The organism is Micromonospora sp. CNZ296 (genome assembly GCF_007827635.1).
The window spans coordinates 1-47,572 of sequence record NZ_VISW01000033.1 but is presented as its reverse complement, the minus strand read 5'-3'; the positions used below and the strand labels follow the sequence as shown (position 1 = coordinate 47,572).

Genomic DNA, 47,572 nt, shown 5'->3' with positions numbered 1-47,572 from the left:
GGATCAACGAAGAGCCACCCAAGTGATCACCAACGCCGAACCCTAACGGCAATCAGCCGAACCGATCACCACAGACATAGAAGCGTCTTGCACTTACCGCCCCGGCGAAAGGGGCGAACCACCCGCACCGAGGGCCACAAGTGCAAGATCAACGGGGAGAGCGGGCGGGCAGGGTCAGCGCAGGTCGTAGGCCAGGACGGGGGCGTTTGTTCCTCGGAGCAGCTCCAGACGGACCAGCTCGCCCTTGGTGAAGCGGGTGACGCCGGAGAAGCGCAGGTCGTCACCGGGGGCGGCGAGCCACGAGCCGATCTGCTCCGTCGCGCCGTCCGGGCCGTGCGCCACCAGCCGGAACGTGTACGCCTCCCGGTGCCCGGCCCGCCTGTCGTACCCGCAGTGCATGGTGACCTCGGTGCCCCACGGCGTCTCGGTCAGCCCCACCTCGGCGTGCACCGGCACCGTCCCGGCCACCGGCCGCATCGAGGCCAGCGCCACCGGCGGCTTCGTCGGCTCGGCCGGCGACTGCACGAGTCCCACCCCGACGCCCGCCAGCACCGCGAGCGCGGCGGCGGCGAGCGCTGTCAGCGCGTACCGTCGGCGGGAGCGGGACCGCTCGCGGCGCTTGCGCTCGCGCGCGGCGTCGAGCAGCGCGGGCACCCGCGACGTCTCCGGCCCGACCTCCAGGAACTGCTCCAGCCCGGCCGGGTCGAGCCGCCCCAGCAGGCCGGGCAGCACGGCGATCTCGGCCACCGCCTCCCGGCACTGGGCGCACCCGGCCAGGTGCCGCTCGTAGGCGACCCGGTCCGCCGGGGCGAGGGCGCCGAGCACGTACGCCCCGTCGTCGTGCGCGAACTCGCAGCGTGTCACCCGGTCACCCCCATCTCGGCCAGCGCCAACCGTAGTGAGCGCAGCGCGTAGTGGGTACGCGACTTCACCGTCCCCGGCGGTACGCCCAGCCGTGCCGCCGCCTCCGCCACCGAACGTCCCTGGTAGAAGCACTCGACGAGCACCTCCCGGTGGGTCGGGCTGAGCCGGTTGAGCGCCTCGGCCACGGTCCACGCCTCCACCGCGCGCTCCGTCTCGTCGACCGTCTCGGCGGTCTCGGGCAGTTCGTCCGTGTAGACCTCGCCGACCCGGGCCGAACGCCGCCGCCAGGCGTCGATCGCCAGGTTCCGCGCGGTGGTGAACAGCCAGGCGCGTACCGAGCCGCGTCGCGGGTCCAGCGACTCGGGGTGCCGCCAGGCGCGCAGGAGCGTCTCCTGCACCAGGTCCTCGGCCCGGGGCCGATCGCCGTTGACCAGCCGCAGGGCGTGCGCGTACAACGCGTCGGCATGCTCGTCGTGCAGCGCGCGCAGCAGTTGGGCGTCGTGGTCGCTGATGGCGGTACCTCGCTTCCGGCGGCGGGGAAACCGGCGATGCGTTCGCCCTTCCATACGTGCCGTGACGCCGAACGGTTCATCCGCAGGTCAACGCGGAGCTGTTCACGTCCGGTTCAGGTCCGGGCCGATCCCCGCTCACCGTGCCCTGGCAGCGTCCGGCGGGTGAGCGCCCGGGCCGTCTCGCCCGCGCGCCTTCCGACGTTGAGATCAGGAGGCTCCACCTCATGAGCGACCGGCCTCGCCTGCTTCCGCTGCTGGGTGGCACCCGCCACGGCAGCCGCGACGCGATGACCTGTCTGTACCGGTGCGGCAACGCGTGTGACCACCCGGTGCCGAACCCGACCGACAACCCGTACTTCGGCGACGTGGTCGACACCGAGATCTCCCGGCGCGGCGTGGTCCGGGCCGGCGCGGTCGGTGCGCTGGTGCTCGGCTTCGGCGGCGCCGCCGCGGGCGCGCTCGCCGGCGCCGCGCCGGCCGCCGCTGCGCCCGCCGCCCCGCCCGTGCCCGGCGGCGGCGAGGTCTCGCCCGCCGGCGCGGGCCGCCCTGGTAGCGGCGCGTTGACGTTCAAGCCGATCCCGCCGAACAAGCTCGACACCCTCGTGGTCCCCAACGGGTACGACCACTCCGTGGTGATCCGCTGGGGTGACGAGGTCGTGCCCGGCGCGCCCGCGTTCAGCCTCGGCCGGCAGACCGCCGCCGCCCAGTCCAAGCAGTTCGGCTACAACAACGACTTCGTCGGCGTGCTCCCGATCGACCGTCGGCGCGCGCTGCTCGTGGTGAACCACGAGTACACCAACGAGGACCTGATGTTCCCCGGCTTCACCAGCCAGGACGCGCTCACAGTGGAGCAGGTACGGGTGGCGATGGCCGCGCACGGCATGTCCGTGGTGGAGCTGGAGCGGGTGGAGAACACCGGGCAGTGGCAGCCGGTACGGCGTGGCCGGCGGGAGTACAACCGCCGGGTCACGGCGCTGGCGACGAAGTTCGAGCTGACCGGCCCGGCCGCCGGCTCGGCGTGGCTGCGTACCGCCGCCGACCCGAAGGGCCGGACGGTGATCGGCACGCTCAACAACTGCGCCGGTGGCGTCACCCCGTGGGGCACAGTGCTCTCCGGCGAGGAGAACTTCAACCAGTACTTCGTCGGCGGAGACGGCGCGCCGGAGGAGCAGAAGCCGAAGCTGGCCCGGTACGGCATCCCGACCGACGTGCGCCACCCGAGCGGCAGCCGCAAGTGGGAGCGGGCGGACGAGCGCTTCGACCTGGCCAAGCACCCCAACGAGGCGAACCGGTTCGGCTGGATCGTCGAGATCGACCCGTTCGACCCGCAGGCCAAGCCGCGCAAGCACACCGCGCTGGGCCGGTTCAAGCACGAGGGCGCGAACGTCATCGTGGCGCGCAACGGCCGGGTGGTCGCGTACATGGGCGACGACGAGCGCTTCGACTACCTCTACAAGTTCGTCTCGGACAAGAAGTTCATGCCGGGGAAGTCCTCGGTGGCGCGGCGGCACAACCTGACGCTGCTGGAGTCGGGCACGCTCTACGTCGCGAAGATCGAGGGCGACAGCCCGGCCGCCGAGATCGACGGTTCCGGCAAGCTCCCGGCCGACGGTGGGTTCGGCGGCCGGGGCCGCTGGATCAAGCTGGTCAGCGGCAACCGCTCGTACGTCGACGGCATGACCGCCGCGGACGTGCTCACCTTCACCCGGCTGGCCGGGGACAAGGTCGGCGCCACCAAGATGGACCGGCCCGAGGACGTCGAGCCGAGCCTGCTCACCGGCAAGGTCTACGTGGCGCTGACGAACAACAGCGACCGCGGCAAGGCCGGCAAGGCGCCCGCCGACGAGGCGAACCCGCGCAACAGCAACAAGCACGGGCAGATCCTGGAGCTGGTCGAGGACCGCGGCGACAACACCGCCGAGACCTTCGCCTGGTCGCTGCCGATCGTCTGTGGCGACCCGGCCGACGCCTCGACCTACTTCGCAGGGTACGACAAGACGAAGGTCTCCCCGATCTCCTGCCCGGACAACGTCGCCTTCGACGCCACCGGCAACCTGTGGATCTCGACCGACGGCAACGCGCTGGGCAGCAACGACGGCCTGTTCGCCACCGCCGTCGAGGGTCCGGAGCGGGGCCACCTGAAGCAGTTCCTCACCGTGCCGCTCGGCGCGGAGACCTGCGGCCCGTTCATCACCGGCGACAACCGTTCGGTCTTCGTGGCCGTGCAGCACCCGGGCGAGGTTTCCGGCGCGTCGGTGGAGAACCCCGCCTCCACCTGGCCGGACGGCGACTTCGCCAAGCCCGGCGTGGTGGTCGCCTGGCGCCTCGACGGCGGCCCGGTCGGTAGCTGACCCACCCCGGGGGCGGTCCGGCGCTGGGCCGCCCCGCGAGGGGCCGCCGACCCACCAGGTCGGCGGCCCCTCGTCAGTTCTCGGAGGCGGTCCCGGCGGGGATCGGCGCGCGGCGAGTCAGTTCTCGGAGGCGATGCCGTCGGCGATGGCGCGCGCGGCGGTGAGGAGCTTGGCGCGTACCACCCGGGCCGATGTCATCATCTCGCCGGCCGGCAGCGCGCACGCCAGCACCACCCGGCGCTCGATGTCCTTGTCCGGGCTGACGAGCACCGCGGCGCACGCCACGCCCTGCCGGAACTGCCCCAGCTCCAGCTGCATGCCGCGCCGGTCACCGGCGGCCAGGTCCGCCTCGAACGCCTCGACAGTGGTGAGGGTGGCGGTGGTGAACGGGCGCATGCCGTACTCGCGCAGGTAGCGGAAGCGCTGTTCGGTGGTGAGCGTGGCGAGCAGGCTCTTGCCCAGCGCGGTGGCGTGCGCGCCCTCGTCGAAGCCCGGCACCAGGTCTTCCATGTAGGGCGAGCGGGGCCCCTCGGCCGATGCGGTCACCGCCACCTGCCCGCCGACGAAACGGCCGAGGTAGTGGCTCCAGCCGGTATCCGACGCCGCGCGGCGCAGCGCCTCGCCCACCGCCGGCGGCCCCCGGAACGCGGTGACCAGCTCGCGGTAGCGGTCGGCCACCTCCAACCCCACGATGTACGTCCCGTCCTCGCGCCGGATCACGTAGCCCTCGTACGCGAGCGTGCGCACCAGGTGGTAGGTGGTGGCGACGGTCAGCTCGCAGCGCCGGGCGATCTGCTTCACGGTGAGCCCTCTCGGCGCACGGCCGACCGACTCGAGCACTCGAAGCGCGCGAGACACGCTACGGATCAGGTCCGAAGGTTCCGCCAAGGGGTCGCGCACAACCACCTCCGCCGCCGGGGACTTACACCATATGAAAAACCGGCCGAGTGCGAAATGCCTGTTCGGATGGAGGATGCCAGAAGACCGGACACAGACCGTGTGTCGACGGACACGATGAGCAGCCAAAACGTCCGGGCGTAAGGTGTGCTCGCGATGACTGAAACAGTTTCGCGAGTCGCCTCTCCGGCGTCCCGCCACGCCGTCACGGTCGGCGCGGGCGCCACCCTCACCACGATCGTGTGCGTCCTGCCCGTCTTCCTGGTCGGTGGGCTCGCCGTCCAGCTCGCTGACGAACTCCGCTTCAGCCCGGCCGGGCTGGGCCTGGCCGTCTCGATCTACTTCGGCGTGAGCGCGCTCGCCTCGGTGCCCTCCGGCGCCCTGGTCGAGCGCTTCGGCTCGGCCCCGGTCGCCCGGGCCGCCATCCTGCTCTCCGCCGCCTCGCTGCTCGCAGTGGCCGGGCTGGCCCGGTCGTACCCGATCCTGGTGGCGCTGCTGGCGCTCAGCGCCGCCGCCAACGCCCTCGGGCAGCTCGCCAGCAACGCCGCGCTGGCCGAGCACGTACCCGCCCACCGGCAGGGCCTCTCGTTCGGCGTGAAGCAGGCCGCCGTACCGGCCGCCACGCTGCTGGCCGGCCTGGCGGTACCCACCGTCGCGCTCACCGCCGGCTGGCGCTGGGCCTTCGTGGCCGCAGCGGTGGCCGCGCTCGCCGTGCTGCCGGCCGTACCCCGGGCCGGACGGGACCGGCGGGCCCGGACCGCCTCCGGTCGCGGTCCCGGCGGCACCGGCCCGCTCGTGGTGATCGGGCTGGCCGCGACGCTCGCGGCAGCCGCGGCGAACGCCCTCGGCACGTTCCTGGTCGACTCGGCTGCGGCGCGAGGGCTCTCCCCCGGCCTGGCCGGCCTGACGCTGACCCTGGGCAGCGTGGTGTGCGTGCTCGCCCGGGTGGGCGTCGGCTGGCTGGCCGACCGGCGCACCAGCGGGCACGTCGGGCTGATCGCCGGGATGCTGCTGACCGGCTCGGTCGGCCTCATCCTGCTCGCGGTGGCCGGATCGGCGCCGCTGGTAGCGGGCGTGGTGCTCGGCTTCGGTCTGGGCTGGGCCTGGCCGGGGCTGATGAACTTCGCCGTGGTCCGGCTCCACCCGCAGGCCCCGGCCGCCGCCACCTCGATCACCCAGACCGGGGTGTACGCGGGCGGCTGCCTGGGTCCGCTCGGCCTGGGCGCGCTGGCCGGCGCGGCGGGCTACCCGGCGATGTGGCTGACTGCTGCCGCGGCGATGCTCCTGGCCGCCCTCCTGATGCTGCTGGGCGCCCGCCTCCTACGCCCCACCCCCGCCCTCCCCTGACCGTCCGCGTCGCCCCCGAGCCCCGTCGCGTCGATCATGAAGTTAGCGGCGCGACACGCCGTACGGGCGGCCGTCAACTTCATGATCGACGAGAGCCCGAGCGAGTGAGGGTGGGCGCGCGGGGGATCAGCGCGGGGTCAGCTGGTGCGGTCGGCGATGTAGTCGCAGAGGGACTCCAGCGCGCGACGCGCCGGACCCTCGGGCAGCGGAGCCAGCCGGGCGCGTGCGTCCTCGGCGTAGCTGCGCACCGTCTCCCGGGCGCGCTTGAGCGCCGGCGACTCCCGCAGCAGGCCCAGCGCCTCGGCGTGCAGCGCGTCGTCCACCAGCGGGCCGGTGGCCAGGATCTCGCGCAGCCGTACGCTCGCCGCGTCCGCGTCGTCGGAGGCCATCGCGTAGAGCACCGGCAGGGTGGGTACGCCCTCGCGCAGGTCGGTGCCGGGCGTCTTGCCGGACTGGACCGACTCGCTGGCGATGTCCAGCAGGTCGTCGGAGAGCTGGAACGCGACGCCGATGATCTCGCCGTACTCGGCCAGGGCCTCGACGTGCTCGGGATCCGCGCCGCCGAACATGCCGCCGAAGCGGGCCGAGGTGGCGATGAGTGAACCGGTCTTCTCGGCGATCACGTGCAGGTAGTGCGCGACCGGGTCGGTGTCGCGCGGGCCGACCGTCTCGGCGATCTGGCCGTGCACCAGCCGGGCGAACGTGCGCGCCTGGAGGCGTACCGCCTCGGGGCCGAGGTCGGCGGCGATGTCCGCGGCCCGGGCGAAGAGGTAGTCGCCGACCAGGATGGCCACCGAGTTGGTCCAGCGGGAGTTGGCGCTCGGAGCGCCGCGACGCACGGCGGCCTCGTCCATCACGTCGTCGTGGTAGAGCGTCGCCAGGTGGGTGAGTTCCATCACCACGGCGGCGGGGACGACCTGGTCGGTATCCGGGTCGCCGAACTGGGCGCCCAGCGCCACCAACAGCGGACGGAACCGCTTGCCGCCAGCCTCGACCAGGTGCCGGGACGCCTCGGTCACCAGCGGATCGGCGCTCGCCACGCTCGCCCGCAGGCTCGTCTCGACCCGGTCGAGCACGCCCAGCACTGAGGCTTCGACGCGCGGGTCGGCGAGATGCAGGCCGAGCGCGCCGAACTGACCTGAACGCTCGCCAGCCGGGTTCGCCACGTCCTCAACCATGCCACACCCGTTCGACCTGCTCGTCGACGGGGATACGCCGGGGGCCGGCACGCCACGGCGTACCGGCCCCCGGTGGGATCACCTCTGTCATCTGACGAATTCGGCGGCACCGGTCGTCAGGTCGAGCAGCGGGCCGGGCACCACGCCGAGGACCAGCGTGGCGAGCACGCCGATGACCAGGGCGGCCGAGGTGAGCGCGCCGGGCACGGTCACCGTCGGGGTGGACTCGCCCGGCTCGGACAGCCACATCATGACGACGACCCGCAGGTACGGGAACGCCAGCACCATGCTGGTCAGCACGCCGGCGATCACCAGCCACGCCTGGTTCGCCTCCAGGGCCGGGCCGAAGACCGCGAACTTGCTGGTGAAGCCGCTGGTCAGCGGGATACCGGCGAAGGCCAGCAGGATGAACGTGAAGATCGCCGCGAAGAACGGCGAGCGGCGGCCCAGCCCGGCCCAGCGGGACAGGTGTGTGGCCTCCCCGTCGGCGTCGCGCACCAGCGTCACCACGGCGAACGCGGCGAGCACCGAGAAGCCGTACGCGGCCAGGTAGAACATGGTGCCGGAGAGCCCTTCACGGCTCGGTGCCAGCACACCGACGAGCAGGTAACCGGCGTTCGCGATCGACGAGTACGCCAGCAGGCGCTTGATGTCGGTCTGGGTGACCGCCAGCACCGCGCCGACCAGCATGGTCAGCACCGCGATCGCGCCGAGCACCGGGGTGAAGTCCCAGGAGGCCCCGGCGAACGCGACGTGGAAGACGCGCAGCAGCGCCCCGAACGCGGCGACCTTGGTGCAGGCCGCCATGAAGCCGGTGACCGGGGTCGGCGCGCCCTGGTAGACGTCCGGCGTCCAGACGTGGAACGGCGCGGCGGCGGCCTTGAACAGCAGGCCGATGGCGAGCAGCGCCATGCCGGCGAACAGCAGCACCGGGCTGGACGGGGAGTCGGTGACCGCGGCGTGCACGGTGGCGAAGTCGACGCCGGCCGTACGGCCCGGGATGCCGGAGGTGAAGCCATAGATGAGGGCCACACCGAACAGGAAGAACGCCGAGGCGTACGCGCCGAGCATGAAGTACTTCAGCGCCGCCTCCTGGCTCAGCAGACGCCGGCGGCGGGCCAGCGCGCAGAGCAGGTAGAGCGGGAGCGAGAAGACCTCCAGCGCGACGAACATGGTCAGCAGGTCGTTCGCCGCCACGAAGATCAGCATGCCGCCGATCGCGAACGACATCAGCGGGTAGACCTCGGTGGCGCCACCTACGCCCTCGGCCTGCCGCCGGTCCTCCGCCGACTCGGCGGTGACAGCGGCGTGCGCCACGAAGGCGCCGCCCCGCTCCACGGTGCGCTCACCGACGAGCAGCAGCGCCATCACCGCGAGCACCAGGATCGCGCCCTGGAGGAACAGGGTGGGCCCGTCGATCGCGATGGCGCCGCCGATGGTGATCAGCCGGTCGTCGGCGTTCAGAATCACCATGACGATCGCGGCGAGCATCGCCACCAGGGCGAGCCCGAGTTGCACCGCGTTGCGCAGACGACGCGGCACGAACGCCTCGACCAGGACCCCGAGCAGCGCCGCACCCAGCATGATCAGGATGGGAGCGAGCGCCGCGTAGTCGATCGACGGCAGCCTCAGTTCACTCACTTCGCGGCCTCCTGGACGCTGCCGACCTCAGGGGCGGGGTCGGACTTGCCGACGTCCTGCATGGTCGCCTGGACGGCGGGGTTGATGACGTCGGTGACCGGCTTCGGATAGAAGCCGAGCAGCACGATCAGCGCGATCAGCGGCGCGACGACCACCTTCTCGCGCAGGGTGAGGTCACGGCGCATGCCCTCGACCTCGGTCAGCGCCGGGTTCAGCGTGCCCTGCGTGGTGCGCTGCACCATCCACAGCACGTACGCCGCCGCCAGGATGATGCCGAGCGTGGCGATCACGGCGACCGGCTTGTTGACGGTGAACGTGCCGATCAGCACCAGGAACTCGGAGACGAACGGCGCGGTACCCGGCAGCGCCAGTGAGGCGAGACCGGCGAAGAAGAGCACACCGGCCAGCACCGGCACCAGCTTGCCCGCGCCGCCGAAGTCGCTGATCAGCGCCGAGCCGCGCCGGGCGATCAGCATGCCGACCACGAGGAACAGCAGGCCGGTGGCCAGGCCGTGGTTGAGCATGTAGAGCACCGCGCCGGTGCCGGCCTGGGTGGTGAACGCGAAGATGCCGACGCCGATGAACCCGAAGTGCGCGATCGAGGTGTACGACACCAGGCGCTTCAGGTCGTTCTGACCGACCGCCAGCAGCGCGGCGTAGATGATGCCGATGACTCCGAGCGCCAGGGCCCACGGTGCGAACCAGCGCGACGCCTCCGGGAACAGCGGGAGGCAGTAGCGCAGGATGCCGAACGTGCCGACCTTGTCCAGCACGCCGACAAGCAGCGCGGCGGCGCCGGCCGGTGCCGCGCCACCGGCGTCCGGCAGCCAGGTGTGGAACGGGAAGAACGGCGCCTTGATCGCGAAGGCGACGAAGAAGCCCAGGAACAGCCAGCGGGCCGTGTCGGTGGCGAACTCCGCCTGGCTCAGTGCCTGCCAGTCGAAGGTCTTCCCGCCGACCACCCAGAGGCCGATCACCGCGGCCAGCATGAACAGACCGCCGACCAGCGAGTAGAGGAAGAACTTCACCGCCGCGTACTGCCGCTGGTGGCCGCCGTAGCTGCCGATCAGGAAGTACATCGGCACCAGCATGACCTCGAAGAACACGTAGAACAGGAAGACGTCGGCGGCGGCGAAGACGCCGATCATCGTGCACTCGAGGACGAGCAGCAGCGCGAAGTACGCGGGCACGGAGCGCTTGGACGCCTCGGCGTCGTGCCAGGACGCCAGGATCACCAGCGGCACCAGGATCGCGATCAGCATCAGCATGACCAGCGCGATGCCGTCCACCTCGAAGGTGAAGCTCACGCCCCAGTTCGGGATCCACGGGTACGACTCGCGGAACTGGAACCGGTCACCGCCTGCGGAGAAGGCGAACCACATCACCACCGACAGCACCAGCACCAGCAGCGACCAGCCGAACGCGACCAGCTTGGCCAGGTCCGGGCGGCTGCGGGGCAGCAGTGCCACCACCAGGGCGCCGACCAGCGGCGCCACGGTCAGCACCGAGAGGAACGGGAAGTTGGACATTATTCGGCCTTACCTCCGTCGTGACTGCGTGGCCCGCCGGCGGGGGCGGCCGCGTTGAGGTCGATCACGCCAGCCACCCCGCCTGCACCGCCAGGAACGCCGCCACCACGAGCAGCGCGCCGGTCAGGATCGAGGTCGCGTACGACCGCACGAAGCCGGTCTGGAGCCGCCGGAGCCGGCCCGAGCCCCCGCCCACGGCGGCGGCCAGGCCGTTGACCAGCCCGTCCACGCCCCGGTTGTCGAGGAACACCAGCGCCCGGGTGAGGAAGATGCCCGGCTTCTCGAAGACCGCCTCGTTGAAGGCGTCCGTGTAGAGGTTCCGGCGGGCGGCGGTGACCACCACGCCGGCCGGCTGCGGCTCGGTGGCCGTACCGGAGCGGAACAGGAACCAGGCCAGCCCGGCACCCAGCACGGTGACCAGCAGCGACAGCGCGGTGAGCAGCCAGTGCGCCAGCACCGGCGCGTGCTCCCCGCTCTCGGCGGCGAGTCCGTTGGTGGCGGTGAGCCAGTCCGGCACGGAGGTGGCGAGCAGGAAGCCCGCGCCGACCGAGCCGATCGCCAGCAGGATCAGCGGGACGGTCATCAGCTTCGGCGACTCGTGCGGGTGCTCGATGTCCTCGGTCCAGCGCTTCGGGCCGTGGAACGTGAGCACGAACAGCCGCGTCATGTAGAACGCGGTGAGCCCGGCACCGAGCAGCGCGGCCATGCCGAACAGCCAGGCCGTCCAGCCCTCCCGCTCGAAGGCGGCCACGATGATCGGCTCCTTGGAGAAGTAGCCGGAGAACGGGAACATGCCGATGATGGCGAGCCAGCCCATCATGAACGTCAGCCAGGTGACCTTCATGTACTTGGACAGCCCGCCGAAGCGGCGGATGTCCACCTGGTCGTTCATGCCGTGCATGACTGAGCCTGCGCCGAGGAACATGTTGGCCTTGAAGAAGCCGTGCGCCAGCAGGTGCACGATGGCCAGCGCGTACGCGGCGCCGCCGAGGCCGACGCCCAGGAACATGTAGCCGATCTGGCTCACCGTCGACCAGGCCAGCACGCGCTTGATGTCGTCCTTGGCCGCGCCGATGATGCAGCCCATCAGCAGCGTGAGCGCGCCGACGCTGACCACCACGAGCTGGAGCGTCTCGTTGGCCGAGAAGATCGCGTTGGAGCGGGCGATCAGGTAGACGCCCGCGGTGACCATGGTGGCCGCGTGGATGAGCGCGGACACCGGGGTCGGACCCTCCATCGCGTCCGGCAACCACGCCTGGAGCGGGAACTGGCCGGACTTGCCGGCCGCGCCGAGCAGGAGCAGCAGGCCGAGCACCAGCACGGTGGTCGAGGTCAGCGAGCCGACCCCGTTGAACACCTCGTCGTACTGGGTGGTGCCGAGCATGGCGAACATGATGAAGATGCCGATGGCCAGGCCGGCGTCGCCGACCCGGTTCATCAGGAACGCCTTCTTGCCGGCGGTGGCGGCGCTGGGCCGGCCGTACCAGAAGGAGATCAGCAGGTACGACGCCAGGCCGACGCCCTCCCAGCCGAAGTAGAGCATCACGTAGTTGTTGCCGAGCACCAGCAGGAGCATGGCGGCGACGAACAGGTTGAAGTACGCGAAGAACAGCCGCCGGCCCGCGTCGTGCGCCATGTACTCCACGGCGTAGAGGTGGATCAGGAAGCCCACCCCGGTGATCAGCAGGACGAAGACCGCGGCCAGCGGGTCGAAGAGCAGACCGAAGTCCACCCGTAGGCCGCCGACCGCGATGAAGTCCCAGAGGCTCAGCTCGACCTGCTTGTTCTCCAGCCCGCGCAACTGGAAGAAGTAGGTGAGCCCGAGCACGAAGGCGGCGCCGATGGCGCCCACTCCCAGCCAGTGGCCCCAGCGGTCGGCCCGCTTGCCGAGCAGCAGCAGGATCGCCGCGCTGACCAGCGGGATCGCCACCAGCAGCCAGACACTGCCCAGCATCCCGTCCGCCGTGGCGAAGGTGACGGCTTCGGCTGGCTCAGACTGGGCGATCGTCAGAATCTGTTCCACCACGAGCCCCTCAGTACTTCAGCAGGTTGGCGTCGTCGACGCTGGCCGAGCGCCGGGTCCGGAAGATCGCCATGATGATCGCGAGCCCGACCACGACCTCGGCCGCCGCCACCACCATCACGAAGAACGCCATGATCTGGCCGTTCAGGTCGCCGTTGATCCGGCTGAACGTGACCAGGGTCAGGTTGGCCGCGTTGAGCATCAGCTCGATGCACATGAACAGCACGATCGCGTTGCGCCGGACCAGCACGCCCACGGCACCGATGGTGAACAGCACCGCCGCGAGGATGAGGTAGTAGTCCGGGGTCACCGTGCCAGCCTTTCGTTCGCGACTGCGGGGCTCCGCTTCGCTGCACTCCTCGCGCTCACCGATCAGTCCCCTTCGGTGCGGTCTCCTCGGCCGTCAACTCGCGCACCGGCATGATCTCCGGGATGCTGCGGTCGGTCAGCCGGCCGTCGGGCAGACGGGCCGGGGTGGCCACCGAGGAGGACGTGGCGTAGACGCCCGGGCCGGGCTTCGGTCCGGGGTAGTTGCCGGGGCGGAACCGCGCCTTCATGGTGGCGATCTGGTCCATCCGGTCCGCCTTGCGCCGCTCCACGTGCGCCAGCACCATCGCGCCGACGGCGGCGGTGATCAGCAGCGCCGAGGTCAGCTCGAAGGCGAAGACGTACTTGGTGAACAGCAGCCGGGCGATGCCCTGGACGTTGCCCTCGCCGTTCGCCTCGTCGAGCCCGACCGGCTGGACGCCGTCGAGCGCGCGGTAGAGGCCGGTGCCCACCAGGCCGGCGAAGCCGAGCCCGAGGACCACTGCGGCGACCCGCTGGCCGCGCAGCGTCTCGATGAGCGAGTCGGACGCGTCCCGGCCGACGAGCATCAGCACGAACAGGAACAGCATCATGATCGCGCCGGTGTAGACGATGATCTGCACCATGCCGATGAACGGCCCGGCCTGGAGCACGTAGAACACGCCCAGGCAGAGCATGGTCAGCACCAGCCAGAGCGCGGAGTGGACCGCGTTGCGGGCCCACACCATGCCGATCGCCCCGAGCAGGGCCAGCGGCGCGAGGATCCAGAAGGTGACCTCCTCACCCCCGGACACCTGGCCGGCGGCGGCGAGCACCGTAGCCGAGGTCATGCCTTGCCTCCCTTGCCCGCCGCGGCGGCGGACCGCTGCTCGGCCTGCTCGGCGCCGGGGAAGGTCACGCCGGGGTGCTCCTCCACCTGGTACCGGCCGGGGCCCATCGGCGAGCGCTCGGCGCCGGCCGAGGTGCCCGGGTTGGTGAGCGCGCCGACGTAGTAGTCCTTCTCGCTGTCGCCCAGCCGCATCGGGTGCGGCGGCTGCTCCATGCCTTCGAGCAGCGGCGCGAGCAGCTGCTCCTTGGTGAAGATCAGGTCCTGCCGGTTGTCCCGGGCCAGCTCGTACTCGTTGCTCATGGTGAGCGAACGGGTCGGGCATGCCTCGATGCAGAGCCCGCAGAAGATGCACCGGGCGTAGTTGATCTGGTAGGTGCTGGCGTACCGCTCACCAGGAGAGAAGCGCTGCTCCTCGGTGTTGTCGCCACCCTCCACGTAGATCGCGTCGGCCGGGCAGGCCCAGGCGCACAGCTCGCAGCCGATGCACTTCTCCAGCCCGTCCGGGTGCCGGTTGAGGATGTGCCGCCCGTGGTAGCGCGGCGCCGAGACCGGCGGCTTGAACGGGTAGTCGGTGGTGACGACCTTCTTGAACATGTGCGAGAAGGTGACACCGAAGCCCTTGAACGTTCCGGTGATCGCGCCCACGTCACACCTCCCTGGAGTCCGGGCCGGCGACCACGTTGGCCGGCTCCCGCTCGGCGAGCACGCGCTTCGTACGCGGGCTCGGCGGAACCTGAAGATCCATCGGCGGCAGCGGGAAGCTGCCGTACGGCCGGGTGTCCGCCTGCTCCTGCAGCGACGGCTTCGGCTCCTTCTTCCGCGACGGCCAGAAGAGCGTGGCCAGCAGCAGCACGCCCGCGCCGACGGCGGTGACGAGCAGCCGGTCCCGGGTCTGCCAGTCCTCGATCGAGCGCAGCCCGGCGAGCACCATGATCCAGACCAGGTTCAGCGGCAGCAGCACCTTCCAGCCGAACCGCATGAACTGGTCGTAGCGGAGCCGGGGCAGCGTGCCGCGCAGCCAGACGAAGACGAACACCAGCATGATGACCTTGCCGAAGAACCACAGCATCGGCCACCAGCCCTCGTTGGCGCCCGACCAGATCGTGATCGGCCACGGGGCGTGCCAGCCGCCGAGGAACAGCGTCACGGTGAACGCCGACATGGTCACCATCGCGACGTACTCGCTGAGCATGAACAGCGCGAACTTCAGCGAGCTGTACTCGGTCTGAAAGCCGGCCACCAGCTCCGACTCCGCCTCGGGCAGGTCGAACGGCGCCCGGTTCGTCTCACCGACGATGGCGATGAAGAACATGATGAAGCTGGGCAGCAGCAGGATGGCGTACCAGCCGGGGGCGGCGAGGTCGAAGCCGCCGATGCTCAGCCGGGTGCCGTCGCCCTGCGCGGCGACGATCCCGCTCGTCGACATGGTGCCGGCGGTCATGAAGACCGCGACCACGCTCAGGCCCATGGTGACCTCGTACGAGACCAGCTGGGCCGCCGAGCGGAGGCCGCCGAGCAGCGGGTAGGTGGAGCCGCTGGCCCAGCCGCCGAGCACGATGCCGTACACGGCGAGCGAGGAGAAGGCCAGCACCACCAGCACCGCCACCGACACGTCGGTGACCTGGAGCGGCGTCCGGTGCCCGAAGATGCTCACCATCGGCCCGAACGGGATCACCGACAGCGCGGTGACCGCGCAGACCACCGAGATCACCGGGGCGAAGAAGTAGACGACCTTGTCGGCCTTGCGCGGGAGGATGTCCTCCTTGAAGGCCAGCTTCACGCCGTCGGCGAGCGTCTGGAGCAGACCGAACGGACCGGCCTGGTTGGGGCCGGGCCGCACCGCCATGCGGCCGACGACCCGGCGCTCGAACCAGACGCCGAGCAGCGTGGCCGCCACGGCGACGACGAACGCGAACAGGATCTTGCCGAGGACCAGCCACCACGGGTCCTTGCCGAAGTCGGCAAGCGTCGGGTCCTGCGCCGCGAGGATGACGGGGTTCACTGCACCCACCTTTCGTTCCCGACTGCGGAGACGCTCACCACGTCGCCGGACGTCGCGCCGAGGCCGCGCCGCACGGTGGAGCCGGGTGAGTTGGTCGGCAGCCACACGACGCCGTCGGGCATCTCGGTGATCGCCGCCGGCAGCGTGATCGCGCCGCGGTCGGTGCCCACCGTGACCGGGTCGCCGTCGGCCACACCCAGCGCCTCGGCGGTGCCCTTGCCGAGCCGGACCACCGGCGGGCGGGCGGTGCCGGCGAGGTGCTCGTCGCCGTCGGTGAGGCTGCCCAGGTCGATCAGCTGGTGCCAGGTGGCGAGCACCGCCTCGCCCGGTCCGGGCTGCCGCACCGCGGCCGGCTCGACCGAGGGCGCCGACGGCCGCTCGACCCGGGTGCGCGGCAGCGCGCCCAGCTCACGCCGGATGCTCGGCACGTCACCGGTGCCGAGCCGCACGTCGAGCTGCGCGGCGAGCGCGTCGAGGATGCGGGCGTCGGTCATCGCGCCGGTGTCCAGCACCTTCTCGAACGTGCGCAGCCGGCCCTCCCAGTCCAGGAAGCTGCCGGCCTTCTCGACCACCGGCGCGACCGGCAGGACCACGTCGGCGCGGCGGGACACCGCGCTCATCCGCAGTTCCAGGCTGACCAGGAACGGCACCGCGTCCAGTGCGGACTCGGCCAGGCGCGGGTCGGCCAGGTCGGCCGGGTCGACGCCGGCCACCACCAGGGCGCCGATCTGTCCGTTCGCGGCGGCGGTGAGGATGCCGTCGGTGTCGCGGCCGGCCTGGCTGGGGATCACCCCGGCCGGGATGTCCCACGCCTCGCCCAGCTCCGCGCGCGCGGCCGGCTCGGTGACGACCCGGCCGCCGGGTAGCAGGTTGGGCAGGCAGCCCGCGTCGACAGCACCGCGGTCACCCGCGCGCCGCGGCACCCAGACCAGCCGGGCACCGGTACGCCGGGCGACGTCCGCCGCCGCCGACAGGCCGCCCGGCACCTCGGCCAGGCGCTCGCCGACGATCAGGATCGCGCCGGGCTGACCCAGCGCCTCGGCCACCGTGGCGTGCTCGGCCAGCACGCCGGCCTCCTCGCCGGGCACCACCCGGGCCAGCTTGGCCCCGAGCTTCTCCAGGCCGCGCGTGGCGAACGGCGCGAGCGCGTACACGGTGAGCTTCTTCTTCAGGTACGCCTTGCGCAGCCGCAGGAAGAGGATCGGGCACTCCTCCTCCGGCTCCAGGCCGACGAGCACCACAGCGGGCGCGTTCTCCACGTCCGTGTAGGTCACGTCGGTGACCCCGGCGACGCTGCTGGCCAGGAAGTCGGCCTCCTCGCGGGAGACCGGGCGGGCCCGGAAGTCGATGTCGTTCGTGTGCAGCGCGATGCGGGCGAACTTCGCGTACGCGTAGGCGTCCTCGACCGTCAGCCGGCCGCCGGTCAGCACCGCCGTGCCGGTCGCGCCGTCGCGGGCCGCGCGCAGCCCCTCGGCGGCCCGGGTCAGCGCCTCGCTCCAGGACGCCTCGCGCAGCTCACCGGTCTTCTCGTCGCGCACCATCGGCGTGCTGATCCGGTCGAACGCGCGGGTGTACTGGAAGCCCCAGCGGCCCTTGTCGCAGTTCCACTCCTCGTTCACCGCCGGGTCGTCGCCGGCCAGCCGGCGCAGCACCTTGCCGCGCCGCCAGTCGGTGCGCTGCGCGCAGCCGGCCGAGCAGTGCTCGCAGACGCTGGGCGTGGAGACCAGGTCGAACGGGCGGGCCCGGAACCGGTACTGGGTGCCGGTCAGCGCGCCCACCGGGCAGATCTGCACGGTGTTGCCGGAGAAGTACGAGTTGAACGGGACGTCCCCCTCGTCACCCTCCTCGCCGTACGCGTCGTCCCGGTAGATGTTGATCTCCTCGTGCGAGGAGCGTCCCATCAGGTCGATGAACTTGTCGCCGGCGATCTCCTCGGAGAACCGGGTGCACCGCTGGCAGAGCACGCAGCGCTCGCGGTCGAGCAGCACCTGGGTGCTGATCGGCAGCGGCTTCGGGTACTCCCGCTTGTGCTCGTGGAACCGCGAGTCCGTCCGGCCGGTGGACATCGCCTGGTTCTGCAGCGGGCACTCGCCGCCCTTGTCGCACATCGGGCAGTCCAGGGGGTGGTTGAGGAGCAGCAGCTCCATCACACCCTCCTGGGCCTTCTTGGCGACCGGGGAGGTGAGCTGCGTCCGCACCACCATGCCGTCGGCGACGGTCTGGGTGCAGGAGGCGACCGGCTTGCGCTGGCCCTCCACCTCCACCAGGCACTGCCGGCAGGCGCCGGCCGGGGCCAGCAGCGGGTGGTCGCAGAAGCGCGGGATCTCGGTGCCGAGCTGCTCGGCGACGCGGATCAGCAGCGCGCCCTTGGGCGCGGTGACCTCGACGCCGTCGATGGTCAGCGTGACGGTCTCGGTCTGCTTGGCTACGTCGGTCATCAGTGAGCTCCAACCAGAGACTTGTCGGAGAGCTTCGGAGCGGTACGTCCCTCGATGTAGTCGAGGTAGTCCTGCTTGAAGTACTTCAGCGACGAGGTCACCGAGCTGGTCGCGCCGTCACCGAGACCGCAGAACGAGCGGCCGAGGATGTTGTCGCAGGTGTCGAGCAGGGTGTCCAGGTCCTCGTGGGTGCCCTGGCCGGCCAGGATGCGCCGGTAGACCCGGACCATCCAGTAGTTGCCCTCCCGGCACGGGGTGCACTTGCCGCACGACTCGTGGTGGTAGAACTCCAGCCACCGGTAGGTCGCGTACACCGGGCAGTCCTGGTCGGAGAAGATCTGCGTAGCAGTGGTGCCCAGGATCGAGCCGGCCGCCGCCACCCCCTCGAAGTCCAGCGGCACGTCCAGGTGCTCGGCGGTCAGCAGCGGCGTCGACGAGCCGCCCGGGGTCCAGAACTTCAGGTTGTGCCCGGGCTTCATGCCGCCGGCCAGCTCGATCAGCTCGCGCAGCGTGATGCCCATCGAGCACTCGTACTGGCCGGGGTCGGCGATCCGGCCGGACAGCGAGTAGATCATCGGACCGGACGACTTCTCCGTGCCCATCGTCTTCCACCAGTCCGCGCCACCGAGCACGATGTACGGCACGCTGGCGATGGTGCCGACGTTGTTGACCACGGTCGGGCTGGCGTACAGGCCGTGGGTCGCCGGGAACGGCGGGCGCAGCCGGGGCTGGCCGCGGAAGCCCTCCAGCGAGTCCAGCAGCGCGGTCTCCTCACCGCAGATGTACGCCCCGGCGCCGGAGTGCACCACCAGGTCCAGGTCGAAGCCCGAGCCGAGGACGTTCCGGCCGAGATAACCCTTGGCGTACGCCTCGTCGACAGCGCTGCGCAGCCGCCGGGCGGCGTGCACCGCCTCACCACGGATGTAGATGTACGCCCGGTTGGCCCGGATCGCGTACGAGGCGATGATGACGCCCTCGACGAGCGAGTGCGGGTCGTGGGTCATCAGCGGCAGGTCCTTGCAGGTGCCCGGCTCGCCCTCGTCGGCGTTCACCACCAGGTAGTGCGGCTTGCCGTCGCCCTGCGGGATGAAGCCCCACTTGAGACCGGTCGGGAAGCCCGCGCCGCCTCGCCCGCGCAGTCCGGAGTCCTTGATCAGCTGGATCAGGTCGTCCGGGTGCGCCTTGAGCGCCTTGCGCAGGGCGGCGTAGCCGTCCAGCTTCTCGTAGGTGCCGAGCCGCCACGCGTCCGGCGAGAGCCAGCGCTTGGTGAGCACCGGCGTGAGCTTGGCCAGCGTCTCCGGCCGAGGAGTGGTCACTTCCGGACCCCCGTTCCGCTCGCGTCCGCCGGGTCGGCGCCGTCCGCGCCCGTACCGGACTCCGCTTCCTTGAGGTTGCGCTCCTGCGCGCCGGCCGCGTCGCCGGCGGGCTTGCCGTCGCCGGGCGGCGGGTTCGCCGCCACGCCGGCCGCCTCCGCCGCCCGCGCGTCGCGCGGTGCCGGGGCCGGGCCGTCCACCGGGACCTTGGTGCCGGGCGCGTCCGGCACCGGGGTGCTCGCGTCCGGCTGCCGGGTCTCGGCGGTACGCACCTGCGGCGACTTGTCGTCCGGCGCCTTCACGTCCGGCGCGGTGCTGCCGGTGGCCGCCTCCGGCTCGGCCGGCTCGGGCGCGGGGGCCGGCTTGGCGGCCTCGGCCTTCGCCTTCGCCTCGGCGGCGGCCCGGTCGGCCTCGGCCTTGCTGCGGATCGGGGTCTTCGGGTCGAAGCCCGGTACCGAGACGCCGTGCTGCTCGGCCAGGCGCAGGCCGCGCAGGCTCGGCTCGCCCGGCCCGCCGTCGGCCACCGCGCCGTCGCGCTCGTCGGCGAAACCGGCGAGCTGGACCGCCATCTCCTTGAGCGTGCACAGACGCGCGCCACGGGTCGGCATCGGCCGGCCGCCGGCGCGCAGCTCCTCGACCACGTCGAGCGCGGCCTGCGGCTCCACGTTGTCGAAGAAGTCGTAGTTGACTGTCATCACCGGGCCGTAGTCGCACGCCGCCAGGCACTCGGCGTGCTCCAGGGTGATCTTCCCGTCGGCGGTGGTCTCCTCGTGCCCGACGCCGAGGTGCTCGGCCAGGGTGTCGTAGACCTTCTGCCCGCCGAGCACGTCGCACATGGTGTTGGTGCAGACGCTCACCAGGTAGTCACCGGTGGGCTTGCGCTTGTACATGGTGTAGAAGGTGGCGACGGCGCCGACCTGGGCCTTGTTGAGCCCGAGCACCTCGGCGCAGAACTCGACACCGGCCGGGGAGACGTAGCCCTCCTCAGACTGGACCAGGTGCAGCAGCGGCAGCAGCGCCGAGCGGGACCGGTCCGCCGGGTACCGGGCGATGATCTCCCGCGCCCGGGTGCGAGTCGTTTCGGAAAAGCTCATCGGTCACAACCACCCATCACGGGGTCCAGCGAGGCGCCGCCGGCGATCACGTCGGCGATCAGGCCGCCCTCGGCCATCGCCGGGAGGGCCTGGAGGTTGACGAAGCTCGGCTCCCGGTAGTGCACCCGGTAGGGCCGGGTGCCGCCGTCGGACACCGCGTGCACGCCCAGCTCGCCGCGGGGCGACTCGATGCCGACGTACACCTGGCCCGGCGGAACCCGGAAGCCCTCGGTGACGAGCTTGAAGTGATGGATCAGCGACTCCATCGACTGACCCATGATCTTGGCGACGTGCTCCAGCGAGTTGCCCATACCGTCCACGCCGATGGCGAGCTGCGCCGGCCAGGCGATCTTCTTGTCGGACACCATCACCGGGCCGGGCTTCAGACGGTCCAGCGCCTGCTCGATCAGCTTCAGCGACTCGCGGATCTCCGCCACCCGGACCAGGTAGCGGCCCCACACGTCACCGTCGGTGTGGGTCGGCACGTCGAACTCGTACGTCTCGTAACCGCAGTACGGCATCGTCTTGCGCAGGTCCCAGGCGAGGCCCGCGGACCGCAGCACCGGGCCGGTGACGCCGAGCGCCATGCAGGCGGTCACGTCGAGCACCGCGACGTGCTGCGTACGCTCCAGCCAGATCGGCTGGCCGGACAGCAGGTTCTCGTACTCCTTGAGCCGCTTCGGCATCAGCTGGAGAAAGTCGCGGATCTTGCGGATCGCGTCGTCCGGCACGTCCTGCGCCACACCGCCCGGCCGCACGTACGCGTGGTTCATCCGCAGGCCGGTGATGGTCTCGAAGATGTCGAGGACGTACTCCCGCTCGCGGAAGCCGTACAGCATCATGTTGATCGCGCCCAGCTCCATGGCGGTGGTCGCCAGCCAGACCAGGTGCGACGAGACGCGGTTGAGCTCCATCATCAGCACTCGGATGGTGGTGGCCCGCTCGGTGATGTCGTCGGTGATGCCGAGCAGCTTCTCCACCGCGAGCGCGTACGCCGTCTCGTTGAACAGCGGCGAGAGGTAGTCCATCCGGGTCACGAACGTCGAACCCTGGACCCAGTTGCGGTACTCCAGGTTCTTCTCGATGCCGGTGTGCAGGTAGCCGATGACCGAGCGGGCCTCGCGGACCGTCTCGCCCTCCAGCTCCAGGACCAGCCGGAGCACGCCGTGGGTGGACGGGTGCTGCGGACCCATGTTGACGACGATCCGCTCGTCGTTGATCGGGTCCGTGCCGGAGACGACCTCGTCCCAGTCCCCGCCGGTGACGGTGAAGACCTTGCCCTCGGTCGTCTCGCGCTCGGTCGCGTAGTTCGACGTGGTCATTGGTACGACCTCCTACGGTCCGGCGGGGGGATCTCCGCACCCTTGTACTCGACGGGGACGCCGCCCAGCGGGTAGTCCTTGCGCTGCGGGTGCCCCTCCCAGTCGTCCGGCATGAGGATCCGGGTCAGGGCGGGGTGGCCGTCGAAGACGACGCCGAACATGTCGTACGTCTCCCGTTCCTGCCAGTCGGCGGTCGGGTAGACGGCGGTGACGCTCGGGACGTGCGGCTCCTCGACGGAGACCGCCACCTCCAGCCGGACGCTGCGGCGGTAGGTCATCGAGGTCAGGTGGTAGACCACGTGCAGACGGCGCTCCTGCGCGCCCAGGTAGTCCACACCGGACACCGACGAGAGCAGCTCGAAGCGCAGCGCGAGGTCGTCGCGCATCACCTGGCAGACCTCGGCGATCCGCTCCGGGCGGACGTGCAGGGTCAGCTCGCCCCGGTCGACCACGACCTTCTCGATCGCGTCGCCGAAGTCCGGGTACGCCTCCTCCAGCGCGTCCCGCACCTCGTCGAAGTAGCTCCCGTACGGCCGGGCCGCCTCCTCGATGGGCTTGCGCGGGCGGACCAGGCCGCCGTAGCCGGAGACGTCGCCGGTGCCCTGGTTGCCGAACATGCCCCGGCCGGCCGGGCTGGCCGGCGGGTACTCCGCCGGGGCGGTGGAGCTGGCACCGACCGGGGTGGTGGGTACCGGCACCCCGCCGTCGTTGTTCTTGTCGTTGCTCATTTCGGGCCCCTATGCGACGCCTGAAGGTGGTTCTGCGCCTTCATCCAGTTCTCGATCCGCAGCTGCTCCTCACGCCCCTCGCGGACCGCCTTCGTCCACTCGGCACGCCGGGCCTTGTCGCTGCGGTACGACGAGGGCATCGAGCCGTACGGCACCACCGGCACGTCGCCGCGCGCCTGGCGGGCCTCCAGCATCTTGCGGCCGTTCGGGCCCAGCGGCTCGTGCATGATCTTCTCGCGCAGCTTGAGCACCGCGTCGATGAGCATCTCCGGCCGGGGCGGGCAGCCGGGGAGGTACATGTCGACCGGTACGACGTGGTCGACGCCCTGCACGATGGCGTAGTTGTTGAACATGCCGCCGCTGCTGGCGCAGACGCCCATCGAGATGACCCAGCGGGGCTCGGCCATCTGGTCGTAGATCTGGCGCAGGACCGGGGCCATCTTCTGGCTCACCCGGCCGGCCACGATCATCAGGTCCGCCTGGCGGGGCGAGGCGCGGAAGACCTCCATGCCCCAGCGGCCCATGTCGTAGTGCGGGCCGCCTGCCGCCATCATCTCGATGGCGCAGCAGGCCAGACCGAACGTGGCGCCCCAGACCGAGGTCTTCCGCGTCCAGTTGACCAGCTTCTCGACGCTGGTGAGCAGGACGCCGGAGGGGAGCTTCTCCTCGATGCCCATCTGCTACCTCCTCAGTCCCAGTCCAGGCCGCCGCGACGCCAGACATAGGCGTACGCGACGAAGACCGCGACGATGAACAGGACCATCTCCACGAAGCCGAAGATCGGCAGGGCGTCGAAGGAGACCGCCCAGGGGTAGAGGAAGATGATCTCGATGTCGAAGACGATGAAGAGCATCGCCGTCAGGTAGAACTTGATCGGGAACCGGCCGCCGCCGACCGGCTGCGGGCTCGGCTCGATGCCACACTCGTACGCCTCGAGCTTGGCCTTGTTCAGACGCCGCGGGCCGGCGAGTCGGGCAGCGGCCACGGAGAACAGCGCGAACGCCGCAGCGAGGGCGAACAGCCCGATGATGGGTGCGTAAGGAGAGAGCGTCATCGTTGTCCCCTGCTCGTCCTTCCCTGACCTCGGTGGTTGGCCAAAATCACACTATTCACGTCCCTCACGACCTCGGTCGGCGGGGGTCGATCTCTGTCCGGCCCGTGGACGTTCCGCCTCGGGCCGGTCGTCTTCTACACGGCCGGAGCCACCTTCGTCATCGCGTTGATGACCCGGTCCATCGCGTCCCCGCCGCGCGGGTCGGTCAGGTTGGCCAGCAGCTTGAGCACGAAACGCATGAGCATCGGGTGCGGCATGCCGTGCTTGGTCGCCATCCGCATGATCTCGGGGCGGCCGATGAGCTTCACGAAGACGCCGCCGAGCCGGTAGTAGCCGCCGAAGCGGGCCTTCAGCTCCTGCGGGTACGCCATCAGCGCCCGCTCCCGCTCCGCGCCGACCGGGCGGGCGAGCGCCTGCACCACGACCTCCGCGGCCATCTCGCCCGACTCCATCGCGTACGCGATGCCCTCGCCGTTGAACGGGTTGACCATGCCGCCGGAGTCACCGACGAGCAGCACGCCGCGGGTGTAGTGCGGCACGCGGTTGAAGCCCATCGGCAGCGCGGCGCCGAGGATCGGACCCTCCGCGTTGGACTCGTCGGTCATCCCCCAGTCCTCGGGGGTGTTCGCGAGCCAGTCGGTGAGCAGCTTGCGGTAGTTCGTCTTGCCGAACGCCGAGGAGGAGTTCAGCACGCCCAGGCCGACGTTCACCCGGCCGTCGCCGAGGCCGAAGATCCAGCCGTAGCCGGGCAGCAGCGCGTCGCTGCCCTTGGCCCGCAGCTCCAGCCAGGACTCCAGGTAGTCGTCGTCGTGCTTGGCGGGCGAGCGGTAGTAGCGGCGGACGGCCACGCCGATCGGGCGGTCCTCCCGCTTGGCGAGCCCGAGTGCGAGCGGGAAGCGGCCGGAGACGCCGTCGGCGGCGACCACGAGCGGCGCGTGGAACGTGGCGGGTTCCTTGTCCGGGCCGACCTCGGCCTGCACGCCGATCACCCGGTCGTCGGCGCCGAGCACCGGTCCGAGGACGTTGACGCTGGTCTGCAGCTTCGCCCCGGCGGCGACCGCACGCTGGGCGAGCAGGTCGTCGAAGTCGAGCCGGGTGCGCACCAGGCCGTAGTTGGGGAAGCTGGCCAGGTCGGGCCAGTCCAGTTCCAGGCGTATGCCGCCGCCGATCACCCGCAGGCCCTTGTTGTGCAGCCAGCCCGCCTCGGGCGAGGTGTCCACGCCCATCCGGATCAGCTGCCGTACGGCGCGGGGCGTGAGCCCGTCACCGCAGACCTTCTCCCGGGGAAACTCCGTCTTCTCCAGCAGCAGCACGCGTACGCCGTGCCGCGCCAGGTGGTACGCCGTGGCCGATCCTCCGGGACCGGCGCCCACGACGATGACGTCGGCGTCGTTCTCCACCGCGGTCATCCGCGCCTCCTCCCGCATGCTCGTGAAATGCTTCACAAGCCGATCCGGTTGGAGTCTATGACCGGCGTTACACCAGTACGCGCTGAGGGGGGCCTAACTTCGCGGAAACGCGCCGGTAAGAGCGTCGAGACCGGTCAGGGGCGCGCCTGCGCGGCCGGTCCGAGCCCGGCGTCGAGGCGGATGGCCTCGGGCAGGTGGTCGCGCAACGCGCCACCGGCGGCCCGGTCCAGCGCGGCCAGCACCTCGGCGACGACCTGCCGGACATCGGCGGGATCCGCGCCGGCCAGCTCGCGGAGCTGCGCGATCAGCTCGGCGGCGTCGTCGTCGGTGGCGGCCTGGTCTGGTCCCGTCATGGGGGCGAGCCTACGGGACAAAGTAGACCAAAACCGGATATTCACGAAATGACCAGCGTTCGCTGGCCGGGCGGTCAGTTTCGGACTGCCCGGTGCAGCGCCACGACGCCGCCGGTCAGGTTGCGCCACGCCACCCGGCCCCAGCCGGCCGCGCCGATCCGCGCGGCCAGCGCCGCCTGGTCCGGCCAGGCCCGGATCGACTCCGCCAGGTAGACGTAGGCGTCCGGGTTGCTCGACACCGCGCGGGCCACCGCCGGCAACGAACGCATCAGGTACGACAGGTAGACGGTGCGGAACGCCGGGTTCACCGGAGTGCTGAACTCGCAGACCACGAGCCGCCCGCCCGGCCGGGTCACCCGGGCCAGCTCGGCCAGCGCCGCGTCGGTGTCGTTGACGTTGCGCAGCGCGAAGGAGATGGTCACCGCGTCGAAGCTGGCGTCGGCGAACGGCAGCCGAAGCGCGTCCCCGGCCAGCAGCGGCACCGACGGACGGGTGCGCTTGCCGGCGTGCAGCATGCCCAACGACAGGTCCGCACCCACCGCGTACGCCCCGGAGTGGGCCAGTTCCTCGGTCGACACGCCGGTGCCGGCGCCCACGTCCAGCACCCGCTCGCCCGGCCGCAGCCCGAGCGCCGCCCGGGTGGCCCGCCGCCACGACCGGTCCTGGCCGAACGACAGGACGGTGTTCGTCAGGTCGTAGCGGGCCGCGACACCGTCGAACATCGCGGCGACCTCGTGCGGCTGCTTGTCCAGGCTGGCGCGCTGGCCCTGCGGGGTACGGCTCACCCCTCCACTCTGCCAGCCGCGTCGCCCCCGCCTCCCTCCGGGTACGCGACAGGGCGGGGTGGTCACCCACCCCGCCCTGGTCGCGTATCGGTTCCCCGGTCAGTCGCCGGTGCGCTCCTCGCCCGGAGCGACAAGGACCACCTTGCGGCGGCGGGACAGCATCATCAGCGCCGCGCCGGCCGCGAGCACGGCCGCGCCGACGCCGCCGATCAGGCCGACCTGCATACCGGTCACCGGCAGGCCACCGTCGCCGCTACCGCCACCCGCGCCACCACCGGCGGTCGGGGTCGGCACCGCCGTCGCGTCGCCGGTCGGCGTCGGCTGGGCGGTCGGCGTCGAGGTCGGCTGGGTGGTCGGCGTCGGGCTCGGGGTCGACTGCGGGCTCTGGTCGACGAAGACGTCGAACACCGCGCTGTTGTCACCGTCGTCGGTCTCGGCGAACGCGCGCCGCTGCGCCGAGCTGGCGACCCGCGGCTCCTCCTCGGGCGCACCGGAGGCGGCGTCCAGGCCCTCGGCCCAGAGGATGCCGGGCCGGAGCAGCTTCTCGGTCACGTCCGCGCCGACAGTCACCCGGACGTCGGCGGTGTAGTACTGGCCGGGCTTGAGCACCGCGCCCAGGTCCTCGCAGTACGCGTTGAGGAAACCACCCAGGTTCTGCTCGACGCAGCCGTCGGGCAGCTTCGCGAAAGTGACACCGGCCGGCAGCGCGATCCCGTACTTGATGCCGGTGGCGCGCTTGCTGCCGTCGTTGAACACGGCCCAGTCCAGCGGCGCGGTCCCGCCCGGCCGGACCGGGCGCAGGCCGGACTCGTCGGCGTCGTCGCCGTCCACGCGCACGTCGGCGTACACGTCCTGGACCCAGGTCGTGAGGTCGTAGCCCGGCTCGGTGACGGTGATGTCGTGGTCGATGGTGTCCAGCACTCCGGCGCCGTTCGCCGCGCTGATCGAGACCGTGAGCGTACCGGCCGCGCCCTTGCCGCCGGTGGAGAACAGCGGGAGACCGAAGTCCTCAGTGGTGCCGGCGGGCAGGTCGCCGAGCAGGCAGGAGAAGGTGGTGCCACGGATGTCGCAGCCGGCCGGGACCAGCACGCCGACCTTGGCGGTCTTGAGGCCCTTCGTCTCGACGGTGACCCGGACGTCCTTCGCGTCGACGGTCCCCAGGGTGTTGTTCACCTGGAACTTGAACGGCTTGGCCTTCGCCTCGCTGACGCCCTTGGCGAGCTGGTAGCTGAGCGGGATGAGCTGGAGGTCAGCCTTGTCGGCGGCCTGCGCCGGGCCGGCGGCGGCGCCGAGACCGGCGGTGGAGAGCAGGGCCACGACGCCGGCGCGGGCCAGCGTGGACCGGTAGCGGAAGGTCATTGTTCCCCCGGGGGTAGGGACACGTGATCACGTACCGAACGAACGGACGGTACCGGAGCGACGCCTCGTCACGCCACCGCGCGGCGGTGGGAATTCCCATCGATCCCGGCAGACAGCAGGGGCGGGATGGTCACCCATCCCGCCCCTGCCGCGGTGCGTTATGTGAACGGCCCTCATGGGCCGATGGAGGACGACGGTCCGACGGACGCCGCCAGCGTAATGGCGTCGTCGGCTCACCGGGCCGTGCTCACCCGGGTCGCCGCCGACCTGTTACCTGCCTGCTCGCGGCCCGGATCGGTGGTGTCGCGCGGGCAGGCTAGCCGCCGGTGATCACGCAGGTGAAGATCCCTGGCCGAACCTTCACCGGAAACGGGCGGAGCTCCGGCCGCACGACGGACACCGACCGGCCGAACGGCGGAACGGCGGAACGGCGGGACCGGGTCAGTTGACCTCGACCAGCGGCAGCGACTTCCCGGCACCGCCGCCGGGCAGGGCGATCGACGAGAAGTGCGAGACGACACGGTCGTCGCTCGGGTCGTCGGCGGGCGTGTGGTGCACCGCGAGCCGGTTGTAGAGCGTGTCCCGCTGGGCCGGGATCCGGTCGGCCGATCGGATCATGCCGATCAGCTCGTGCAGGTTGGACCGGTGCCGGGCGCCGGCCGAGGAGATGACGTTCTCCTCCAGCATGATCGAGCCGAGGTCGTCCACGCCCATGTGCAACGCGAGCTGCCCGACGTCCTTGCCGGTGGTCAGCCAGGACGCCTGGAGGTGCGGCACCGTCTCGAAGAACAGGCGGGCCACCGCGACCAGGCGCAGATATTCCAGCGTGGTCGCCTGGGTGCGGCCCTTCAGGTGGTTGTTCTCCGGCTGGTACGTCCACGGGATGAAGGCCCGGAAACCACCGGTACGGTCCTGCACGTCGCGGATCATCCGCAGGTGCTCGATGCGCTCGGCGTTCGTCTCGCCGGTGCCCATCATCATGGTGGCCGTCGACTCCAGGCCCTGCCGGTGCGCCAGCTCCATGACCTCCAGCCAGCGCGCGCCGGACTCCTTCAGCGGCGCGATCGCCTTACGCGGCCGGTCCGGCAGCATCTCGGCGCCGGCGCCGGCGATCGAGTCCAGGCCGGCGGTCTTGATCCGGGCGATGGCCTCGTCCAGGCTCACGCCGGAGACCTTCGCCATGTGCAGGATCTCGCTCGGGCCGATCGAGTGGATGGCGAGCTGCGGGTACGCCTTCTTGACCGAGGAGAACAGCTCCTCGTAGTACTCGACGCCGTAGTCCGGGTGGTGCCCGCCCTGGAGCATGACCTGGGTGGCGCCCAGCTCGACCGCCTCGCCGCAACGGCGCAGGATCTCCTCGGTCGGGTGGGTCCACCCCTCCTTGTGCTTGGGGGCCCGGTAGAACGCGCAGAACTTGCACGCCGTCACGCAGACGTTCGTGTAGTTGATGTTGCGGTCGATCAGGTACGTGACGATGTTGTCCGGGTAGCGGCGCCGCCGTACCGCGTCGGCCGCCTCGCCCAGCGCGTGGAAGGGCGCGTCGGTGTAGAGCAGCAGCGCCTCCTCGGGCGTGATCCGCCCGCCGTCCGCGCCGCGTTGCAGGATGTCGTCGATCTCCCGGTTCGCCGTCACATCCCCGAGCGTACGTCGCGGGCCCGACGGCGGGAAACGCCACTCCTCACCCGGTGACGAGAGACCCACCCGGTCAGGGCATGCCCGGACTGGCCACTGGCAGCCCGATCGCCTTGGCCGCCTCCAGCAGCCGCTTGTCGTACGTGACGAACGCGACGAACTCGGCCGCCGCCTGCCGGGCCAGGATCTCGGCGGTGGCGAGGTGAACGGCGTCCAGGCTGCGCAGCATCGGCTCCGGATACGCGCCCGCTGTCGCCCGGACCGTGGCGTCGATCTCGACCCGGTAGAGACGTCCCAGCACCGAGGGCACACCCACCAGCGCCTGTGGAGCGGCGCGACGCAACGCCCGTGGCACCTCCACCTCGACGAGGGCCGACGACACCAAGGCGGTGCCGGCGCGCTCGTTCAGCCAGCCGAGCAGATCCGCCGTCTCCGCCTCCCGCCGCAGCATCTTGATGACCGCCGCCGAGTCGAGGTAGATCACCAGCGCTCCTCGTCGCGCGCCTCGACCAGCGCGGCCGCCGCGTCCACCGCGGGATCCCCGAGCACCGGCGGCATCGGGACCGGGCCGGTCGTGGTCGGGGCCATGGCCCGGCCCTCGGCCACCAACCGGCCGAGAAGCGCGTCACCGGCCAGCACCGGCACGAGGCGGGCGATCGGCTCACCCCGATCGGTCACCTCGACCGTCTCACCGGCGCGCACCCGCGCCAGCACCCGGCTGGTGTGCTGATTCAACTCCCGGACGGCGATCTGCTCCATGAGGCAAGTGTAGGACGTAACGTTCTACGCGTCACGGACGGCGGTCGACTCGAAACGCCACTGCGGGAAGCGGAGCGCTGGCGCCGCCCGCCTACGCTCTCGGCGTGCCAGTCGTATCGCCGCCGCCCACCCCCGTACGCGTGGCCGGCGCCCGCTCCGCCCTCTGGTCCCTCACCATGACCGCCGTGCTCGCCGGCTTCGGCCTCGCCGTGATCGCGGTCAGCGCGGTGGTCGCCCACCTCACCGTGGGACTGCCGATCGCGGTGCCGATCTCCGTCGCCCTGGTCGGGTGCCTCGCCTTCGCGGTCGGCCTGCGCCTGCTGCACCGGGGCTGGTGGCTGACCCTGCTGTCGGTGCTGCCTGCGCTGTTCGTGCTGGTGGGCACCGTGCAGCTCGCCCCGGAGTCGGTGCTTCGGGAGCGTGGCGTCGCCCAGCAGGTGACCATCACCGACGTGCAGACCGTCGGCAAGCGGCACGAGTTCGTCCTCCAGGGCGACACCGGCCGGCTCGACGAGCCACTGGTCTACCGGGGCAGTTCCCCCGGCTACCGGGTCGGCCAGCGACTGACAGTGCTCGTCGACCCGCGGGGCGAGGTGGAGCTGGCCGACGCGCGGGACGTGGACCCGGCCGGTAAGCGGGGCATGCTCGTGCTCGGCGCGGCGGGATGGACCCTGCTCGCGCTGGTCGGCGGGTGGCGCGGGCACGTCAGCCGGGCCCGTGGCCGCGCCGCCACGGCACCGCCCGTGGTGTTCTGACCGGCGGCGCCGCTAGGCGTCGTAGTCGACAGTGAGTTCGTCGGTGACCGGGCTGGACTGGCAGGTCAGCACGTAACCGGCTGCGACCTCGTCGGGCTCCAGCGCGTAGTTGCGCGCCATCGTCACCTCACCGGACGTCACCTTGGCCCGGCAGGTCGAGCACACCCCGCCCTTGCAGGCGTACGGCAACTCGCCGCGCACCCGCAGCGCCGCGTCGAGCACCCGCTCGTCCCGGCCCATCGTGAAACTGGACGAGCGCCCGTCCAGCAGGATCGTCACCTCGGTGCCGGCCCCGGGCCGGTCGGTCTCGCGCCGCACCGGCTCCGGCGGGGCGTCGACGTGGAACAGCTCGGTGTGCACCGCCGCGTCCGGCACGCCGCGACCCGCGAGCACCGCCTTGGCGTCCACCACCATGCCGTACGGGCCGCAGAGGAACCACTCCTCGATCTCGTCACCGGGTACGACGGTGTCGAGCAGCCGGGTCAGCCGGTCGGCGTCGATCCGCCCGGACAGCAGCGCCGACTCGCCCATCTCCCGGGACAGCACGTGCACCAGGTGCAGCCGGGTCGGGTAGCGGTCCTTCAGGTCGGCCAGCTCCTCGGCGAACATCACCGAGTTCGCCGTGCGGTTGCCGTACACGAGCGTGAACGTGCTGCGCGGCTCGGTCGCCAGCGCGGTCGCGGCCAGCCCGAGGACCGGGGTGATGCCGGAACCGGCGACCACCGCGCCGTACCGGCGGGCCCGGTCCGGGGTGAACGCGGAGGTGAAGTGGCCCAGCGGCGGCAGCACCTCGACGGTGTCGCCGCCGCGCAGCGCGCCGCAGGCGTACGCGGAGAACGCCCCACCCGGAACCTCACGCACCCCGACCCGCAACCGGCCGTGCCGGGCCAGCTCGTCGGGGGTGGAGCAGATCGAGTACGACCGCCGCACCTCCTCGCCGTCGCCGTCGGCCGGGCGGCGGACGGTGAGGTGCTGCCCGGCGGAGAACGCGAAGGTCTCGCGCAGCTCCTCCGGTACCGCGAACGTGATCGACACCGAGTCGTCGGTGAGCCGGTCCACGGCGGCGACGGGCAGCGGATGGAAGACCGGCCGGCGGCGCACCGGCCGGGTGATGGTGACAGTCACAGCGCCTTCAGGTGGTCGAAGGGTTCGGAACAGGAGCGGCAGCGCCACAGCGCCTTGCACGCGGTGGAGCCGAAGCGGCTGATCTGGGTGGTCTCCGGCGACCCGCAGCGCGGACAGCGTACGGCGAGGGTCAGCGGCACCACCGTGTCGTCGCCGCGCGGCGCGGGCGGGGCGATGCCGGCGGCAGCGAGCTTGGCCCGGCCGGCCTCGGAGATCCAGTCGGTGCTCCACGCCGGGTGGTAGACGGTGCGGACCTCGGCGTCCGGATGCCCGGCGGCGGCCAGCGCCCGGCGGATGTCCTCCCGGATCACGTCCATGGCCGGGCAGCCGGTGTAGGTGGGGGTGATGGTGACGACGACCCGGCCGGTGTCCGGTTCCTCGTCGACAGCGCGCAGGATGCCCAGCTCGTCGATGGTGATGACGCGGATCTCCGGGTCCACCACCGCCGCCGCGGCCGCCCTGGCGTCGGTCACCAGCGCCACCCTCCGTTCGCGACTGCGGGGCTCCGCTCCGCTGCACTCTTCGCGCTCACCAGCTCGCTCCGGGGTGGGCGCGGTGCAGCACCTGCATCTCGGCGAGCAGGTAGGAGAGGTGCTCGGTGTGCAGGCCGTCCCGGCCGCCACCGGGCGCCCAGCCCATCTCCGGCCGGATCAGCGTGGCCTCGTCCAGCACGGCGGACACGGTGGCGTCGAAGTCGGCCCGAAGGGTGGACGGGTCGACCGGCGCCGCCGGGTCCGGGGCGAACAGCTCGTGGACGTACGGCCACACCTGGTCGACCGCGTCCTGCATGCGCCGGTGCGACTCCTCGGTGCCGTCGCCGAGCCGCTTCACCCACAGCGAGGCGTGGTCCAGGTGGTACGCCGACTCCTTGCGCGCCTTCGCCCCGACCGCGGCCAGCCGCTCGTCAGCGCAGCCGGCCAGCGCCGTGTAGAGCGGCGACTGGTACGCGGCCAGGAGGAACAGCTTCGCCATGGTCACACCGAAGTCGCCGTTCGGCAGCTCGACCAGCAGGCAGTTGCGGAACTCGCGGTCGTCGCGAAGGTAGGCCAGGTCGTCCTCGTCGCGGCCCGCGCCCTCCAGCTCGCCCGCGTACGTGAGCAGCAGCCGCGCCGCGCCGAGCTGGTCGAGGGCGATGTTGGCGAGGGCGATGTCCTCCTCCATCTCGGGCGCGCGGGAGGTCCACTCACCGAGGCGCTGCGCGGCGATGAGCGCGTCGTCGCCGACGGCCAGCGTGAAGTCGAACAGGCTCATAGGTGCGCAGCCCCTTCGGGGACCTCGTAGAACGTCGGGTGGCGGTAGACCTTGTCGGCGGCCGGGTCGAAGAACGCGTCCTTCTCGTCCGGGCTGGACGCGGTGATCGCGCTCGCCGGCACCACCCAGATGGAGACGCCCTCCTGGCGGCGGGTGTAGAGATCCCGGGCGTTGCGCAGGGCCAGCTCGGCGTCGGGGGCGTGCAGGCTGCCGACGTGCGTGTGCGACAGGCCACGGCGGGCCCGCACGAAGACCTCCCACAGGGGAGAGGACGCGCTGTTCATGCCGCTACCGCCTTTCGTCCCGCCCGCTTCGCGGCGTACGCCGCGGCGGCCTCCCGTACCCACGCGCCGTCGGCGTGCGCCTTGCGCCGGTGCGCCATGCGCTCCCGGTTGCACGGCCCGTTGCCCTTGATCACCCGCATCAGCTCGTCGTAGTCGGGCTGGGTGTAGTCGTACGCCTGCCGCTCGTCGTTCCAGCGCAGGTCCGGGTCGGGGAGGGTGAGGCCGAGCACCTCCGCCTGGCCGACGCACATGTCGACGAAGCGCTGGCGCAGCTCGTCGTTGGAGAAACGCTTGATCTTCCAGGCCATGGACTGGGCGCTGTGCGTCGAGTCGCCGTCCGGCGGGCCGAACATGGCCAGTGACGGGTACCACCAGCGGTCCACCGCGTCCTGGGCCATCGCCTTCTGCGCCGGGGTGCCGTGCGCCAGCGTGTGCAGGATCTCGTAGCCCTGCCGCTGGTGGAACGACTCCTCCTTGCAGACCCGGATCATCGCCCGGGCGTACGGGCCGTAGGAGCAGCGGCACAGCGGCACCTGGTTGACGATCGCCGCGCCGTCCACGAGCCAGCCGATCGCACCCACGTCGGCCCAGGTCAGGGTCGGGTAGTTGAAGATCGAGCTGTACTTCTGCCGGCCGTCGAGCAGCAGATCCACCAGCTCGTCGCGGCTGATCCCGAGCGTCTCGGCGGCCGCGTAGAGGTAGAGGCCGTGACCGGCCTCGTCCTGCACCTTGGCCAGCAGGATCGCCTTGCGCTTGAGCGAGGGCGCCCGGCTGATCCAGTTGCCCTCCGGCTGCATACCGATGATCTCGGAGTGGGCGTGCTGGGCGATCTGCCGGATCAGCGTCCTGCGGTACGCCTCGGGCATCCAGTCGCGGGGTTCGATCTTCTGGTCCGCGTTGATGACGTCGGCGAAGTACGCCTCGACGTCCTCGTCCGGGGCCGGACCTCCGCGCCGGGCGCGCGCCGCCGCCTCGCGCAGCGCCGCCTCCGCCGCCTCCACCTCGCCGAGCAGGCCGCCGCCCGGAGCGTCCTCCGGCGGGGCGAAGTCGTTGCCATACATGCAGCCAGTGTTACAGCTCGCCACGAATGACACCAGAGGGTGTAACAGGTTTCGAGGGCCACCTCGCGTCACCGGACGTGCGCACGCCGCCATCGGCCCTGGTGGCTGTGATGTCGGTCACTGCGAATCGCAGAAATCCCCCAAGAGCGGCAAAGCAGCTCAATATCCCGCCCACCCGGCAAAGTCACGGGTGTCGAGACCTGGCATCCGCGCTGTCCGGAAGTAGACTTCCGACCGGCAAACCGTTCGGCTTCATGATCGTCACCGTTCAGGCCACCGTCCCCCGGCCTAGTGGCGACCGGGCCGAACCCATGCGGAAGCGCCGGTCCCCCCGGCCAGACATCTGGAGCTCACCACTCATGCGACCTCGCGTGACCTTGGTGCTCGCCATCGTGGCGGTCCTCATCGGCGGCGTCATGCTGGTGCCGGCCGCGTACGCGAAGCTCTCCGGCGGAGACGGCGCGGGCGGCCTCGGCGGCGGCGAGCAGGTCCCGGCGCCGGCACCGACCGCGCCGGCGCCCCCGACGCTCGCCGACGCCCCGGTGTCGGTGAACTTCAAGGGTGAGTTCTTCTCCTGGGCCCTGATGGACCGCGAGACCGGCACTGTCACCGGCGCGAAGAACATGAACCAGACCAGCTCCACCGAGTCGATGCTCAAGGCCTGGATCATCGCGGACTACCTTCGCCAGCTCGGCGACAAGCAGCCGAGCGCCGGGCTCAAGAAGGCGGCGATCCTGGCGATCCGGGACAGCGACGACGACGGCGCGAACGCGGTGTACCGGGCGGCGGGCGGTTCCTACAAGCCCCAGCCGGGCGGCCGGCCCGACCCGGTCATCGCGCGGGCGATCCAGATCTGCGGCCTGACCGACACCAGGCCCGGCAGCGTGCCCGACTACAAGGGCTGGTGGAGCTTCACCGAGATGTCCCCCCGGGACGCGGCCCGCCTCGGCGACTGCATCGCCGACGGCCGCGCCGCCGGCCCCAAGTGGACCAAGTGGCTGCTCAGCGAGATGACCAAGGTGGCCGGCAGCGTCAGCAAGCAGGGCGCGCGGTCCGGCGGCGGCCGGTGGGGCATCATCGACGGCCTGCCGGCGACGATCAAGTCGCAGGGCCCGGTGCACATGAAGAACGGCTGGACGCAGCTCGCCTACGACGGCAACTGGCACGTCAGCTGCCTGGCGTTCACCGACAAGTGGAGTCTCTCCGTGATGATGCGGTACCCGGGCAGCTCCGGTCTGCCGTACGGTGCGAAGATGTGCGCCGCCGTCGCCACCCAGCTCGTGGCGCCGCAGCCCGGCGCCGCGCTCAAGGTGCCGCAACAGCCGGTCGGGAAGCTCTGATGGCCGGTGCCCGGCGTCGGCCCGGCAGCTACCGGCGCCCGCTCGCGTTCAGCGCCCTGGCTGCGGCCCTCGTCGGCCTGCTCGGCCTCTCCCTGCGTGTGATCCCCGGCTCCCCGCTGGAGGCCACCGCGAACTCGCATCCCGAGCCGACGAGCGAACGGTCCACGCAGCAGTCCGTCGACCGCAACGCGCCGCGTGTCGCCCCCTCACCGTCGATCGCCCCGCTGCCGTTCCAGGCGAAGAACCTGGACAGCCTCAAGATCAAGGGCTGGTACGCCTGGTCCGTCCTGGACAAGCGCACCGGGAAGATCATCGGCTCGGCGAACATGGGCGAGACGAGCACCACCGCGTCCCTGATCAAGTCCTGGGTGGTGGCCGACTACCTGCGCCTGAGCGCCGCGGAAGGCCGGACGCCGAGCGACGCGAAGCTGGCCGACGCCACGAAGATCATCCGGGACAGCGACAACACCCGGGCGCAGGAGTTCTACGAGAACGTCGGCGGCTCGGACTCGATCGAGCGGCTGATCTCGATCTGCAGGCTGACCGACAGCGAGGTCGCCTCCGACGGCGGCTGGAGCCGCACCGAGCTGTCCCCTCGGGACACCGCGCGCCTCGGTCTCTGCATCGACGACGGCCGGGCGGCCGGGCCGAAGTGGACCAAGTGGCTGCTCAACGAGATGCGCCAGGTACGCGCTCCCGGCGACTTCGGCATCCGCAAGGCGTTCCCGGCGGCCCAGCAGAAGAAGATCGCCATCAAGAACGGGTGGATCGACCGGGACAAGGAAGAGGAGTACCACGTCAACTGCCTGGCCATCGGCGACACCTGGACGATGGGCGTGATGCTGCGCACCCCGTTCGGCGTCGAAGGCGGCTGGGAGTACGGCATGGACGCCTGCGAACGGATCACCAAGGCGCTGCTGCGCCCGGCGACCTGACCCAGGCACGCCCGGCCTGACTCCGCGCGGCCGGCCCTCGCGCGGCCCGCGCGGTCAGCCCTCGCGGTCAGCCCTGGAAGAACTCCGGGCCGCCGGCCGGCAGCGCCGGCACCTCCCCGTGCGCGGCCGCCCGGCGGGCGAACTCGCGCAACCCGGCCACCTGCCGCTCGCCCAGCGAGAAGTCGAGCGCCCGGAAGTACGTGGCGAGCGTGGCCGCGTCGAACGTCTCCCAGCGGGCCGCCGCCTCCGCCACCTGGTCCAGCTCGGCCAGGCACAGGTCGCGCGAGCGCAGGAACGCCTCGTGCACCTCCTTGACCAGGCCCGGGTGGGCGGCGGCGAACTCGCGGCGTACCGCCCAGACGGCGAACACCATCGGCAGGCCGGTCCAGTCGTGCCACGCCTGCCCCAGGTCGGTCACCTCGAGGCCCTTGGCGGGCGCCTCGTAGAGCGCGCGCAGCGCCACGTCGCCGATGAGCACTCCGGCGTCGGCCTCCAGCAGCATCTGGGTCAGGTCCGGCGGGCAGCGGAAGTACTCCGGGCGCACGCCGTGCCGCTCGGCGAGCAGCAGCTGGGCCAGCAGCACCCCGGTACGCGAGGTGGAGCCGAGCGCCACCCGGGCGCCGTCCAGCTCGCCCAGCGGGCGGGTGGACACCACGTTCACCGAGAGCACCGGCCCGTCGCTGCCGACCGCCAGGTCGGGCAGGAGCAGCAGGTCATCGGCGTGCTTGAGGAACTCCACCAGCGTGATCGGGCCGATGTCCAGGTCACCGGCGACCAGGTCGGCGCTCAGCCGGTCCGGCGAGTCCTTGTGCAGGTCGACGTCGATCAGCGCGCCGGACCGCATCAGCCCCCAGTAGATGGGCAGGCAGTTGAGGAACTGGATGTGCCCCACCCGGGGGCGGGCGATGCGGTCGGCCATGACCCGACCGTATCGCCGTGGCTTCCGCCGCGCCGCCGGGGGATCCGATCGAGTGGTGAACTCCGCACCCGGCGGGAAGGAAGGGCCCCTTGTTAACGCCTTCGGTAGAGGAAGGGCCCCTTCTTAACGCCAGCGGTCAGACGGACTTCGCCGCCACGGAGACGGCGGCAGGCGTGGCCGTACGGGCGGCGGCGCGCTCGGCGCGTACCGCGCGGCGGACCGGCCCGAGCAGCGCCACCACGACCAGCAGGCCGGCCACGCCGCAGCCGGCGATCAGGACGCGCGGGCCGGCCACCTCCAGCAGCAGGCCCCCGACCAGGTAGCCGCCCATCGCCGCGCCCTGCGCCGCCGCTCCGAAGACCGCGAACGCCCGGCCCCGGGACGCCTCGGGCACCCGCCGGGCCAGCAGCAACTGGTCGAAGACGTTGTTGCCGCCGTTCGCCACGCCGCCCGCCAGCCAGATGGGCACGAGCAGCCAGGCCGAGGGCACCGCGGCCGAGACGAGCACCGCCAGGCAGCAGCCGCCGAGCAGCACCAGCCCGGCCCCGAGCAGCGCGCCGTCGTCGGCGAGCCGGCGGGCGACCCGGGCGAACAGCCACGCGCCGAGCACGATGCCGAGCGTCCAGGAGCCGGTGACCAGGCCGTACACGGTGGTGCTGCTGCCGAGCGTCTCCCGGATGAAGAAGACCTCGATCACGTTCACTGCGCCGACCGCGCCGATCACCGCGGCCACGCTGCCGACCATCACCGTCAGCAGCGGGTCGCGGCGCAGCCGCCACGCGGGCGCGACCGCCGCGGCGACCGCGGCCGGCGTCCGGCGCCCTCCCCTGCGGGTACGGATGAGCAGCCCGGCCGCCACCAGCGCGAGGTAGCTGAACGCGTCGACGAGCAGCGGCACCCGGGTGCCGAACTGCCCGACGAGCAGCCCGGCCAGCGCCGGACCGGCGAGCGCGCCGAGCGTCCCGGCGGTCTGGTTGAGCGCGCCCGCCCGGGGCAGGTCCTCGGGCCGGACCATCACCGGCACCAGCGCGGCGATCGCCGGCTGGGTGACCGCGAGCCCGGTCGCGAGCAGCGCCACGAGTGCGATCACCAGCACCGGATCCCGCGCGTACGCGAGGGCCAGGCAGACCGCGGCCTGCACGAGACCGGCGGCGACGAGCAGCACCCGGCTGTCCACCCGGTCGGCGAGCCGGCCGGTCAGCGGCGCGAGCACCACGAGCGGCAACGTCGCGGCGAGCAGCAGCCCGGAGACGGCGAGTCCGCCGGCGCCGGCGGATTGGAGGGCGAGCGTGAGCGTGGCGGCGGCGAGGAAGTCCCCGCAACTGGAGATGCCGCGCGCGGTGGCCGCGAGCCAGACGTCCGGCCAGCGCGACGCGTCAGTTGTGAAGGACATACTTCGAAAGTAATCCTTCACAACTGACGCGCGCAACCCCCTCAGTCGACGGGCATCGCCCGGTACTGCGTCGCCACCGGCCGGGCCCCGGCCGGCGGATCGGTCCGGGTCCGCCGCCGGTACGGCTCCATCAGCGCCTGGATCGCCTGGTTCAGCTCGGTCAGCTCCTCGGCGGTCATGAGCAGCATGCTGTCGCTGAACCAGGTCGCCGCGTACCACTCCGGCGACTCGTCCGGCGCGCGGCGCAACCAGTCCCGGACCCGCTGGGCGTCGCGGACCATGTGCGCCTCGACCAGTGCCACCTCGGCGGCACGCGCCTCCGGGTCGGCGTCCGGCCCCACCTCGACGTGGTACGACGGATTCACCGCCTGCCAGAGCCGCTCCCGGGCGTCACCCCGCCCGGGCGCCTGCTGGACCAGCCCGAACTTCGCCAGCTCGCGCAGGTGATAGCTGGTGGCGCTCGGCGAGAGGCCGGCGATCTCGGCGCACTCGGTGGCCGTCGCACCGCCCTCCAGCGTGCCGAGATGTTCCATGATCGCCATGCGGGCCGGGTGAGCGAGTGCCCGCATCACCTGCGGATCACTGATCGTCACCCGGCTCCGGCCGGGAAGCGCCTCGGTCATGCCTCAATGATCCCGCGTCGGCGGACGCCGGGATCCAGCGGTGGAACCATCGGATTCAGGCGACCTTGAGCTGCTCGTCGCCGAAGTCGGCGATCAACTTGAGGGTGCCGCCGAGCGCACCGATGTAGCGCGCGAGCACCTCCTGGGTCGCGACGTTGCCCGCCTCGATCTGCGAGACCCGGGCGACCGAGACACCCATCCTCGACGCCACCTGCTCCTGCGTCATCTCCCGCCGCTTGCGCAGCTCGGCGAGCCGCCACCCACGCGCCTGATCGAGCATCTCCCCGACCTCGGCCTCGAACGCGCGCGGGCCGCCGGCAGTGTCGATCGCCCGGTCCAGGTGGGTGGTGTCACGCCAGCGCCTGACGCCGCTCATCGGTTCTCCTCCTGCCGTTCCTTCAGGTACGTGTCGTACAGCTGCTCCGCCTCCGGTATGGCTTCGCGGTACCACCGTGTCCACTGCCCGGACTTGTCGCCGGCGACCAGCAGCACCGCTGAGCGCCATGGATCGAAGACGAACAGGATCCTGATCTCGGTGCGCCCCGCCGACGGCGGTCGCAGCTCCTTGAGGTTGCTCAGACGCGAGGCGGTGATGCTGTCGACGAGAGGTCGCCCCTCGGCGGGCCCGTTGCGTTCCAGCACCAGGATGGCCTGGTTGACGAGGCGATGGGAGTCGCGGTCGAGGACGTAGAGCTGATCGAGGAACTCCTCCACCTGCCCTGTCATCAGGATCTCCCACTCCATCCCCCACCTCCGGACTTAATAATATTATTAAGGTTGAGGCCGGGTCGAGCGAAACGCCAGCCATCCCGAAAATCGTTGGCGTGACCGGCCGGTGCTCCCGTAGCGTGGAGGACCGCCCGACGGCCGCGGTGAGCATGCACCGCAGCGGACGTCCCCGCGCCGGGAGCAGGCCAACCGCCCCGGACACGCGAGCGAGCCTCAGTTGAGCCATCGGAGTTCATCGTGCCCGCAACCGACCTTGACGCCACACCGAGCCTCGACGCCGAACTGGCCGCCGAGCGTGCCCACCTCGACGCCTCCCGCGCCGCGCTGACCCGGATGCGGGAACGCGCCGAGGCGCTCTTCTCCACCGGCGACAAGGTGGCCGGAGACTCGTACACAGCCGAGCAGCTCGGCCGGCACATGGCCCGGCGGGTCAAGGAGCTGGCCGACGACCCGACCACCCCGCTGTTCTTCGGCCGCCTGGACTTCGGCGGCGACGACCCGGACCACGCCGGGCGGGAGTACCACGTCGGGCGGCGGCACGTCACCGACGAGCTGGGCGAACCGCTGGTGCTGGACTGGCGGGCCCCGGTCTCCCGGTCCTTCTACCGGGCGAGCGCGCGCGACCCGCAGGGTGTCGCCGTACGCCGCCGGTTCGGGTTCAGCGCCGGGACGCTGACCAGCTTCGAGGACGAGCACCTGGACCGGGGCGAGGAACTCGGCACCGCCAGCCGCATCCTCACCGCCGAGATCGAGCGCCCCCGCGTCGGCCCGATGCGCGACATCGTCGCCACCATCCAGCCGGAGCAGGACGAGCTGGTCCGGGCCGATCTGACCGACTCGATCTGCGTGCAGGGCGCGCCCGGCACCGGGAAGACGGCGGTCGGGCTGCACCGCGCCGCGTACCTGCTCTATCTGCACCGGGAACGGCTGCGCCGCTCGGGCGTGCTGATCGTCGGGCCGAACCGGGCGTTCCTGTCGTACATCGCGGCGGTGCTGCCCGCGCTCGGTGAGGTCGAGGTCGAGCAGGCCACAGTGGAGGACCTGGTCGCGCGGGTGCCGGTCCGCGCGGTCGACGACCCGGCCGCCGCCGCGCTCAAGCACGACGTCCGGATGGCCGAGGTGCTGCGCCGGGCCGTCGAGGCCCACATCGGTACGCCGACCGAGCCGATCATGGTGTCGGACGGCTCGTACCGGTGGCGGATCGGGCTGGACCCGCTGCACCGGCTGGTCACCGAGACCCGCGGGGAAGGGCTGCCCTACGCCACCGGCCGGGAGCGGGTCCGGGCGCGGGTGGTGGGGCTGCTGCAACGCCAGGCGGAGGCGCGCCGGGCGGAGTCACCGAGCGACGCCTGGCTGCGCCGGATGAGCCGGATCAAGCCGGTCACCGACCTGCTCGACGCGGTCTGGCCGGCGCTCACCCCGGACGGGCTGGTGCACCGGCTGCGCACCGACGCCGACGCGCTCGCCGCCGCTGCGAATGGCCTGCTCACGCCCGAGGAGCAGGAGCTGTTCCGCTCCGGCACTGTCGCCCGCACCGCGAAGGCGACCCGGTGGACCGCCGCGGACGCGGTGCTCATCGACGAGGTGGCCGGGCTGCTGGAACGGCCCGCCGGCTTCGGGCACGTGGTGGTCGACGAGGCGCAGGACCTCTCCCCGATGCAGTGCCGGGCCATCGCCCGGCGCAGCGAGCACGGCTCGATCACGCTGCTCGGCGACCTGGCCCAGGGCACCGCGCCGTGGGCGGCCACCGACTGGCGGGACTCCCTGGCTCACCTGGGCAAGCCGGACGCCGCAGTGGTGCCGCTGAGCGTGGGCTTCCGGGTGCCCGCCGCCGTGGTGGCGTTCGCGAACCGGCTGCTGCCGGCGCTCGCCGTCGACGTACCCCCGGCCCGGTCGCTGCGCAACGACGGCGCGCTCGATGTGCGTACCGCCGAGGACCTGACGGCCGCGACGGTGGCCGAGGTGCGGGCGGCGCTCGCGCACGACGGCTCGGTCGGTGTGATCGCGGCGGACGACGCGGTCGACCGGCTCCGCGCGGCGCTCGCCGACGCGGGCGTCGAGACCGCTACGGCCGACGACGTCGAGGCCGCGGCGCGCGTCACTGTGGTCCCGGCGACGCTGGTGAAGGGCCTGGAGTACGACCACGTGGTGGTCGTCGAGCCGGCTGCGATCGTGGCCGCCGAGCCGCGTGGGCTGCACCGCCTCTATGTGGTGCTGACCCGGGCGGTCTCCCGCCTGGCCGTGCTGCACCGCGAGCCGCTGCCCGCGCCGCTGACCGCCTGACGAGGAGGCCCGGCCGCGCGGACGTGGACGGCCGACCGCGGTCCTCGACGGCCCGCCGCGGGCCCGGCGGGGCGGGTCCGGTCAGGCGGACAGCGCGGCGGCGACCTCGCGCAGCGGGCGGCCGGACTCGGCGATCGGCACGGTGAACGACAACCAGGAGCCGTCGGTGAAGTCGATCCGCAGCCGCTTCGGGTTGAGCCGGTGCCATCCCACCCGCGCGGAGGCGATCTCGCCGCGCGCGGCCGACCACGCCACGGCGGTCTCGGCCAGCGCGCGTTCCTCGGCCTCGCGCCCGGCGAGCAGTTTGACCCCGCCGGTGCGGCAGACCAGCAACCGCCGCTCGGTGACCGCGAGCAGCGTCTCCCGGACCTGGAGGTCGGGCCGGGGCGGGCGGAGCGCGCGATGTAGGCGGGAGGCGGCGGTGCCGGGGGCGCCGCGTCCGGCGATCCCCCAGCCGATCGCGTCGACCAGGCGGTCGCCGCGGTCCCAGGTGGCCAGTGGCAGCAGCACGTTGAGCAGCACCGAGCCGATCGTCCGCCGGCTCGGCTCGGCAGTGGACTCCGGCTCGGGCGGCGGCGCCGGAGCGAGCCCCTGGCCGACGTCGGCCTTGGCGTGGGCCAGGACACGCTCGCCCGGCTCGACGAGCAGGCCGATCCGGTCGCGGTATCTGGTCTCGTCCATCGGCTCAGTATCGGTCGTGGCCGTAGCCGTCGTCGGCGGGGCGCTCCGCACCCGGCGCGTTGCCCATCACCTCGCCGACGATCTCGCGTACGCGGGCGGCGGCGGCCTCCTGCGCCCGGTTCGCCGCCGAGGTGATCTCCTCGGCGAGCGTGTACGAGTCGAAGCGCATGGCCCGTGCGTTGATGTCGGTGGAGAGGATCTTGCCGTCGGCCGCGGCCACGACAGTGACCAGGCCGGAGTCGCTCACCCCCTCGGCGCTGCTCTGCTCCAGCTCGGCCATCCGCGCGCCGAGTTCGCGCTGCCACCCGTCCAGGTTGCGGGCCAGCGCCTCGATCCGGTCCAGGGCCGGGAACGTCATTGCTGCCTCTCAGTTCACGATCGAGTCGAACACGTTCTGCACGCCGTTGGTGTACGGGCCGAGATCCTCGCGGTACGTGCCGTCCACCAGGTAGTTGCGGTCCTTGCGCCCGTCGGAGACGTCGTGCAGGCCCATCCCGGTGTCGAGCAGGGCGCCGCCGATGCCCGGGATGTTCACCGGGGACGCCTGGTTGATGGCGAACTTGCCGGGGAAGAGGATCGCAGCGCGTTTGATCTTGAACGCGAACGCCTCCCTGGTGTAGCCGGACTTGTTCCACGCCCGGTACGCCTTCTTGGCCTGCCGCAGCTCCAGCACCACCCGGCGGTAGCGCATGAGAAGCTCGGCGACCTTCTCCAGCTTGGTGACCAGCTTGGTGAGGATCTCCGCGAACCGGGCCACGATCTTGACCATGCGGCCGACGGTGGTGGCCAGCCGGGCCAGCACGCGCACCACAGTGGCCGCCAGTGTCACACCGGCGCTCAACACGGCCGCCACGGCGGCGATGATGACCTCGGTCAGGAACCAGAGCAGGAACTCCAGAATCAGCTCGACCAGCAGGTTGAAGGCGTCCACAGCGGCGTTCGCCGCATCGACCAGCACCTCCTTGGTGCCGTCCAGGCCTTTCGCCAGCTCCTCGATCGCCTCCTCGACCGACTCCATCGAGGCGTGGAACTTGTCCGCCGCGTCGCCGTCCCAGGCGCCGCGCAGCCGGGCCCGGTCGGCGACCTGGTCCCCGGCGATCCGCCGGACCGCCTCCCCGGTGGTCAGCGCGAGCTGGGCCGCCCGCATCAGATCGTCCGGCTCACCGGCGACCAGTTCCAGGAGCTGCTCGAACGGCCACAGCACCGCGTTCGACAGCGGCTTGAACGGGTCGGGCGTGCCCGACACGATCTGCTCGAAGTAGGTCTTGTTGCGCTGCAGCGCCTCGGTGCTCATCCCGCCCCCTCAGACGCCCGGCTTGAACATGTCGGTGTTCGCCACGTCCGTGCCGGTGTAGGCCTCCGCGGTGTCGTCGAGCCCTTCGGCGATGTCGGCCATCACCTCGGCTCCGTCCGCCAGCCCTTCCAGGCACGCCTCGAACTGCTGCTCGTACGCGGCGGCGAGGCTGAACGACGCGGGCATGACGCCGAAGGAGTGCCGGGCCACGTGGCCGTCGCGGAACGCCCGCTCCAGCTCGCGGAACCGGCCGGCCCGGTCCCGGGAGGCGGCGGCGAACGCCCTCAGCGCCTCCGGCTGGACGTCGAGATTCCTGCTCGGACTGGTCACGGACCCTCCCCAGTGTCCGGTCGGAACTTCCACCGTCGTCGACGGCGCCACCAGACTAGGGGATGCGAGCACCCGGTCAGGGGACAGCGCGGCTGGCGCACGCACGGTAGACAGGGGAGGCACAGCCCTTCCGCCCGAGGAGATCGCCGATGATCCTGGCCCAGGCCGAACAGGTCAGCCGCCGCTACGGCGACGTGCTGGCGCTGGACCGGGTCGACCTGACCGTCCGGGCCGGCGAGCTGGTCGGCCTGCTCGGGCCGAACGGCGCCGGCAAGAGCACGCTGATCAACCTGCTGGTCGGGCTGCGCCGCCCCACCGCCGGCCGGGTCGAGCTGTGCGGCGGCGACCCGCGCGACCCGGCGAGCCGGCGGCAGCTCGGGGTCACCCCGCAGGAGACCGGCCTGCCCGGCACGCTGCGGGTCGGCGAGGTGGTCGACTTCGTCTCCGCGCACTTCCCCGACCCGGTGCCGCGAGGCGAGCTGCTCGACCGGTTCGGCCTCGCCGACCAGGTCCGCCGGCAGACCGGCGGCCTCTCCGGCGGGCAGCGTCGCCGGCTCGCCGTGGCGCTGGCGTTCGTCGGCCGTCCCCGGCTGGTGGTGCTCGACGAGCCGACCACCGGCCTCGACGTGGAGGCGCGGCACGCGCTCTGGGACGCGATTCGCGGCTTCCACGCCGACGGTGGCACCGTGCTGCTGAGCAGCCACTACCTGGAGGAGGTGGAGGCGCTCGCGCAGCGGGTGGTGGTGATCGGCCACGGGCGGGTGCTCGCCGACGACTCGGTGGCGGCGATCCGCGGGATCGTCGGCGTACGCCGGGTCAGCCTGGTCGCCGACGACCTGCCGGCGCTGCCGGGCGTGGTCACCACCGAACGCGCCGACGGGCGGGTGCACCTGCTCACCACCGACGCCGACCAGCTCGTCCGCGACCTGGTCACCTCCGGGGTGCCGTTCCACGATCTGGAGGTCCGGCCCACCTCGCTGGAGGAGGCGTTCCTCGCCATCACGGCCGACGACCGGCCCGCGCCCACCCCTGCCTAGGAGACCGCCGTGCCGCTCGCCCTGATCCACGCCCGCTACCACCTGTTGGAGATCATCCGGGTGCCGGTGGCGGTGGTGGGCAGCGCGTTCTTCCCCGCCGCCTCGATGCTCTTCTTCGTGGTGCCGTTCGCCGGCGACGACCCGGTCGGCGCCACCTACGCCACCGCCGCCATGGTGACCTTCGCGGTGATGACCGCCAACATCTTCCAGTACGGCGTAGGCGTCTCCGAGGACCGCGACCAGCCCTGGAACCCGTACACCCGGACCCTGCCGACCGGACCGGCGCCGCGGCTGGCCGGGCGGATCCTGGCCGGGGTGGTCCTGACCTACGTCTCGATGATCCCGGTGGTGGTGATCGCGGCGGTCGCCACCGACGCCCGGGTCAGCGCGGTGCAGTTCCTGCTCGGCCTGGGCGCGGTCGCCGTGGTCTCGGTGCCGTTCACGCTGCTCGGCCTGGCGATCGGCTACTCGCTGCCGAGCAAGGCCGCGATCGTGGTGGCGCAGGTGATCTTCTTCCCGCTCGCGTTCGGCGGTGGCCTGCTCTCCGGGCCGGACGACGCGCCCGGCTTCATCAAGGCGATCGCGCCCTACCTGCCGACCCGGGGCGCCGTGGAACTGATCTGGGCGGCGGTCACCGACTTCCGGCCGGACACCCGGGCGCTGGTGATGCTCGTGGTCTGGGTGCTGGTGCTCGCCGCGCTCGCCGGCTGGGCGTACCGGCGGGACGAGGGACGCCGCTTCAGCTGACCTTTTGTCCGGTTCCGGCCCGGTGGCCGACCCGGCGGTGCCACGATGCCGACAGGGCGGGCGAGCGGGCCGCCCCCGGCGAGAGGGGTCACCGTGAACGGCGTCGAGCCCGGCACGCCCTGCTGGACGGACCTGGCCACGCCCGGTCTGGACGACGCCCGACGGTTCTACCCCGAGCTGTTCGGCTGGACCGGAGAGATATCCCCCGAACCGGAGGCCGGCGGCTACACCGTCTTCCGCAAGGACGGCAAGGCGGTCGCCGGGGCCGGGCCACCCGGTACGCCGGACCAGGTGCCGGTCTGGTCCACGTACGTGGCGACCGACGACGCCGATCTGGTCGCGACCCGGGTGGAGGCGGCCGGCGGGCAGGTGGTCGTATCCCCGTTCGACGTCGCGCAGCAGGGCCGCATGGCGGTGCTCGCCGACCCGGCCGGCGCGGTGTTCAGCGTGTGGCAGCCGATGGCGATGCGCGGGGCCGAGCTGTACAACGCGCCGGGCGCGATGTGCTGGAACGAGCTGGTCACGCCCGACCCGGAGGGTGCGAAGGAGTTTTACGCGCTGGTCTTCGGCTGGCATCCGGAGGAGCGCCCGGCCGGACCGGTCGCGTACACCGGGTGGCGCTGCGGCGCCCGGATCGTCGCCGGGATGCTGCCCCGGGCCGAGCCGATGCCGACGGACCTGCCCGCGTACTGGGCGGTGTACTTCGCGGTGGAGGACGCCGACGCCACCGCCGCCCGGGCCGCCGAGCTGGGCGGCACCATCCTCGTCCCGCCGCGCGACAACCCGGCCGGACGCAGCGCCGCCCTGCGCGACCCCGACGGCGCCCTCTTCTCCGTCTCCACCCTGCGCTGACCCCACCCCCGCGCCCGCACCGCCCCCGGTCCCGCCCGCGCCCGCCCGGCACTGCTGTCGATCTTGCAGTTACGGCCCTCGCGATGCGGCATACACACCTTTTGCCGGGGCCTGAACTGCAAGACGCTTCTATGTCTGTGGTGATCGGTTCGGCTGATTGCCGTTAGGGTTCGGCGTTGGTGATCACTTGGGTGGCTCTTCGTTGATC

48 protein-coding genes are annotated in these 47,572 nt (G+C 71.8%); 9 read left to right on the top strand and 39 right to left on the bottom strand.

The genetic code is table 11. The features are described from left to right. Positions 1 to 174: 174 nt before the first annotated feature. Both FB455_RS32260 and FB455_RS32255 read right to left on the bottom strand, forming a co-directional pair. Entirely contained in the window at positions 175 to 864 is a 690-nt protein-coding gene (locus FB455_RS32260; protein ID WP_013283620.1) for an anti-sigma factor family protein, read from the bottom strand. Then, on the bottom strand, positions 861 to 1,430 hold the full coding sequence (locus FB455_RS32255; RefSeq protein ID WP_013283619.1) for a sigma-70 family RNA polymerase sigma factor: 570 nt from the start codon (positions 1,428 to 1,430) through the stop codon (positions 861 to 863). Before FB455_RS32255 ends, FB455_RS32260 begins: the two co-directional genes overlap by 4 nt. A gap of 170 nt (positions 1,431 to 1,600) precedes the next feature. Here FB455_RS32255 and FB455_RS32250 point away from each other — a divergent pair, with 170 nt between their 5' ends. Then, on the top strand, positions 1,601 to 3,727 hold the full coding sequence (locus FB455_RS32250) for a PhoX family protein (RefSeq protein WP_145755715.1): 2,127 nt from the start codon (positions 1,601 to 1,603) through the stop codon (positions 3,725 to 3,727). A gap of 117 nt (positions 3,728 to 3,844) precedes the next feature. Here FB455_RS32250 and FB455_RS32245 read toward each other — a convergent pair whose 3' ends face one another. Continuing rightward, positions 3,845 to 4,627, bottom strand: coding sequence for an IclR family transcriptional regulator (locus FB455_RS32245; protein ID WP_013283617.1), 783 nt, complete (start codon positions 4,625 to 4,627; stop codon positions 3,845 to 3,847). A 153-nt stretch (positions 4,628 to 4,780) separates the two neighbouring features. Between FB455_RS32245 and FB455_RS32240 the strand changes: the two genes are divergently transcribed. Next, positions 4,781 to 5,971: an MFS transporter gene (locus tag FB455_RS32240; protein WP_145755714.1), complete on the top strand. Its 1,191-nt coding sequence runs from the start codon at positions 4,781 to 4,783 to the stop codon at positions 5,969 to 5,971. 137 nt (positions 5,972 to 6,108) lie between these two features. Here FB455_RS32240 and FB455_RS32235 read toward each other — a convergent pair whose 3' ends face one another. The 22 genes from FB455_RS32235 to FB455_RS32130 form a co-directional block, all read right to left on the bottom strand. Continuing rightward, positions 6,109 to 7,149, bottom strand: a complete 1,041-nt coding sequence (locus tag FB455_RS32235) for a polyprenyl synthetase family protein (protein WP_145755713.1) — start codon at positions 7,147 to 7,149, stop codon at positions 6,109 to 6,111. An 87-nt stretch (positions 7,150 to 7,236) separates the two neighbouring features. Continuing rightward, positions 7,237 to 8,790 carry an NADH-quinone oxidoreductase subunit NuoN gene (gene nuoN, locus FB455_RS32230; RefSeq protein WP_013283614.1) on the bottom strand — a complete coding sequence of 518 codons (1,554 nt, stop codon included), beginning with the start codon at positions 8,788 to 8,790 and terminating at the stop codon, positions 7,237 to 7,239. Then, positions 8,787 to 10,319 carry an NADH-quinone oxidoreductase subunit M gene (locus FB455_RS32225; protein ID WP_120572072.1) on the bottom strand — a complete coding sequence of 511 codons (1,533 nt, stop codon included), beginning with the start codon at positions 10,317 to 10,319 and terminating at the stop codon, positions 8,787 to 8,789. The genes nuoN and FB455_RS32225 overlap by 4 nt, the downstream gene beginning before the upstream one ends. 64 nt (positions 10,320 to 10,383) lie before the next feature. Further along, positions 10,384 to 12,345, bottom strand: coding sequence for an NADH-quinone oxidoreductase subunit L (nuoL, locus tag FB455_RS32220; protein ID WP_145755712.1), 1,962 nt, complete (start codon positions 12,343 to 12,345; stop codon positions 10,384 to 10,386). 7 nt (positions 12,346 to 12,352) lie between these two features. Further along, entirely contained in the window at positions 12,353 to 12,652 is a 300-nt protein-coding gene (nuoK, locus tag FB455_RS32215) for an NADH-quinone oxidoreductase subunit NuoK (protein ID WP_013283611.1), read from the bottom strand. 55 nt (positions 12,653 to 12,707) lie between these two features. Continuing rightward, positions 12,708 to 13,478, bottom strand: a complete 771-nt coding sequence (locus tag FB455_RS32210; protein ID WP_013283610.1) for an NADH-quinone oxidoreductase subunit J — start codon at positions 13,476 to 13,478, stop codon at positions 12,708 to 12,710. Then, complete coding sequence (gene nuoI, locus FB455_RS32205) at positions 13,475 to 14,122, bottom strand: NADH-quinone oxidoreductase subunit NuoI (protein WP_013283609.1); 648 nt, start codon at positions 14,120 to 14,122, stop codon at positions 13,475 to 13,477. Before nuoI ends, FB455_RS32210 begins: the two co-directional genes overlap by 4 nt. Before the next feature lies 1 nt (position 14,123). Next, complete coding sequence (gene nuoH, locus FB455_RS32200) at positions 14,124 to 15,479, bottom strand: NADH-quinone oxidoreductase subunit NuoH (RefSeq protein ID WP_013283608.1); 1,356 nt, start codon at positions 15,477 to 15,479, stop codon at positions 14,124 to 14,126. Next, positions 15,476 to 17,917, bottom strand: a complete 2,442-nt coding sequence (locus tag FB455_RS32195; RefSeq protein ID WP_013283607.1) for an NADH-quinone oxidoreductase subunit G — start codon at positions 17,915 to 17,917, stop codon at positions 15,476 to 15,478. The genes nuoH and FB455_RS32195 overlap by 4 nt, the downstream gene beginning before the upstream one ends. After that, positions 17,917 to 19,233 carry an NADH-quinone oxidoreductase subunit NuoF gene (nuoF, locus tag FB455_RS32190; RefSeq protein WP_047892134.1) on the bottom strand — a complete coding sequence of 439 codons (1,317 nt, stop codon included), beginning with the start codon at positions 19,231 to 19,233 and terminating at the stop codon, positions 17,917 to 17,919. Before nuoF ends, FB455_RS32195 begins: the two co-directional genes overlap by 1 nt. After that, on the bottom strand, positions 19,230 to 20,324 hold the full coding sequence (gene nuoE, locus FB455_RS32185) for an NADH-quinone oxidoreductase subunit NuoE (RefSeq protein WP_145755711.1): 1,095 nt from the start codon (positions 20,322 to 20,324) through the stop codon (positions 19,230 to 19,232). The genes nuoF and nuoE overlap by 4 nt, the downstream gene beginning before the upstream one ends. Beyond that, the gene (locus FB455_RS32180; protein ID WP_013283604.1) at positions 20,321 to 21,646 is read right to left on the bottom strand and encodes an NADH-quinone oxidoreductase subunit D; all 1,326 of its coding nucleotides are present in this window, start codon (positions 21,644 to 21,646) and stop codon (positions 20,321 to 20,323) included. Before FB455_RS32180 ends, nuoE begins: the two co-directional genes overlap by 4 nt. Beyond that, positions 21,643 to 22,374 (bottom strand): NADH-quinone oxidoreductase subunit C, encoded by a 732-nt coding sequence (locus tag FB455_RS32175; RefSeq protein WP_013473555.1) that lies wholly within the window; start codon positions 22,372 to 22,374, stop codon positions 21,643 to 21,645. The genes FB455_RS32180 and FB455_RS32175 overlap by 4 nt, the downstream gene beginning before the upstream one ends. After that, positions 22,371 to 23,051, bottom strand: a complete 681-nt coding sequence (locus FB455_RS32170) for a NuoB/complex I 20 kDa subunit family protein (protein WP_013283602.1) — start codon at positions 23,049 to 23,051, stop codon at positions 22,371 to 22,373. The genes FB455_RS32175 and FB455_RS32170 overlap by 4 nt, the downstream gene beginning before the upstream one ends. An 11-nt stretch (positions 23,052 to 23,062) precedes the next feature. Continuing rightward, positions 23,063 to 23,428: an NADH-quinone oxidoreductase subunit A gene (locus FB455_RS32165; RefSeq protein ID WP_013283601.1), complete on the bottom strand. Its 366-nt coding sequence runs from the start codon at positions 23,426 to 23,428 to the stop codon at positions 23,063 to 23,065. Positions 23,429 to 23,562: 134 nt separating this feature from the next. Further along, positions 23,563 to 24,837 carry a geranylgeranyl reductase family protein gene (locus FB455_RS32160; protein ID WP_145755710.1) on the bottom strand — a complete coding sequence of 425 codons (1,275 nt, stop codon included), beginning with the start codon at positions 24,835 to 24,837 and terminating at the stop codon, positions 23,563 to 23,565. Positions 24,838 to 24,971: 134 nt separating this feature from the next. Then, complete coding sequence (locus tag FB455_RS32155) at positions 24,972 to 25,190, bottom strand: hypothetical protein (protein WP_030273586.1); 219 nt, start codon at positions 25,188 to 25,190, stop codon at positions 24,972 to 24,974. Positions 25,191 to 25,264: 74 nt separating this feature from the next. Then, a complete protein-coding gene (locus FB455_RS32150) occupies positions 25,265 to 25,975 on the bottom strand; it encodes a demethylmenaquinone methyltransferase (protein ID WP_013283598.1) in 711 nt (236 codons plus the stop codon). Between the two features lie 99 nt (positions 25,976 to 26,074). Continuing rightward, entirely contained in the window at positions 26,075 to 27,334 is a 1,260-nt protein-coding gene (locus FB455_RS32145) for a COG1361 family protein (RefSeq protein ID WP_013283597.1), read from the bottom strand. Between the two features lie 441 nt (positions 27,335 to 27,775). Then, the gene (gene mqnC, locus FB455_RS32140) at positions 27,776 to 28,966 is read right to left on the bottom strand and encodes a cyclic dehypoxanthinyl futalosine synthase (protein ID WP_013283595.1); all 1,191 of its coding nucleotides are present in this window, start codon (positions 28,964 to 28,966) and stop codon (positions 27,776 to 27,778) included. A gap of 73 nt (positions 28,967 to 29,039) precedes the next feature. Continuing rightward, positions 29,040 to 29,450, bottom strand: a complete 411-nt coding sequence (locus FB455_RS32135) for a type II toxin-antitoxin system VapC family toxin (RefSeq protein ID WP_030273584.1) — start codon at positions 29,448 to 29,450, stop codon at positions 29,040 to 29,042. Continuing rightward, the gene (locus tag FB455_RS32130) at positions 29,447 to 29,725 is read right to left on the bottom strand and encodes a type II toxin-antitoxin system Phd/YefM family antitoxin (RefSeq protein WP_145755709.1); all 279 of its coding nucleotides are present in this window, start codon (positions 29,723 to 29,725) and stop codon (positions 29,447 to 29,449) included. Before FB455_RS32130 ends, FB455_RS32135 begins: the two co-directional genes overlap by 4 nt. Positions 29,726 to 29,829: 104 nt before the next feature. Here FB455_RS32130 and FB455_RS32125 point away from each other — a divergent pair, with 104 nt between their 5' ends. Continuing rightward, positions 29,830 to 30,480 carry a hypothetical protein gene (locus tag FB455_RS32125; RefSeq protein WP_486481627.1) on the top strand — a complete coding sequence of 217 codons (651 nt, stop codon included), beginning with the start codon at positions 29,830 to 29,832 and terminating at the stop codon, positions 30,478 to 30,480. A gap of 12 nt (positions 30,481 to 30,492) precedes the next feature. On the opposite strand, the gene paaE is transcribed toward FB455_RS32125, so the two are convergent. Genes paaE through paaA form a run of 5 tightly spaced genes read right to left on the bottom strand, consistent with a single transcriptional unit; the run spans position 30,493 to position 34,201 of the window. After that, on the bottom strand, positions 30,493 to 31,605 hold the full coding sequence (gene paaE / locus FB455_RS32120; RefSeq protein WP_030273580.1) for a 1,2-phenylacetyl-CoA epoxidase subunit PaaE: 1,113 nt from the start codon (positions 31,603 to 31,605) through the stop codon (positions 30,493 to 30,495). Then, the gene (gene paaD / locus FB455_RS32115; RefSeq protein ID WP_013283590.1) at positions 31,602 to 32,078 is read right to left on the bottom strand and encodes a 1,2-phenylacetyl-CoA epoxidase subunit PaaD; all 477 of its coding nucleotides are present in this window, start codon (positions 32,076 to 32,078) and stop codon (positions 31,602 to 31,604) included. Before paaD ends, paaE begins: the two co-directional genes overlap by 4 nt. Positions 32,079 to 32,133: 55 nt before the next feature. Beyond that, positions 32,134 to 32,856 (bottom strand): 1,2-phenylacetyl-CoA epoxidase subunit PaaC, encoded by a 723-nt coding sequence (gene paaC / locus FB455_RS32110; RefSeq protein WP_145755708.1) that lies wholly within the window; start codon positions 32,854 to 32,856, stop codon positions 32,134 to 32,136. Next, a complete protein-coding gene (gene paaB, locus FB455_RS32105) occupies positions 32,853 to 33,140 on the bottom strand; it encodes a 1,2-phenylacetyl-CoA epoxidase subunit PaaB (protein ID WP_013283588.1) in 288 nt (95 codons plus the stop codon). The genes paaC and paaB overlap by 4 nt, the downstream gene beginning before the upstream one ends. After that, positions 33,137 to 34,201, bottom strand: coding sequence for a 1,2-phenylacetyl-CoA epoxidase subunit PaaA (paaA, locus tag FB455_RS32100; RefSeq protein WP_091330392.1), 1,065 nt, complete (start codon positions 34,199 to 34,201; stop codon positions 33,137 to 33,139). The genes paaB and paaA overlap by 4 nt, the downstream gene beginning before the upstream one ends. A gap of 359 nt (positions 34,202 to 34,560) precedes the next feature. Here paaA and FB455_RS32095 point away from each other — a divergent pair, with 359 nt between their 5' ends. Together FB455_RS32095 and FB455_RS32090 are read left to right on the top strand one after the other, a co-directional pair. Next, complete coding sequence (locus FB455_RS32095) at positions 34,561 to 35,541, top strand: serine hydrolase (RefSeq protein WP_013473547.1); 981 nt, start codon at positions 34,561 to 34,563, stop codon at positions 35,539 to 35,541. Next, a complete protein-coding gene (locus FB455_RS32090) occupies positions 35,541 to 36,476 on the top strand; it encodes a hypothetical protein (protein ID WP_013283585.1) in 936 nt (311 codons plus the stop codon). The genes FB455_RS32095 and FB455_RS32090 overlap by 1 nt, the downstream gene beginning before the upstream one ends. A gap of 67 nt (positions 36,477 to 36,543) precedes the next feature. On the opposite strand, the gene FB455_RS32085 is transcribed toward FB455_RS32090, so the two are convergent. From FB455_RS32085 to FB455_RS32065, 5 genes are all read right to left on the bottom strand, one after another. Next, entirely contained in the window at positions 36,544 to 37,395 is an 852-nt protein-coding gene (locus FB455_RS32085; RefSeq protein ID WP_013283584.1) for a menaquinone biosynthetic enzyme MqnA/MqnD family protein, read from the bottom strand. Between the two features lie 136 nt (positions 37,396 to 37,531). Continuing rightward, a complete protein-coding gene (locus FB455_RS32080; RefSeq protein ID WP_145755707.1) occupies positions 37,532 to 38,788 on the bottom strand; it encodes an MFS transporter in 1,257 nt (418 codons plus the stop codon). A gap of 41 nt (positions 38,789 to 38,829) precedes the next feature. Next, positions 38,830 to 39,411 (bottom strand): winged helix-turn-helix domain-containing protein, encoded by a 582-nt coding sequence (locus FB455_RS32075; RefSeq protein ID WP_145755706.1) that lies wholly within the window; start codon positions 39,409 to 39,411, stop codon positions 38,830 to 38,832. A gap of 55 nt (positions 39,412 to 39,466) precedes the next feature. Then, complete coding sequence (locus FB455_RS32070; RefSeq protein WP_145755705.1) at positions 39,467 to 39,787, bottom strand: helix-turn-helix domain-containing protein; 321 nt, start codon at positions 39,785 to 39,787, stop codon at positions 39,467 to 39,469. Beyond that, a complete protein-coding gene (locus FB455_RS32065) occupies positions 39,784 to 40,155 on the bottom strand; it encodes a type II toxin-antitoxin system RelE/ParE family toxin (protein WP_013473543.1) in 372 nt (123 codons plus the stop codon). The genes FB455_RS32070 and FB455_RS32065 overlap by 4 nt, the downstream gene beginning before the upstream one ends. 222 nt (positions 40,156 to 40,377) lie before the next feature. Here FB455_RS32065 and FB455_RS32060 point away from each other — a divergent pair, with 222 nt between their 5' ends. Continuing rightward, positions 40,378 to 42,423 carry a helicase domain-containing protein gene (locus tag FB455_RS32060; protein WP_145755704.1) on the top strand — a complete coding sequence of 682 codons (2,046 nt, stop codon included), beginning with the start codon at positions 40,378 to 40,380 and terminating at the stop codon, positions 42,421 to 42,423. 81 nt (positions 42,424 to 42,504) lie between these two features. On the opposite strand, the gene FB455_RS32055 is transcribed toward FB455_RS32060, so the two are convergent. The 4 genes from FB455_RS32055 to FB455_RS32040 are packed head-to-tail and all read right to left on the bottom strand — an operon-like array spanning position 42,505 to position 44,728. Then, a complete protein-coding gene (locus FB455_RS32055) occupies positions 42,505 to 43,104 on the bottom strand; it encodes a hypothetical protein (protein ID WP_013283580.1) in 600 nt (199 codons plus the stop codon). 4 nt (positions 43,105 to 43,108) lie between these two features. Next, positions 43,109 to 43,462: a YbaB/EbfC family nucleoid-associated protein gene (locus FB455_RS32050; RefSeq protein WP_013283579.1), complete on the bottom strand. Its 354-nt coding sequence runs from the start codon at positions 43,460 to 43,462 to the stop codon at positions 43,109 to 43,111. Positions 43,463 to 43,471: 9 nt separating this feature from the next. Continuing rightward, positions 43,472 to 44,398, bottom strand: a complete 927-nt coding sequence (locus FB455_RS32045; protein WP_013283578.1) for a WXG100 family type VII secretion target — start codon at positions 44,396 to 44,398, stop codon at positions 43,472 to 43,474. 9 nt (positions 44,399 to 44,407) lie between these two features. Next, positions 44,408 to 44,728 carry a type VII secretion target gene (locus FB455_RS32040; RefSeq protein ID WP_091330396.1) on the bottom strand — a complete coding sequence of 107 codons (321 nt, stop codon included), beginning with the start codon at positions 44,726 to 44,728 and terminating at the stop codon, positions 44,408 to 44,410. A 149-nt stretch (positions 44,729 to 44,877) separates the two neighbouring features. On the opposite strand from FB455_RS32040, the gene FB455_RS32035 reads away from it, so the two are divergent. The 3 genes from FB455_RS32035 to FB455_RS32025 all read left to right on the top strand — a co-directional run bounded on the left by FB455_RS32035 (position 44,878) and on the right by FB455_RS32025 (position 47,364). Next, the gene (locus FB455_RS32035; protein WP_013283576.1) at positions 44,878 to 45,765 is read left to right on the top strand and encodes an ABC transporter ATP-binding protein; all 888 of its coding nucleotides are present in this window, start codon (positions 44,878 to 44,880) and stop codon (positions 45,763 to 45,765) included. 9 nt (positions 45,766 to 45,774) lie between these two features. Beyond that, positions 45,775 to 46,512, top strand: a complete 738-nt coding sequence (locus tag FB455_RS32030) for an ABC transporter permease (RefSeq protein ID WP_013283575.1) — start codon at positions 45,775 to 45,777, stop codon at positions 46,510 to 46,512. Positions 46,513 to 46,605: 93 nt separating this feature from the next. Further along, positions 46,606 to 47,364, top strand: a complete 759-nt coding sequence (locus tag FB455_RS32025) for a VOC family protein (RefSeq protein ID WP_013283574.1) — start codon at positions 46,606 to 46,608, stop codon at positions 47,362 to 47,364. The last annotated feature ends 208 nt before the right edge of the window (positions 47,365 to 47,572 follow it).

Bases quoted from the DNA above. Each gene is read 5' to 3' on its own strand.
- FB455_RS32255 (WP_013283619.1), bottom strand. From the start codon at position 1,430: ATGGAAGGGCGAACGCATCGCCGGTTTCCCCGCCGCCGGAAGCGAGGT.
- FB455_RS32250 (WP_145755715.1), top strand. From the start codon at position 1,601: ATGAGCGACCGGCCTCGCCTGCTTCCGCTGCTGGGTGGCACCCGCCAC.
- FB455_RS32240 (WP_145755714.1), top strand. From the start codon at position 4,781: ATGACTGAAACAGTTTCGCGAGTCGCCTCTCCGGCGTCCCGCCACGCC.
- FB455_RS32235 (WP_145755713.1), bottom strand. From the start codon at position 7,149: ATGGTTGAGGACGTGGCGAACCCGGCTGGCGAGCGTTCAGGTCAGTTC.
- FB455_RS32225 (WP_120572072.1), bottom strand. From the start codon at position 10,319: ATGTCCAACTTCCCGTTCCTCTCGGTGCTGACCGTGGCGCCGCTGGTC.
- FB455_RS32210 (WP_013283610.1), bottom strand. From the start codon at position 13,478: ATGACCTCGGCTACGGTGCTCGCCGCCGCCGGCCAGGTGTCCGGGGGT.
- FB455_RS32195 (WP_013283607.1), bottom strand. From the start codon at position 17,917: ATGACCGACGTAGCCAAGCAGACCGAGACCGTCACGCTGACCATCGAC.
- nuoE (WP_145755711.1), bottom strand. From the start codon at position 20,324: ATGAGCTTTTCCGAAACGACTCGCACCCGGGCGCGGGAGATCATCGCC.
- FB455_RS32180 (WP_013283604.1), bottom strand. From the start codon at position 21,646: ATGACCACGTCGAACTACGCGACCGAGCGCGAGACGACCGAGGGCAAG.
- FB455_RS32175 (WP_013473555.1), bottom strand. From the start codon at position 22,374: ATGAGCAACGACAAGAACAACGACGGCGGGGTGCCGGTACCCACCACC.
- FB455_RS32170 (WP_013283602.1), bottom strand. From the start codon at position 23,051: ATGGGCATCGAGGAGAAGCTCCCCTCCGGCGTCCTGCTCACCAGCGTC.
- FB455_RS32165 (WP_013283601.1), bottom strand. From the start codon at position 23,428: ATGACGCTCTCTCCTTACGCACCCATCATCGGGCTGTTCGCCCTCGCT.
- FB455_RS32160 (WP_145755710.1), bottom strand. From the start codon at position 24,837: ATGACCGCGGTGGAGAACGACGCCGACGTCATCGTCGTGGGCGCCGGT.
- FB455_RS32155 (WP_030273586.1), bottom strand. From the start codon at position 25,190: ATGACGGGACCAGACCAGGCCGCCACCGACGACGACGCCGCCGAGCTG.
- FB455_RS32145 (WP_013283597.1), bottom strand. From the start codon at position 27,334: ATGACCTTCCGCTACCGGTCCACGCTGGCCCGCGCCGGCGTCGTGGCC.
- FB455_RS32130 (WP_145755709.1), bottom strand. From the start codon at position 29,725: ATGGAGCAGATCGCCGTCCGGGAGTTGAATCAGCACACCAGCCGGGTG.
- paaC (WP_145755708.1), bottom strand. From the start codon at position 32,856: ATGAGCCTGTTCGACTTCACGCTGGCCGTCGGCGACGACGCGCTCATC.
- paaB (WP_013283588.1), bottom strand. From the start codon at position 33,140: ATGAACAGCGCGTCCTCTCCCCTGTGGGAGGTCTTCGTGCGGGCCCGC.
- paaA (WP_091330392.1), bottom strand. From the start codon at position 34,201: ATGTATGGCAACGACTTCGCCCCGCCGGAGGACGCTCCGGGCGGCGGC.
- FB455_RS32095 (WP_013473547.1), top strand. From the start codon at position 34,561: ATGCGACCTCGCGTGACCTTGGTGCTCGCCATCGTGGCGGTCCTCATC.
- FB455_RS32090 (WP_013283585.1), top strand. From the start codon at position 35,541: ATGGCCGGTGCCCGGCGTCGGCCCGGCAGCTACCGGCGCCCGCTCGCG.
- FB455_RS32085 (WP_013283584.1), bottom strand. From the start codon at position 37,395: ATGGCCGACCGCATCGCCCGCCCCCGGGTGGGGCACATCCAGTTCCTC.
- FB455_RS32080 (WP_145755707.1), bottom strand. From the start codon at position 38,788: ATGTCCTTCACAACTGACGCGTCGCGCTGGCCGGACGTCTGGCTCGCG.
- FB455_RS32075 (WP_145755706.1), bottom strand. From the start codon at position 39,411: ATGACCGAGGCGCTTCCCGGCCGGAGCCGGGTGACGATCAGTGATCCG.
- FB455_RS32070 (WP_145755705.1), bottom strand. From the start codon at position 39,787: ATGAGCGGCGTCAGGCGCTGGCGTGACACCACCCACCTGGACCGGGCG.
- FB455_RS32065 (WP_013473543.1), bottom strand. From the start codon at position 40,155: ATGGAGTGGGAGATCCTGATGACAGGGCAGGTGGAGGAGTTCCTCGAT.
- FB455_RS32055 (WP_013283580.1), bottom strand. From the start codon at position 43,104: ATGGACGAGACCAGATACCGCGACCGGATCGGCCTGCTCGTCGAGCCG.
- FB455_RS32050 (WP_013283579.1), bottom strand. From the start codon at position 43,462: ATGACGTTCCCGGCCCTGGACCGGATCGAGGCGCTGGCCCGCAACCTG.
- FB455_RS32045 (WP_013283578.1), bottom strand. From the start codon at position 44,398: ATGAGCACCGAGGCGCTGCAGCGCAACAAGACCTACTTCGAGCAGATC.
- FB455_RS32035 (WP_013283576.1), top strand. From the start codon at position 44,878: ATGATCCTGGCCCAGGCCGAACAGGTCAGCCGCCGCTACGGCGACGTG.